Origin of the sequence: Rhodococcus rhodochrous, from assembly GCF_014854695.1 — a bacterium.
Lineage (GTDB): Bacteria > Actinomycetota > Actinomycetes > Mycobacteriales > Mycobacteriaceae > Rhodococcus.
Window position 1 is genome coordinate 2,975,576 of record NZ_CP027557.1, and the last position, 57,671, is coordinate 3,033,246.

The window sequence follows — 57,671 nt, forward strand, 5'->3', positions numbered from 1 at the left end:
TCGTGGCGCTGCGGTCGTTGCAGGAGATGCCCGGTGTCGTCGACCCGTCGGCGGCGCAGTCGGCGATCGCGAAGATCGAAGCGGCGGCCGGGACCGCCGCGCTGCCCGCCGACACCGCCACCACCACTGACACCGCCACCACCACTGACACCGCCACCGCCGTCGCCGAACCCGATCCGGACACCGCCGGGGACTCCGACGCCGCCGGACAGGTGCGGGCCGCGGTGCGCGACGGGCGCGCCGTGCACCTGACCTACTATTCGGCCTCCCGCGACACCGTCTCCGAACGCGACGTCGACCCGATCCGCATCGTCATCATCGACGAGCACGCCTATCTGCAGGCCTGGTGCCGCAGCGCCGAAGGGGTGCGGCTGTTCCGCTTCGACCGCATCGACGCCGCCACCGTGCTCGACGAGCCGGCGCGCCCGCCGCATCGGGCGATCACCGACGACGAGCACCTCGAACTGTTCGAGGGCGACCCGTCGCTGCCCGCCGCGCGGTTGCGCATCGCCCCGTCGTACACCTGGCTGCTCGACTACTACCCGCTCACCGACGTGCAGGTGCTCTCCGATGGCAGCTGCGAGGCGTCGATGCGGTACGCCTCGCCGGGGTGGATGGCGCGGCTGCTCGTCGGGCTCGGCGCCGGGGTGCAGGTGCTCGACCCACCGGAGTTGCAGGCGGCGGTGCGGGCGCGGGCCGAGGCGGCGCTGGCCGCCTATGCCGAGCTCGACGGGGAGAACCCGGCCCGCGGCGCGGGGCCGACACCCTGAGGGCGGCGATGTGAAACATCGGTATGAACCCTCCGCAAATTGTGGGTGGATACACCGGCGCGAAGCCTCGGGCTGTGCTCGAGGTCCGGTAGCATCGATCGGAGCCGATCAGTGGAGGTTGTTGTAAATGGGTGCAATGAGCCCCTGGCACTGGGCCATCGTGGCGCTGGTGGTCGTGATTCTCTTCGGTTCGAAGAAGCTGCCCGACGCCGCGCGCGGTCTCGGTCGTTCGCTCCGGATCTTCAAGAGCGAGGTCAAGGAGATGCAGAACGACGACGCCCGGGCGTCCGCGCCGCAGCAGCCGGCGCCGAATCCGTTGCCGGCCGCGCAGCCGACAGCCGATCCCGCCGCGCCGAACACGCACACCGAACCGCGGTCTGCCTGACCGACGTTCATCCTGCCGGGGCGCCCACCACGGGTGTCCCGGCGTTCCGCTGACCCCGGCACGCCCGCACGCCGGTGGTCTCGACAGGAGCTGAGAACCGCACCGTGCGCATCCCGTTCGATCCGCGCCGAAGCCGGCGCAAGACCAATCCCGACGGCACCATGTCGCTGGTCGAGCACCTCTACGAATTGCGCACGCGTCTGCTGATCGCTCTCGCTGCGATCGTGCTCACCACCATCCTCGGATTCGTCTGGTACAGCCGCAGCCTGTTCGGCCTCGACAGCCTCGGGGAGATCCTGCGCGGCCCCTACTGCGACCTGCCCGCCTCGGCCCGCGCCGACCTGAGCAACGACGGGGCGTGCCGACTGCTCGCCACCGGACCGTTCGAGCAGTTCATGCTGCGCCTGAAGGTCGCCGCGACCGCCGGCATCGTCATGGCGTGCCCGATCTGGCTGTACCAGTTGTGGGCGTTCGTCACCCCCGGCCTGTACCGCAAGGAACGCCGCTACGCGATCGGCTTCGTCACCTGCGGGGCGGCGCTGTTCGTCACCGGCGCGGTGCTGGCCTATCTGGTGATCTCCCACGCCTTGTCGTTCCTGTTGTCCGTCGGCAACGACGTGCAGGTCACCGCCCTCTCGGGCGCCGAATACTTCGGGTTCCTCATCAACCTGCTGGTGATCTTCGGGGTGTCCTTCGAGATCCCGCTGGTGATCGTCGCGCTCAACGGCGTCGGGGTGCTGCCCTACGCCAAGCTCAAGGCGTGGCGGCGCGGGCTGATCATGGCGGTGTTCGTCTTCGCCGCCATCGCCACCCCCGGCCAGGATCCGTTCTCCATGCTCGCCCTGGCGTTGGCGCTCACGCTGCTCGTGGAGTTCGCCATCCAGATCGCCCGGCTGACCGACCGGCGCCGCGCCCGCAAGGCCCGCGCCGAAGGCTGGGCCGATCTCGACGACGACGAGGGTTCGACGATTCCGGCCCCCAGCCCGGTGGAGCCGGCAGCGCCGACGGCGCCCACCGACACCGTCCGGACCGATCCGGCCCGCACCGACTACTCCGACACCCTGTGACCGGCGACCCCGCTCCCGGCCCCGGTGACGACGAGACCGGCACCGCGCCGCTCGTCCCCACCCCGCAGCTCGCGGAGTTCGCCACCGGCCTCGGGTTCCCGCTCGATCCGTTCCAGATCGAGGCGTGCCGCGCCCTCGAGGGTGGGCATTCGGTGCTGGTGTGCGCCCCCACCGGCGCCGGCAAGACCGTCGTCGGCGAGTTCGCGGTGTATCTGGCGCTGCAGGGCGGTTCCAAGTGCTTCTACACCACCCCGATCAAGGCGCTGAGCAACCAGAAGTACGCCGATCTGTGTGCCCGGCACGGCCGGGACTCGGTGGGTCTGCTCACCGGCGACCAGTCCATCAACTCCGATGCGCCGGTGGTGGTGATGACCACCGAGGTGCTGCGCAACATGATCTACGCGTCGTCCACCGCCCTGATCGGGCTCACCCACGTGGTGATGGACGAGGTGCACTTCCTCGCCGACCGGTTCCGCGGTGCGGTGTGGGAAGAGGTCATCCTGCACCTGCCGGAGGACGTGCGGCTGGCGTCGCTGTCGGCGACGGTGTCGAACGCCGAGGAGTTCGGTGACTGGATGACCACGGTGCGCGGCGACACCACCGTCGTCGTCGACGAGGTGCGGCCCATCCCGCTGCACCAGCACATGATGCTCGGCTCCCGCATCTACGACCTGTTCGACCGCCGCGCCGACACCGACACCGCCCCGGCCCGGCGGCGCCGGGACATCGTCGTCAACCCGGAGCTGGCGTCGGCGGTGCGGCAACGGCAGAGCCTGTCCGGGATGGACCGCTGGGGTGAACGCGGACCCCGTTTCCGGCCGCCGCCGCGCCCGGAGGTCATCGTCCGCCTCGACCGCGACGGTCTGCTGCCGGCCATCACCTTCGTGTTCAGCCGCGCCGGCTGCGACGCCGCGGTGCAGCAGTGCCTGCGCTCGGGTCTGCACCTGACCGACGACACCGAAGCCGCGGAGATCCGCCGGATCGTCGACGAGCACACCCGGGATCTGCCGCGCGGCGACCTCGAGGTCCTCGGTTACGCGTCGTGGCGCACCGCCCTCGAACGCGGCATCGCCGCTCACCACGCCGGGATGTTGCCGGCCTTCCGGCACACCGTCGAAGAACTCTTCGTGCGGGGGTTGGTGCGGGCGGTGTTCGCCACCGAGACCCTCGCGCTGGGCATCAACATGCCGGCCCGCACGGTGGTGCTCGAAAAGCTCGTCAAGTTCAACGGCGACACCCACGCCGAGCTGACCCCCGGCGAGTACACGCAGCTGACCGGCCGGGCCGGGCGGCGCGGTATCGACGTCGAGGGCCACGCGGTGGTGCTGTGGCAGCCGGGCATCGAACCGGCCTCGGTCGCCGGGCTCGCCTCCACCCGCACCTTCCCGCTGCGCAGCTCGTTCCGCCCGTCCTACAACATGGCGGTCAACCTCATCGACGCCGTCGGGGTGGAGCGGTCGCGGGCGCTGCTGGAGATGTCCTTCGCCCAGTTCCAGGCCGACAAGTCGGTGGTCGGTCTCAAACGCGGCATCGACCGCAACGAGGCCACCCTCGAGCAGCTGCGCGATCAGCTCGGTGGTGAGGGCAGCGAGATCCTCGACTATCTGCGGTTGCGCGCCGAGCTGACCGACGCCGAACGCGCCCACGAGCGGCGCGGCAAGCAGGATCGCCGGGCCGCGGCGGTGGCGTCGCTGGTGACCCTGCGGCGCGGCGACATCATCGCCGTGCCCGCCGGCAAACACACCGGCCTGGCGGTGGTGGTGCTACCGGACACCGACGCCGGTGATCCGCGGCCGCAGGTCGTCACCGCCGACGCCTGGTCCGGTCGCCTCTCCGCGGGGGATTTCCCGACCCCGGCGACGGTGCTGGGCACGCTGCGGCTGCCGCGGCACGTCGATCACCGCACCGGCCGCGGGCGCCGCGACATCGCGTCGGCGTTGCGGTCGAAGGGCCTCGTGCCGCCGCGCCGCCCCAAGCGCAGCAAGTCCAAGGGCGACACCCGCGAGATCGACGCGTTGCGCCGGCAACTCAAGCATCATCCGGCCCGCAAGCATCCCGATCTGGATTCGCTGGCGCGGGTCGGGGAGCGCTACCACCGGTTGCTGCGCGACACCCGGCAGCAGCGCCGCAAGGCCGCCGCGGCGACGGATTCGCTGGCGCGCACCTTCGAGCGGATCGTCGCGCTGCTCACCGAACGCGGCTATCTCACCGAGGGTGACGATCCGGCGACCACCGAGGCGGGGGAGCGGCTCGCCCGCATCTACACCGAATCGGATCTGCTGGTCGCCGAATGCGTGCGGCGCCGTGCCTGGGCGGGACTGTCCGCCGCCGAACTCGCGGCGGTCGCCTCCGCGGTGATCTACGAATCGCGCACCGACGAGCCGGTCACCGTCGTCGGGCCGACCGGCCCGATCCGGCACGCGCTGGCCGAGACCACCCGGATCTGCGACGGCTTGCGGGCCGACGAGATCCGGCACCGGCTGCCCCCGACCCGCGAACCGGATCTCGGTTTCGTCACCGCCGCCTACACCTGGGCGTCCACCGCGTCGCTGACCGAGGCGCTCGTCGCCGCGGAGGCCGCCGGCAAGGAACTCTCGCCCGGAGATTTCGTGCGGTGGTGCCGGCAGCTGATCGATCTGCTCGACCAGATCCGCACCTGCGCGGACGATCCGGAGCTCGCCCGCACCGCCGGCAAGGCGGTCGGGGCGGTGCGCCGCGGGGTCGTCGCCGTCGATCCCACCGCCGAATGACCCGGCCCCCGCGGGGGTGTCCGGGACGCCCGGTAGGCGTGGATGCCCGCGCGGCGGGTGGACGCTACCGTATGGGCACACAACGGGAAGGGTGAGTGGAGACGACGATGACCGGGCCGAACGAACCGCAGGACTCGCCGGGGCAGAGGCCGCCGGAATCGACGGATCCATGGGCACCGAACCCGACCTCCGGGGGAGGTGAGCAGCCCGGATCGCCGTGGGCGCCGCCCGCCGGCCAGCAGCAGTGGGGGCAGGGCAGCGGCACCGGCTGGGGGCAGTCGCCCGCCGGGCAGTCGCCGTGGCAACCCGACACCGGTGCGGGTGGGAACGCTCCGCAGCCCGGGTGGGCGCCGCCGGCCGGGCAGCAGACTCCCGCACAGCCCGGTCCCGGGCACCAGAATCCGTGGGGTGCGCCGACCGGTGCACCGCAACAGGGCTGGGGTCCGGCCCCGCAACACCCCGCCCCCGGCTGGGGACAGCAGGCACCCGGTCGACAGGCACCCGGACAGGCGCCGGGCTGGGCCCAGCAGCCGGGAGCACAGCCGTGGGGCGCGCCCGGTCAGCAACCGACACAGCCCGGGTGGGGTGGTCAGCAGCCCGCCGGGGCGCGACCCTGGGGAGCGCCCGCGAACACCTGGCAGCAGCCCGGCACACCGCCGCAGAACGGCCCGCAGACAGGGAAGTCGACGCTGCCGTGGATCCTCGGCGGCGTCGGACTCGTCGTGGTGCTCGCCATCATCGGGATCCTCGCCGCGACGATGTTCGGCGGGAAGGTCCTCGACACCGAATCCACCCAGGCCGGCATCGCGAAGGTGCTCACCGAGTCGTACGGGGCCGGGCAGGTCGGCGACGTGCAGTGCCCCAGTGACCAGAAGGTCGAGGCCGGACACAGCTTCACGTGCGCGGTCACCGTGGACGGCCAGTTCCGGGAGGTGACCGTCACCGTCACCGACGACAACGGCACCTACGAGGTGGGCCGCCCCAACTGACCGGGACGGTCAGCGGTCGGCCAGGGCCGCGACCAGCGCGGACACCGGCCGTTCCAGACCCCACCGCTGCGCCAGCGCGGTGAGCTGCTCCGGATCGGCCGGTGCCGCCGGCAACACATCCGAGCGGGACAGATCCACGTCCGCGTCGGTGGCGACCCGCACCACCGGCAGCGCCGCATCCAGATAGTCCGCCGCAGCGGCGAGTTTGACCCGCATGCCCTTCGCCAGCGACGTCGACTCGTCGAGCGCCGCCGCGCGCACCGCGTCGAGGGAGCCGTACTGCTGCAGCAACGACGCGGCGGTCTTCTCCCCGACACCCTTGACGCCCGGGAGTCCGTCCGACGGGTCGCCGCGCAGCGCCGCGAGTTCGGCGTAGGCGGCGCCGGCCCGCTCGGCGGGCACCCCGTAGCGTTCGGCGACCAGCGCCGGATCGAACAACTCGGCCTTGGCCAGGCCACGCCCGGCGTAGAGCACCCGCACCGGCACCGGACTGTCGGTGACGACCTGCAGCAGGTCGCGGTCGCCGCTGACCACGATCACCCGATCGGTGGTTTCGCGGGCGGCGAGGGTGCCGAGCACGTCGTCGGCCTCGAAACCCGCTGCGCCGCCGGTGGCGATGCCGGCGGCGGCGAGCACCTCGAGAATCACCGGCACCTGCGGCAGCAGCGCAGGCGGGACCTCCTCGACGGTGCCGTCGGACCCGGCGGCGACCCGGTGCGCCTTGTAACTCGGGATCGCCGCGACCCGGAAGGCCGGGCGCCAATCCAGATCCAGGCACACCACCAGCCGGGTGGGACGGTGGGTGCGGATCAGCGAGGCCACCATGTCCACGAAGCCGCGCACCGCGTTGACCGGGCTGCCGTCGGGGGCGGTGACCTTCTCCGGGATGGCGTGGAAGGCGCGGAACCACAGGCTCGCGCCGTCGAGCAGCATCAACGTGGGGTCCGGTGCGGGCGTGGGGTTCTCCGGTGCGGTCACGGACCACATCCTGCCATCCGGCCGCGGCCACTAGTCTCGAAGACATGACCACTGCCGCCACCCGATTCCCCGCCGACCGTTACGCGGCCCGCCTGGCCCGCGCCGCCGAACTCGGTGCCGCCGCCGGCGTCGATGCGCTGCTCATCACCCCCGGACCGGACCTGCGGTATCTCACCGGCTCCCGCGCCGAGTCGTTCGAGCGCCTGACCTGCCTGGTGATCCCCACCGACGGTTCCGGGGCCACCGTGGTGGTGCCGCGGCTGGAACTGGCGTCGCTGAACGACTCCGCCATCGGTGAACTCGGTCTGCCGGTGCGGGATTGGGTGGACGGGCAGGACCCGTACGCGCTCGTGCGTGAACTCGTGGCGACCGCAGGGGCGTTCGCGGTGGCCGAGGCGATGCCGGCGCTGCATCTGGTGCCGCTGACCGCCCGGTTCGGCAGCGCCCCGGCGCTGGCGACGTCGGTGATCCGGCAGCTGCGGATGGTCAAGGACGCCGACGAGGTCGAGGCCTTGCGCCGCGCCGGTGCCGCCATCGACCGGGTGCATGCCCGCATGGGTGAATGGTTGCGCGCCGGGCGCACCGAAGCCGAGGTGGCTGCGGACATCACCGCCGCGATCCTCGAAGAGGGGCACACCGCGGCGGCGTTCGTCATCGTCGGTTCCGGCCCGCACGGCGCCGACCCGCACCACGAGGTGTCCGAGCGGGTCATCGAATCCGGCGACATCGTCGTCATCGACATCGGTGGTCCCGTCGAGCCGGGCTACTACTCGGATTCGACCCGCACCTACAGCATCGGCGAACCGAACCCGGAGATCGCGACGAAGATCGCGGTGCTCGAGAAGGCACAACAGACCGCGGTCGACGCGGTGCGTCCCGGGGTGCGCGCCGAGGACGTCGACGCCGCCGCCCGTAACCTGCTCGCCGCCGCCGGTTACGGGGAGGCGTTCGTGCACCGCACCGGGCACGGCATCGGCCTGTCGGTGCACGAGGAGCCGTACATCGTCTCCGGCAACGACGACACCCTGCAGCCCGGCATGGCATTCAGCATCGAACCGGGCATCTACTTCCGCGGCGAGTGGGGGGCGCGGATCGAGGACATCGTCGTCGTCACCGAGGACGGCTGCGAGTCGATGAATCTGCGTCCGCACGGGCTGACGGTGCTGCCGGGCTGAGACCCGACACTGCCTCCCGGAAATCGACCCGGGACACTGGGCCGCATGAACCACAGCGCGCAGGGAACCGTCGTCATCTTCGGGGGACGCAGCGAGATCGGCATCGAGGTCGCCACTCGCCTCGCGCCGGGCCGCACCGTGATCCTGGCCGCGCGTCGCGCCGACGACCTGGTCGACGAGTGCGCCGCCGTGCGGGCGGCAGGGGCGACGGCGGTGCATCCGGTCGAGTTCGACGCCGACGCCCTCGACACCCACACCGCGGTGCTCGACCGCATCGCCGCGTTCGGGCCGATCGATGTGGCGGTGCTGGCCTTCGGCATCCTCGGCGACCAGGCCCGTGCGGAAACCGATGCGGCGCACGCGGTGTCGATCGTGCACACCGACTATCTCGCGCAGGTCGCGCTGCTCACCGACCTGACGCAGCGGTTGCGCGCGCAGGGCTCGGGTCGGCTGGTGGTGTTCTCCTCCGTCGCCGGGTGGCGGGTGCGCCGCGCCAACTACGTCTACGGCTCCGCGAAGGCCGGCCTCGACGGTTTCGCGTCCGGCCTGGCGGATGCCCTGCACGGCAGCGGAATCTCGCTGCTGCTGGTGCGCCCCGGTTTCGTGATCGGCCGGATGACGGAAGGTATGAGCCCGGCACCGCTGTCGAGCACCCCACCGCAGGTCGCCGACGCGACGGTGCGGGCGTTGCACCGCGGGCGCGGGGAGGTGTGGGTGCCGGCGGTGCTGCGGCCGGTGTTCTTCGGGATGCGGCTGCTGCCGCGCGCGATCTGGCGGCGGCTGCCGCGCTGACCGCCGGCGTGCAGTTCCCGTCGTCGCGGTTCGGCGTGTCGCGACGACAACTGCACGTTCGAGAGGCGGTCAGCTGCGGCGGGATTCGAGCAGTCGCAACCAGATCTCGCTGATGGTGGGGTAGGACGGCACCGCATGCCACAGCGCATCCAGCGGCACCTTCCCGACCAGGGCGACGGTGGCGGCGTGGACGAGTTCGGCGACCTCCTGGCCGACGAAGGTCGCGCCGACGAGGGTGTCGGTGGCGCGGTCGACGACGAGCGCGGCGTGCCCGGCGTAGTCGTCGCGGGCCAACGAGGCACCGGCAACGTCGATGTCGGCCTCGAGGACCTCGACGTCGAGTCCGTCGGCGCGGGCCTGCTCGGCGGTGCGGCCGACCGCGGCGATCTCCGGGACGGTGAAGATCACCTGCGGGACCTGCCCGTGGTCGGCGCTCGCCCGGAACCGTGACCCGTCGGTGGGGCGGTTCTCGGCGCGAGCGGCGATGACGTCCCCGCACACCCGCGCCTGGTATTTGCCCATGTGGGTCAGGGCGGCGCGACCGGCGATATCCCCGACCGCATACAGCCATTGCCCGTCGACCCCGTCGACGGTGAGGTCGTCGGCGACCGTCACCTTCCCGTCGGTCAGGCCGACGCTGTCGAGACCGAGTCCGTCCACGGTGGGGTGGCGGCCGGCGGCGACGACGATCTCGTCGACCTCGACGATGCTGCTGTCGGACAGTTCGACGGTGGCGGGACCGCCGTGGATGCAGCCGACGCCGGTGTCCTTCACGTCGGGGCGCTGCACGGAGCGGATCTCGGTGCGGTACCGCACATCCAGGCCCTTGTCGGCCATGCGGGCGGCGACGCGTTCGGCGGCGAACGGCTCCACGCGCGGCAGCAGGCGGTCGCCGCGCACCGCGAGGGTGAGTTCCTCGACGCCGAGTTGCCGCAGCCAGGTGGCGGTTTCGCAGGCGACGACACCGCCGCCGACGACCAGCACCCGGCGGGGGATCTCGCGTAGGTTCGTCGCATCCCGGGAGGTCCAGGGCAGCGCGTCGCGCAGCCCGGGCAGGTCCGGGATCGACGGGACGGTGCCGGTGGCCAGCACGACCGCGTGCCGGGCCTGCAGGCGACGCTCCCCGTCGGCACCGGAGACGGTGACGGTGCGTTCGCCGTCGAGGCGACCGTGGCCGCGCACGACGGCGATGCCCGCGCCCTCGGCCCAGTCCACTTGGGAGCTGTCGTTGCGATTGTGGGTGAAACTGTCGCGGCGGGCGAGCACGGCCGGTACCTCGACTCCGTGGGCGCTGATCTTGTCGGCGACGCCGGGCATGTTGCGGGCGGTGGCGAGCACCTGTGTGGGACGCAGCAGAGCCTTGCTGGGCATGCACGCCCAGTAGGAACATTCGCCGCCGACGAGTTCGTGTTCGACGAGCACCGCGGTGCGGTCGCTGCCGGCGATGGCGTACTGGGCGGCGTTCTCCCCGGCCGGACCCGCGCCGAGGACGATCACGTCGTAGCTGTCGGATTCCGCTGTCGGACCGCTCATCCGTCCACGATAGGCGCGGCCGAACCGTCGGCGGGCCGGATCGGCGGCGACGGTCCGGTTCGCGAAGTCCGCCCGTTCGTGCAGGTCAGCGGTGGCTCAGTGCAGGTGCGGGGAGTCGGCGTCGAAGATCAACCCCATGGGGGCGAGCACCCGCACCACCTGCTCGGCGGTCCACTCGTCCAGATCGCACAGCAGCACCGACCGCCACGGGGTGACGATCACCGGACGGTCGACGGCGGCGAGGAATTCCGCCAGGCGCGCGGGGAGGATCCCGCCGGGCAGCCCGCCGGCGAGGGTGACGGCTCCGTCGGGCTGGTCGAGCCACCCGATCGGTGGCCGCGGCTGCTCCGGCACCGGTTCCGGGGCACCGGTGGGGTCGGTCGGTGGGGTGAGCAGCGCGTCGGCGGCGTCGTCCGGGGCGACGCGCACCCCGGTGTCGGCGCCGTCGCGGATCACCGCGAAGCGACCGTCGGGGCGGGCGAGGACCGCGACGGTGGGGGCCAGGGCGACGATGTCGCCGGTGCCGTCGTCGAGCCCGAGGACGGTGCCGGCTGCCACCGGCCGGTCGTCGAGGTGCGCGATCACCGCGGCGGTGAGGTCGCGCAGGTCGTGGTGTCCGCCGATACGGCCGCTGAGCGGCGAGACGAGAAGCCGTGCGCGGGTGGGCACGTCGACGGTGAGGCCGGCGGCGGTGACGGCCGCGGCGATCGCGGTGTGGTCGCCGCGCACCTGCAGCTGGGCGTGGGCGGTCAGATGCAGTTCGCCACCGCCGTGGGTGTGGGCGAGTTCGGCGAGCAGCTGCACCTGCGCGGAGGTCAGGTGCCCGGCGGGCAGGTGCACGTCGACAGCGGTATCGGCCATGACCGCCAGCGTAGAACGCGGCGCCCGCGGGACGAGCGCTGCCGTGAGACCGTGCGGTTTGTAGGGTGGGGGCCATGCCCGAGTCGACGACCCCCACCTTCGCGGACCTCGCCGCCGCCAAGTTCGTGCTGCTGACCACCTACCGCAAGGACGGCAGCGCGGTGGACACCCCGGTGTGGGCGGCGCCCGACGGGAACCGGTTGCTGGTGTGGACGGTCGCCGACGCCTACAAGGTGCGGCGGTTGCGCCGCGATCCGCGGGTGTCCCTGGCGATCTGCGACGCGCGCGGCAACGCGAAGTCGGCGGCGGTGCCCGGCATCGGGGAGGTGCTCGACGCCGACGGTTCGGCGCACGCCCGGTCGGTGATCGCCCGTAAGTACGGGTTGCTCGGCCGGATCATCGTCGGCGCGAGCGTGGTGCGCCGTGGCCGCACCGGCACCGTCGGGTTGGCGTGTGTGCTCGATCCTGCCGACGACACGGCCGGCCGGTAGACGTCGTGGCGCGCTCTCACACCTACCGGTCCCAGGCGATCGCGGTGGCGCTCGCAAGCAGCCCGCTGATCTCCGGTTCGAAGCGCTGGAAGTGGTTGCGCCGCGCCGGTGTCGACGCCGCACCGCCGAGCCTGATCCACACCCGCGTGGTGGTGCAGGGCCTCGGCCGGCTCACCCTCGGCGCGGGCTCGTTCGTCAACCACGGCTGTTATTTCGACACGGTCGCCGACATCGTCGTCGGGCAGCGGGTGTTCCTCGGCGACCATGTGCGGGTGCTCACCAGCAGTCACCGGATGGGTACCGCCGAACAGCGCGCGTCGACGTTGACGGGGGAGCCGGTGACCATCGGCGACGGCGCGTGGATCGGTTCCGGTGCGGTGATCATGCCGGGCGTGAGCATCGGCGCCGGCGCGGTGATCGGCGCGAACTCGCTGGTGACGAAGGACTGCGCCCCGCACACACTGCATCTGGGCAGCCCCGCCCGGCACGTCCGCGATCTGGACTGACCCGCACCGGCAGCGCGTCCGGATCGTCCCGGTTCGTCCGATCCCGTAGGGTCCGTGGTGATCTCGGCCTCACCTGCGGGGCCGAGCCGATCGAACCCAGTACAGGAGAGCGCATGTCCGTGCACGAGTACACCGTGGCCACCGCCGACGGCGGCAGCGAGGATCTTGCCCGCTTCGCCGGCCGGTATCTGCTGATCGTCAACGTCGCCAGCAAGTGCGGCCTGACCCCGCAGTACGAGGCCCTCGAGGCGCTGCACCGCGAGCTGGGTGAGCGCGGCCTGCAGATCCTCGCGTTCCCGTGCAACCAGTTCGGTGGTCAGGAACCGGGCAGCGACAACGAGATCCAGGAGTTCTGCCGCGTGAACTTCGACGTCACCTTCCCGGTGTTCGCGAAGCTCGACGTCAACGGCGCCGACGCGCACCCGCTCTACCGGCATCTGCGCGCCGAGGCTCCCGGCGATTTCGGGCCGCAGCACGGTTTCCTGTTCGAGCACGTGAGCAAGATCCGCCCGGAGGCGATCGGCACCGACGACGTGAAGTGGAACTTCACCAAGTTCCTCGTCGACCCGCAGGGCGCAGTGGTGCGCCGCTTCGAGCCGACGGTCACCCCCGAGGAGATCGGCAAGGAACTCACCGACCTGCTCTGAACCCCTGCCGGTCCGGTCGGTGCCTACCGACCGGACCGGACGTCAGTGAGCGGCGCTGACCGACGACATGTGGAAGTCGGGGATGCGCACGGGCGGCATCGCGGTGCGGGTGAACCAGTCCTTCCACTCCCGCGGCAGGGTGCGTTCGGTGGCGCCGATCTCGGTGGCGCGGCCGAGCAGATCCACCGGGGATTCGTTGAACCGGAAGTTGTTCACCGCCGCCCGCACCTGCCCGTCCTCGACGAGATACACCCCGTCGCGGGTCAGGCCGGTCAGCAACAGCACCGCCGGATCGACCTCCCGCAGGTACCACACGGTGGTCAGCAGCAGACCGCGTTCGGTGCGGGCGATCATGTCGTCCACATCGGCGGTACTGCCACCGGTGAGCAGCAGATTCTCCCCCGGCGCCGTGGGGGTGGCGCCGAATTCGGCGGCCGCGGCCCGCGGATACGCCAGCGCGTGCAGGGCGCCGTCGCGGAGCCAGTCGACCCGCCCGGCGCTCATCCCGGTGTCGAACACCGAGACGCTGTCGGTGGAGGCGGTGGCGACCACGAACGGTGCATAGCCGAGCCCCGGGGCGGCCGGATCGGACGTCAATGTCACCGGCAGTCCGGCGATCTGCTCGCCGAGGCGGGTGCCGCCGGGCTCCGCCCACACCGACCGGCCCTCCTCGGCGCCGCGCCCGTCGAGGGACCACAGCAGCGGGATCATCAGGTCCGCGACCACCGACGGCGGCAGCAGCGTCTCGTAGCGTCCGGCGGGCAGGTCGACGCGGGTGCCGGCCCAGTCCAGCCGCCGCGCCAGTTCGGCACGCAGCGGATCCATTGCGATGTCGGTGAAGTCGACGGTGCCGGCGCCGACCCAGGCGCTCGCCCCGGTCAGGCCGCCGCGTTTGCCGTTGATCTCGAGCGAGCCGTCGCGCTGCACCCAGCGGCGCCGCACCCCGGTGGAGGTGCCCAACCACATCGTCGTCGACCGGTGGTGCGCGAATCCGTAGAGGGCGTCGGTGTCGTCGAAACCGGCGGCGAGCCCGTCGAGGAGCGGGGCGAAGACCTCCACGTCGGTGCCGACAGCCTCGTCGCCCCACTGCGGGTCGGGGCCGTCACCGTCGATCAGCGGCATCGCATCCGGGGCCGCCGGGGCCTGCTGCGCGGCCGCCCACGCCGCGGCGACCACCGCGCCGATGTCGGCGGCGTCGACGATCGCGGCGCTGACCACCCCGCAGTGCGCCCCGTCGGGGGTGCGGCGGATCGCGAGGATCGTGGCACCGCGGGCGCGGGCGGAACCGTTGGTGGTCATCGAACTGCCGGCCCACCGCAGCGACGCCTCGGCACTGTCGGTGACCATCACGATGGTCTCGTCGGCGGGCGAGGCCGCCAGCGCGGTCTCGACGAGTCGGTCTCCGGGGATCATCGGCCACCTTCCTGCACCGTGTTGAGCACGTTCACGCCGCGCACCAGCACCGACGGGCAGCCGTGCGAAACGGATGCGACCTGCCCGGGTTGCGCCTTGCCGCAGTTCATCGCGCCGCCGAGCTGCCAGGTCGACGCTCCGCCGACCGCCTCGAGCGCACCCCAGAATTCGGTGGTCGACGCCTGATAGGCCACATCGCGGACCTGACCGGCGAGCCGGCCGCCGCGGATCCGGTAGAACCGCTGCCCGGTGAACTGGAAGTTGTGCCGCTGCATGTCGATCGACCAGCTGCGATCGCCGACGATGTACAGCCCGTCGTCGACCCCGGCGATCAGCTCGGCGGTGCTGCGATCGACCACCGGATCGGGTTGCAGCGACACGTTCGCCATCCGCTGGATCGGCACGTGATGCGCCGAATCGGCGTAGGCGCAGCCGTTCGAGCGGGCCACCCCGAGCTTCGGGGCGAACGCCCGGTCGAGTTGATAGCCGACGAGCACCCCGTCTTTCACGAGATCCCAGGACTGGGCGGCGACCCCGTCGTCGTCGTAGCCGACGGTGGCCATGCCGTGCGGTTCGGTGCGGTCGGCGGTGACGTGCATGGCGTCGCTGCCGTAGCGCAGGCTGCCGAGCAGGTCGGGGGTGGCGAAGGAAGTGCCGGCGTAGGCGGCCTCGTAGCCGATGGCCCGGTCGTATTCGGTGGCGTGCCCGACCGACTCGTGGATCGTCAGCCACAGATTCGTCGGGTCGATCACCAGATCGGTGCGGCCCGGGGTCACCGACGGGGCCTGCGCCTTCTCCGCGAGCTGCTCGGGCAGCTCGGCGAGCTCACGGCTCCAGTCCCACCACCGGTCCGAGGCCACGTACTCCCAACCGCGGCCGGTCGGCGGGGCCAGGGTGCGCATCGACTCGAAGGTGCCGGCCTCACGGTCGACGCGGGTCGCGTCGAGATCGGAGTGGATCCGCACCCGCTGCTGGGTGATCGTCGACCCGGCGAGATCGGCGTAGAAGGTCTGTTCCTTGACCAGGGTCAGATTCGCGGCGACGTGGTCGACGCCGTCGGCGTCCTGCAGTCGCCGCGAACGGTCCTCGAGCACCGCGAGGCGCTCGGCCGCGGGGACGGTGAACGGGTCGATCTCGTACGGCGAGACCCACACCGCGTCCCGGTGGACCGGTTCGTCGGCCCACTGCACCGGATCCCGGTTCAACGCGCGCAGGGTGCGGGCGACCGCGACGGCGCGGGCCGCGGCATCGGCGGCGCCGTCCGGGCCGGGCACCGGATGCGACGCGAATCCCCAGGTGCCGTCGAGCAGCACCCGCACCGCCACCCCGCAGTCGCTGTCGTCCACCGCCGCCTGCAGCGCGCCGTCGCGCAGGGTGCTCGTCCCGGTCCGGATCCGATGCACCCGCACATCGGCGTGACTCGCGCCCGCCGCTCGCGCCACCGTCAGACCCGCGTCGGCGGCCGCGTGCAACGGCAGGGCCAGAAAATCGTCGTCCACCGCATTCACCCGCCCACGGTAACGCCGGGATAGGGGACGCCGGGGTTGCCGCACCGATCGCCGCGGGGTGGCTCAGCCGAACTGTTCGATGCCGAGCCGGATCACCATGGCGATCACCACGACCAGCAGCACCACCCGCACGAATCCGGCGCCGCGTGCGAGCGCCATCCGGGAGCCGAGCACCGATCCGGCGACATTGCACACCGCCAGCGCCGCCCCGAGCGCCCACCACACGTGCCCGCCGACGGCGAACAGCACGAGCGCCCCGAGATTCGAGCCGAAGTTGAGTACCTTCGCCATCGCCGCCGAGGTGACGAACTCGCTGCCGAGCATCGCCGCGAACACGATGATGAAGAAGGTGCCGGTGCCGGGCCCGAGGATCCCGTCGTAGAAGCCGATCACCGCCGCGGCCGTGACCACGACGGTGACCAACCGCAGCGTCGACGGGCGGCGGATGCTGCCGGTGCCGAGTTTCGGGCGGGCGGTGACGAACACCGCCACCGCGACGAGCACCACCATCACGATCGGGATGAACACCTCCCGGTCGATGAGCGAGACCGCCGCCGCCCCCGCCGCGGCGGCCAGCGCGGCGACCAGGGCGGCGGGGCCGAGCAGCGACCAGCGCAGCGGGATGCGCCGCGCGAAGGTCAGCACCGCCGCGCCGGTCCCGCAGATCGCGGTGAGCTTGTTCGTCGCCAGCGCCGCCTGCGGCGTCAACTGCGGGGCGACGAGGAACAGGGCGGGCAGCAGGATCAGCCCGCCGCCGCCGACCACCGCGTCCACCCATCCGGCGGCCGTCGCGGCGGTCATCAGCAACGCCCAGTCACCTGCAGTCATGGCGGCCATTCGATCACGCGTCGCATCCGGGGGGCGGGTGCGGGAGCAAAACCGGTGGCTCGTTCGTTGACCGGACAGAAACCACCGACGGAAGGAAACCCCGCCGTGTACCCGTTGTTGTTCGTGCTCTACGTCGTGGCGGAGATCGCGGTGCTGGCCTGGCTCGGCTCCACCCTCGGCGCCCTGGCCACCGTGTTGATCTTCCTCGGTGTCAGTGCCGCCGGTTACCTCGTGCTCGCCGCCCTGGGGCGCCGGGCACTGCGCAACCTCGGTGAACTGCGCGGCGGCCGGGCACCGCACGCGAATTCCCCGGAGCAGGTGCTCACCGACGGTGCGCTCATCGGCGCCGGCGCGGCGCTGGTGCTGATCCCCGGCATCGTCAGCACCGTGCTCGGGGTGGTGTTGCTGCTGCCGACCCGCGCCGCGCTGCGTCCGGCGGTGCGCACGCTGGTCGCGCGGCGGGCCCGCGCCACCGGGTTCTCCGCGCAGCGGCTGGTGGTGGTCGACGGGCAGGTCGTCGATCACAGCGTCGTCGGGGGTGCCCCGCACCTGACCGGTGGTCCGGCCGTGACCGAGCAGGTCGACGACCGTGGCACCGTGCTCGAAGGGGAGATCGTGGACACCCCGCGCCGCCGCGAAGAGCGGTAACCGGGCAGACTGGGCACTCGTGAGCCCTGCACCGCACACCCAGCTTCTCGTCGGCGGCCGCATCTACAGCGCCGGTGCCCCCGATGCCACCGCGATGGCCGTCACCGACGGCACGGTCGTGTGGGTCGGGCAGGACCGGCCCGGCCGCGCCCTGCACCCGGACGCCGAGATCGTCGACCTGCACGGCGCGTTCGTCGCCCCCGGTTTCGTCGACACCCACGTGCACACCACCAGCCACGGCCTGGCCCTGACCGGGCTGGACCTGACCGACGCCGTCGACCGCGACGACGCGCTGCGCCGGGTCCGCGCGCACGCCGACGCGCACGACGACGCGGTGATCTGGGGACACGGCTGGGACGAGACCCGCTGGCCCGACCCGACCCCGCCGACCACCGCCGACCTCGATGCCGCCGCCCCGGCCCGGCTCGTCTATCTCGGCCGGATCGATGCGCATTCGGCGGCGGCGTCGAGCGCGTTGCGGGCCGCCGCCGAACCCCTCGACGAGCTGGCCGGCTTCGATCCGCAGCAGCCGCTGACCGCCGCGGCACACCATGCGGTGCGCGGCGCCGCCCGCCGCGGGTTGACCGCCGCGCAGCGTGCCCGCGCCCGCCTGGCGGCGCTGGACGATTTCGCCGCGCACGGCTACGTCGCGGTGCACGAATGCGCCGGCCCCGACATCTCCGGGCTCGACGACTTCACCGAACTGCTCGGCACCGACCATCCGGTGCAGGTGCGCGGCTACTGGGGGCAGGCGGTGCGCACCGGCGAAGAAGCCGCGCAGCTGCTCGCCGAGACCGGCGCCGACGCCCTGGGCGGGGATCTGTTCGTCGACGGGTCGATCGGTTCGCACACCGCCGCGCTGGCCCGCCCCTACGACGATCTGCCGGACTGCTGCGGCACCACCTATCTGACCGAGGACGAACTGACCGCGCACGTGCGCGCGTGCACCTCGGCGGGCATCCAGGCCGGTTTCCACGTCATCGGTGACGCGGCGACCACCGCCGCGGTCGCGGCGTTCGAGACGGTCGCTGCGGAGGTCGGGGGACCGGCGCTCGCCGCGCGCGGGCATCGGCTCGAGCACGTCGAATCGTTGACCGTCGCGCAGGCCGAGGTGTTGGCGCGGTACGGGGTGATCGCGAGCATGCAGCCGAGCTTCGACGCCTTGTGGGGCGGGCCGGACGGGATGTACGCGCAGCGGCTCGGCGCCGACCGCGCCGCGGCGTTGAACGCGTTCGCGCCGCTGGCGGCGACCGGTCTGGCGTTGGCGTTCGGCTCGGATGCGCCGGTGACGGCGCCGCGGCCGTGGCCGATGCTGCGGGCGGCGGTGCACCACCGCACCGAGGGCAGCGGGATCTCGCCGCGGGCGGCGTTCGCCGCCGCGACCCGCGGGGCGTGGCGCGCCGGCGGGGTCCGCGACGGTCTGGCCGGCACCCTCGATCCGGGTGCGCCGGCGTCGTATGCGATCTGGGAGGTCGGGGAGCTCGTGGTCAGCGCCCCGAAGGATTCGGTGCAGCGCTGGTCGACGGATCCGCGGTCGCGGGTGGCGCCGCTGCCGGATCTGTCGCCGGGCACCGCCGATCCGGTGCTGGTGCGCACTGTGCACCGCGGCCGGGTCGTGTACGCGCGGTGACCGGCCGGCCCTTCGCGACGGTCACCGCGCGGGCGGTGCGTGTCGTCGCGCTGCGCGCGTTGCTCGCCGTCGTCGCGGGAGTGTTGCTATTCGCGTCGTTTCCGCCGCGTCCGCTGTGGTTCCTCGCCCCCGTCGGGATCGCGCTCCTGGTCGGTGTACTGACTGCAGTACCGATGCGGCGACGCGCCGGGTTCGGCTACGGCTATCTCGCCGGTCTCGGCTTCCTGGTGCCGCTGCTGCCCTGGATCGGCGTGTACGTCGGTCCGTTGCCGTGGTTGGCGCTCGCCGCCGCCGAGGCGGTCTTCGTCGGACTGTTCGGGGCGCTGGTGGTGCACCTGCGGTCGTTGCCGGTCGCGCCGTTGTGGATCGCGGCGGCGTGGAGCCTGACCGAATGGTTGCGTTCGAGCGTGCCGTTCGGCGGGTTCCCGTGGGGACGGCTGGCGTTCGGGCAACCCGACGGTGGGTTCGTCTCCCTCGCCGTGATCGGCGGCGCCCCGCTGGTGTCGTTCGCTGTGGCCGCGACCGGCGCCGGGCTCGCCGCCCTCGCTCTGACCGCCTCCCGCCGTCCCCGTCCGCCGCGGGCCTGGACGGTGCCGGTCGCGGTGACGCTGCTCGGGCCGCTGCTCGCTGCGGCGGCGTGGCCGCTGGTGCGCACCACCACCGACGAGTCGTCGACGGTGACGGTCGCGGCGATCCAGGGCAGCGTGCCGCGCCTGGGCCTGGACTTCAACGCCCAGCGCAAGGCGGTGCTCGACAACCACGTCGCCCGCACTCTCGCGCTCGCCGAGGACGTCGCCGCCGGACGGGCCCCGGCCCCCGAGGTGGTGATCTGGCCGGAGAACGCTTCCGATATCGATCCGCTGCGCAACGCCGATGCCGCCCGCGACATCTCCGCCGCGTCCGCCGCGATCGATGCGCCGATCCTCGTCGGGGCGGTGCTCGTCAACGGCGACCGCACCACCACCAATTCGGTGATCGTGTGGGACGCGCAGACCGGTCCGGGGGAGCGGCACGACAAGAAGATCATCCAGCCGTTCGGCGAATACCTGCCGTGGCGGTCGTTCTTCCGCCTGTTCTCCGAGTACGCCGACCGCGCCGGCCATTTCGTGCCCGGCGACGGCGACGGCATGGTCACCGCCGGCGGCATCGACATCGGGGTGGCGACCTGCTACGAGGTGGCCTTCGACCGGGCGTTCCGCGACTCGATCGCCGCCGGCGCGCAACTGCTGGCGGTGCCGACGAACAACGCCACCTTCGGCGACACCGAGATGACCTACCAGCAGCTGGCGATGTCGCGGGTGCGGGCCGTCGAGCACGGCCGGGCCGTGATCGTCGCGGCGACCAGCGGGGTCAGCGCGATCGTCGATCCGGACGGTCGGGTGCAGCAGAGCACACCGTTGTTCGTGCCCGATGCCCTGGTGGCGCAGGTGCCCGTGCGTGCAGACGTTACGCTGGCTAGTCGGCTCGGAGTGGCGCCGGAGCTTCTGCTCTGCGCCGCGGCCGTGGCCGCCACCGCTCTCGCCCTGGTGCGGGGACGGCGGGAGAAGGCCGGTGCGGCAGCTCGCACCAGCACCGGCGCAGCAGGAGCACCGGCCGGTGGCCGGTTCGACAAGGAGGACCTCTGATGGCAGCGGCGACGCCGGCCGGGAACGACAGCGCACCCAGCGCCCGCACCCTGGTGATCATTCCGACCTACAACGAGCGGGAGAACCTCGGTCGGATCATCACCCGGCTGCACGCTGCGCTGCCGCACACCCATGTCCTCGTCGTCGACGATGGCAGCCCCGACGGCACCGGCGACCTCGCCGACGACCTCGCCGCCGCCGACGAGCGCATCGCGGTGCTGCACCGCACCGAGAAGAACGGTCTGGGCGCCGCCTACATCGCCGGTTTCCGGTGGGGTCTGGCGCACGACTACACGGTGCTCGTGGAGATGGACGCCGACGGCAGCCACGCCCCCGAGCAGCTGCACCTGCTGCTCGAGAAGGTCGACGCCGGTGCCGATCTGGTGCTCGGCTCCCGTTACGTGCCCGGCGGCACGGTGGTGAACTGGCCGTGGCACCGCGAGGTGCTCTCCCGCGGTGGCAACATCTACTCCCGGCTCGCGCTGGGGGTGTCGATCCAGGACATCACCGGCGGCTACCGCGCCTACCGCCGCGAGGTGCTCGAGAAGCTCGACCTCGACGCGATCGCCTCGCACGGCTACTGCTTCCAGGTCGATCTGGCGTGGCGCACCCTGCAGGCCGGGTTCACCGTCGCCGAGGTGCCCATCACGTTCACCGAACGGGAGATCGGCGAGTCGAAGATGAACGGCAACATCGTGCAGGAGGCCCTCGTCCGGGTCACCGTGTGGGGGCTGCGCAGCCGCCTCGCGCGCCTGCGGGCACTGCTCGGCCGCTGAACCTGATGCCCTAGGCGCTGCGCGGCCACGGCCAGCGGGCGTCGAGTTCGTCCCCGAGCCCCAGGCCCGCACACAGCCGGCGGATGGCGCTGCAGTCCTGCACCACCGGCCGGCCCTCGGTCACGGCGATGGTGTCGGCGACCAGCTCGTCGCCGCCGGGGATGTTCTCGTGCGCGATGATCGCCGCCCAGGTGGAGGTGTCGGCGCCGGTGAACGCCGCGACCGCGGTACCGAGCGCGTCGAGTAGCCGCACCCGATCGGTGTCGTCGAGTTCGGTGAGCACCGCAGTGAGCAGCCCACCCGCGAGGGAGGCGTGGCACAGCTCGTCGCGGCGGTGCACCGCCACCGTCGCGCGGTTGACCGGTTGCAGCTCCGGGTCGGTGGTGAGCAACGCCAGATAGGCGCTGATCGAAGTCTCCGCGACGGTGGTGAACGCCAGCTGCACCAACGCCGCGTCCCGCGGGGTCTCGGCGTGCGCGACCGCGGCGCGATGCTCGCGCACGGTCGGGCACGGCGGCAGCACCGACTCCTTCAGCGCCCAGCCGCGGCGGCGGCGGGTGAGCACGTTGGCCTGCTGGTGCATGAGGGTGTGGTACTGCTCGTCGACCATCGCCTGGAGCACCCCGGTGACCACCGTGTCGGACGGGCCGATACCGAAGGCGTCCTCGGTGATCAACGCGAAGCCGGGGTTGACGACGTGCTGTTCGATGTCGACGACGCTCTTGTTGTAGGCGATCCACGCCCAGGCCCGCAGCCGCGCCTGCTGTTGTTCGTCGAGCGCGAGATAACGCGGATGTTCGGCGAAGGGCAGCATCTGCTCGGGATAGTCGGCGCGGTCCGCCTCGAACAGCGCGTCGAGGTCGACCTCGGGTTTCTTGACGGCGGCGCGGCGCGGCCACGAGCGGGTCAGCCCGGCGATCACCGCGCTCTCCGCCGGATCGGACGGATCGTATTGCGGGAGTTCCGGCGCGCGCAGCTGCGGGCCGGGGATATCGGACTTGCTCATGTCCGGCTCCTTTCCTCGCGGGAACCGCCGACCGCACCCGGATCGCGGGGCAGCGCCGCGAACAGCTGCGCACACAGCTGCGCGGCGGCGGGTTGCCCGTCGCCGAGCGCGGCGCGGGCCCGGTCGAGCAGCGCCGCGAAGTCGGGCAGCGCGTCGGTGGCGGCGTCGAGATCGGCGACCGCCTCGGCGAGGGCGCGGCGGGCGGTGGCGGCGTACGGGTTGGTGAGCTGGATGTCGTGGTAGACCTCGGCGGTGCCACCGGAGACGCGGGCGAGCAGCGCCCGCAGCACGGTGTGCGGCGGCGCGGCGACCTGCGCGGCAACGTCCGGCACGTCGAGCCGGTCGAGGGCGATACCGAACGCGAGGATCGCGGCGTGGGTGAGTACCTGCACGGCGGCGGTGATGCGGTCGTGCTCGTCGGCGGTCGTGTCGACCACGGTGGCGCCCCAGTTGCGCAGCGCCGCAACGAACTCGGCCACCACCGGTGCGTCGTGGTGGCGCACCGTCAGCACGGGCCGGCCGGGCAACCCGAGGTCGGGGGCGAACATCGGGTTGATGCCCAGCGCCGGGGCACCGGGCCGGTAGGTGTGCAGCGCCGCGGCGATCGGGGTCTTCACCGACAGGGTCTCCACCAGCAGGGCGTGCGGGGGCAGTAGCCGCGCGAGCACCGGCAGGGCGGCACCGGCGACGACGTCGGGGACGGCGAGGACCACGATGTCGGCGCCGTCGAGTGCCGCGGCGAGACGGGTGTCGGGGGCGGTCAGATCGGCGCGCAGCATTCCGGGGGCGGCCGGGTCGGCGGCCGGGTCGACGACGAGCACCGGACGGCCGGCCTCGCGCAGCGCGGCGGTGAGCAGGGCACCGACGGCGCCGCATCCGCCGGCGACGACCACCCGGCCGGGCGTGGTCACGGCCCGGCCCGCCCGGGCAGCGGCGGCGGCCCGTCGACGAGATCGGCCGGGTCCGCCGAGCCGACCGCGCCGGATCCGTTCGTCGGGGTGGTGTCGCGGGTCGCGGCGAGGCAGCGGCGCATCACCACGGACTTGACGAGGGTCTCCTCGAGTTCGTCGTCCGGATCGGACAGCGCCACGATCGCCCCGCCGATCCCGAAGGTGACCTCGTGGGCGGTGGCGACGAGGGTGCGGATGACCACCGACAGGTCGGCGGCGCCGGTCGGCGACAGATATCCGATCGCTCCGGAGTACACCCCGCGCGGGCCGTCCTCGAGCTTGTCGATGATCTCCATGGTGCGCAGCTTCGGGGCGCCGGTCATCGACCCGCCGGGGAAGGCGGCGCGCACACAGTCCACGGCCGAGACGTCCGGGCGCAGGGTGCCGCGCACCGTGGACACCAACTGGTGCACCGCGGCATAGGTTTCCACCGCGAACAGCGCCGGCACGTGCACCGAGCCGGGCACGCACACCCGCGACAGGTCGTTGCGCACCAGGTCGACGATCATCAGGTTCTCGGAGCGGTCCTTCTCGCTGGCGTGCAGTCCGTCCCGCAGCGCCGCGTCCTCGCCGGGGGTGCGGCCGCGCGGGCGGGTGCCCTTGATCGGTTTCGATTCGACGGTGCCGTCGGCGTCGATCCGCAGGAACCGTTCCGGGGAGGCGCTGAGCACCGCGACCTCGGGGAAGTCGAGCAGCGCGCTGTAGGGGGTGGGGCTGATGCGGCGCAGCACCCGGTAGGTGCTCAGCGGGTCGATGCCGCCGTCGACGGTGACGGTGTTCGTCAGGCACACCTCGTAGGTCTCGCCGCTGCGGATCTCGTTCTGGCACTGGGCGATCAGATCGAGATAGCGCTGCGGGGAGTGCCGCAGCCGCAGCTGCGACCCACCGTCCGCGCCGATCAGCGGCACCGGGATCTGCTCGTCGGTCGCCGGTTCGGGCAGCGCCGACAGGATCGCGGCGGTCGCGTCGAACCAGGCGAGCGTCTCGGGATCGTCGGTGGCCTCGGTCAGGGCCAGCAGATAGCAGCAGCACCCGTCGTGGTCGACAACGACTGCGCGGTCGGCGAAGACCAGCGCGGCGTCGGCGTAGGGGGAGGTGTGCACGAGCTGCGCGCCGGCGTCGGCCTTGAGTTCGTAACCGAGATAGCCGACATAGCCGAGCGCGAACCCGAACGGCAGGTCGTCGCGGGCGGCGACGCGGCGCTCGGCGAGCCGGGCGGTGAGATGGTCGAAGACGGGGCGGCGGTGTTTTTCGACGGTGCCGTCGGCGCGGTGTTCGCGCACGATGCCCTCACCGACCCGGTAGGTCAGATAGTCGGCACGTGGTCCGGCGCCGTTGCCGAGGACGGTGAACCGCGACTGCGGGTCCAGCGCGGCGCTGCCGTCGAGCCAGAAACCGTGCGGGCCGGCGGCGAAGAGCGCCTCGTAGACGGCGGACGGGTCGGGGTGCAGCGGCAGCCGGCGGCTGGCGAGCACGTACCGCGGGGCCGGTTCGGGTGTCGGTTCAGGTTCGGCGGGGGCGGTGACGGTGATCGGGTTGCGCGGCGGGGTGGCGTCGCGGAAGTTGGCGAGCAGCTGCGCGCCGTGGGCGGTGCCGATCGATTCGGGATGGAACTGCACTCCCCACAGCGGGCGGTGCCGGTGCGCGACGGCCATGAGCAGCCCGTCCGGGGTGCGGGCGGTGGCGTCGAGGTCGTCGGGGACCGGGTCGGCGATCAGCGAGTGGTAGCGCACCGCCGCGAACGGCGACGGCAGACCGGCGAACAGGCCGGTGCCGTCGTGCAGGATCGGGCTGGTGCGGCCGTGCACCGGTTCGGGGGCGGTGATCACGGCGCTGCCGAACAGTTGGCACAGTCCCTGGTGGCCCAGGCACACCCCGAGCAGCGGTACCCCGGCGTCGGTGAGGGCGCGGGCGCTGATCCCGAAGTCCCGGGCCCGGTCGGGCCGGCCCGGTCCGGGGGAGATGACGATGTTGTCGAACGGTTCGGCGACGAGCTCGTCCCAGCTGCGATCGTTGGTGAGCACTCGCGGCGGGATGCCGTTGACGCGGGTGATCAGGTCGTAGAGGTTGTAGGTGAACGAGTCGTAGTTGTCGATCAACAGCGTGCGGATCGGTCGGGGCGCGGACACGACGGGCCTCAGTTCGTGCCGTCGCCGCGGCGACCGGAGCCGACCCGGTCTGCGGCGTCGTCGCCGGAGACGATGCGGTCCTCGACCCGGCAGGCCTCGTCGATGAGCAGGGTGTACAGCGAGCGCACGAAGTCGCCGGACAGGCCGTGCCGGTGCGCGTAGTCCTGGGCGCGGCGGTGCACGACCTCCATGCGGCCGGGTTGCATGACGTCGAGGCCGTGGCGTTGCTTGAGTTCGGCGACGCGTCCGCACACCTCGAGTCGGGCGCGGACCCCGTCGAGCAGGGCCCGGTCGATGTCGTCGAGTTCGGCGCGCAGATCGGCCAGTTCGGCGGCGGCCCGGGTCGGCGGTGCGTCCGCCGCAGTGTGGTGACGGTCGGTCACGGACACTCACCCCCTTGCAAGCGACCCGCCGGAACACCGGCGCGAAGGTCGTGGATCGAGCGTGCCGATCATGATCGATCGGCGTGCGATCATGATTGCACGCACCGTCCGGCCGATACCGACGATTGATCGATTCGTGGCGGGGCCGCAACCGAATTCGCGGAACCACCGTCCCGTCGGGAGGGCGTCGTCGGGTCCGTAACGGCGTGTGCCGCCCCGGATGATCGTCCGGGGCGGCACACGTGCGAGTTTCGGCGGCGGGGTGTCAGGCGCCGCGGCGCTTGGCCTTGAGCAGGTCCAGGCGCTCCTTGAGCAGGTCCTCGAGTTCCTCGATGGAGCGACGCTCGAGCAGCATGTCCCAGTGGGTGCGCGGCGGCTTGACCTTCTTCGGCTCCGGTGCGGCGCCCTCGACGAGGGTGCCCTCGAGACCGTTCTTGCAGATCCAGGTGCCGGGGATCTCCGCGTCGTCCGCGAACGGCACGTCGTATTCCTCGCCGTTGTCGCAGCGGTAGCGCGCGATTCGCCGCGGCGCCAGATCGTGGTCGCGGTCGGTTTCGTAGCTCACCGCCCCGAGTCGGCTGCCTCGCAGTACACGATCTGCCATGGTGGTGTCCTTCCTTGTGTGCTCCGCCCGGGTGACGATGCCGTGCGGCATCGACGCCGAGCTCGACGTCCACTGTGCTCAACGTCGGCGGAGCCGATTCCGTTCCCGCGGCCCACCGAGGAGCCGAAGGGCAAGTCTACCGACCCGCCGCACCGCCACGTGCACGGTGCCCGCACCGGCCGCGCCTCCGGTGTTCCCGCCGCCCCGCCGGGGGTGCGGGCGGGCAGTACAGTGACGCTCGTGACCGGACGTGACACGCGAGCGAGCACGTGCCTGTGGTGCGGGCGCCCGGTACCGGAGATCGGCACCGGCCGGCGACGCCGGTACTGCCGCCAGTCGTGCCGGCAGCGCGCCTACGAGCAGCGCAGCAGCGCCCGCCGCGCCGGCCTGCCCGAGGATTCCGTGGTGCTCACCGCCGCCGAGGTCGAGGCGCTCGCCGACCGCGCCTTCCGGGTGCGCTGCGCCGCCGAGGACGTCGCCACCGCGGTCGCCGAGGGCGCCGCGGCCGACGAGCTGACCGCCCTGTGTACGGAGCTGCTCGAGCTGGCCCGCGACGCCGAACGACTGCGCTGATTACCCCCGATCGGGCCGACGGCACCCGGTCGGGAGCACAGGCTCAGGCGAAGAAACCACCCATGGTGTAGACGACCTGGCAGAACGCGCCGTTGGCGTACTGCAGCGAGCCGAACAGCGCGCCGAGCACCGCGCCGGGACCACTGTCGATCACCGCGGACTGCAGCCCGCCGCCGTTGTTGTCGAGGGTGGCGACCCCGGCCCGGATGTTCTCCATGTTGATCCACACGAACTTCAGATCCGAGGCGGTCACCGGCGCGCCGGCGGTGGGTTCGACGAACACCTCGATCGAACCGAACGGCACCTGGCCGTGCGGGCCGGGATGCACCCAGGCGGTGGTCATCGCGAACGGCACGACACCGCCGCCGCAGCCCGGACCGACGGTGGGTGCGGGCGCCGAGAACGGCTGCGGGATGTTCTTCGGTGGCGGCGCGAACGGATTCGCCGAGCCGGACTCGGCGACGAGCCGCTCGAGCGCGGCGAGGGTCTCGGGGGAGTCGGCGACTTCCGCGCGCAACTGGTCGAGCGGCACCCCCGGCGGAGCGGTGTCGGCGGCGGCCTGGGCGGGGACCGCGAGCAGGGCGGCGGCGAGCAGAGCGGTGACGAGCGGGGCGGATCGGCGACGCAACATCTCGGGCTCCTTCGAATCGGGTCGAGCAGGCGGGACGAGACGATCCGGTCGCGATCCGGTCACGCACCGGTCGCGGCACGGAGGCACGAAGGTGACGGCCGCTTCGAGAATAAGGACACCTATCCGGTTTCGGAGCGTTTCCGGCGAGCCCGATCCTGCTTCGACGCCGACCTCATTCGTCACTCCGGTCACGAACAGGGCATTCCTCCCGGCCGTCGGGAAAACGTTATCGAAACGCGACTGATCCCCTGCGGGGGAACGATTTCCGAGGTCACCCGCGGTGCCGCACCGGTCCTGCCGCGGCACGGGCACGACCTCCGGAGCGCATCGGCCGGTGGTGGTGCGGTCGTCGCCGCAATCCGGTCGTACCGGTCGCACAGGTGGTCTAGCTTGTTGTGTGGTCCCGGTCACACGGGATCACACGATCGAACGGGGGTCCGATCGCGGCGCCGCACGCCCAGCGGCACCGGGGTCGGCCCCTGCACGCGATGTCGGGGGACACACGCCGATCACGGCCAACAACATCGCTTTCGGAGGGGACATGTCGCTGCGACACCGTCGTCCGCAGATACCGGCCGGCGCTTTCCCGTTGTCGTCCGCGCAACGGGCCATCTGGTTCGCGCAGCAGCTCGCACCCGAGGTACCCGTGTGCATCGCGCAGTATGTGGATCTGCGCGGCACCCCGGACCTGGATCTGCTGCGTCGCTGCGGATATCGCGCCGGCGCCGAGTTCCAGTCCGCCTATCTGCGGGTCGTCGACGTCGACGGCGAACCCGTCCAGTACGTCGACCCCACCGTCGAGGACCGCAACGAGATCCGGCTGCTCGACTTCCGCGGCGCACCCGATCCGATGGCGGCGGCGCACGAGTGGATGACCGCCGACTACGCCACCCCGGTGGATCTGGCGCACGACCTGCTGGTGAACATGACGATCCTGCAGGTCGCCGACGACCGGTTCCTCTGGTACGCCCGCATCCACCACGTCGCCCTCGACGGATTCGCGGCGATGACCATGGTCAACCGCATCGCCGCGCTGTACACCGCGGCGATCGAAGGCCGCGAGGCGGAGCCGTCCAAGGCCGCCGACCTGCGCGCCCTGTACGACTGGGACCGCGACTACCGCACCTCCGAGCGCTACCGCACCGACCGCGACTACTGGATCGAGCGGGTCGCCGGACTCGAGGACGGCTCGACCCTCGCGCAACGCGACGCCCCCACCGCGGCGGTGTCGCTGCTGTCGAGCCACACCCTCCCCGACGAGCTCGTCGACGCGCTGACCGCAGTGGACGACGAGCCGGGACTGTCGTCGACGGCGGCGGTGATCGCGGCATTCGCGTGCTATCTGGCGCGGATGACCGGCCGCGACGACGTGATGATCAACCTGCCGGTCTTCGCCCGCACCACCGCGATGGCCCGCCGCTCCGGCGGCATGCTCGTCAACACCGCGCCGCTGCACATCTTCCTCGAACCGGGCGACACCCGCACCGATCTGGTGCGGCGGGTGCAGCTCGAACTCACCGGGGCGCTGCGGCACCAGCGGTTCAGCCTCGAGGACATCCGCCGCGAGACCGGCGCGGCCGGCGATCCGTATCGCTATGCCGGGCCGATGGTCAACGTCATGCTGTTCCGGCAGGAGATCGTGCTCGGCGCCATCCGCGGCGAATTCCACATCATGACCTCCGGTCCCGTCGAGGACCTGTTGGTCAACATCTATCAGAGCGGCGACCCGGCCCGGACCTTCCTCGACTTCCGCGGCAACCCCCACCGCTACGACGAGGACGAACTGCGCACCCACCACGACCGGTTCGTCGAACTGCTCGACGACTTCCTGCGCAGCGCCCCCGACCGCGCGGTCGCCGCGATCCATCCGGCCAGCGTGACCCTCGGCGAGCAGCGCCGCCGCGCCGCGGCCGCCGCCGGTTTCTGGCGCGAACGCCTCGCCGACGCCCCCGAACGACTCGAACTGCCCCGCCCGGTCACCGAACCCACCGACGACACGCCCATCGACGCCCAGGACCGCCTGGCGGTCACCGCCGCGGCGCTCGCCGCGCGCTTCGCCACCACCGAGGGGGGCGCCCCGGACACCACCGTCGCCGCGGTGCTGCACGCCGCCACGGCGGCGCTCACCGCCCGGCTGACCGGCCACGACGACGTCCTCGTCGGGGTGGCCCGCGACGGGCGGGTGCTGCCGCTGCGCGTCGTCGTGGACCCGGCCGAACCCTTCGCCGAGTTGGTGCGGCGCGTGCGCACCCTCGACGCGGACCTGTCCGCCCACACCGATGTCGACCCGGCCGTGCTCGCCGACCTCGGGCCCGCATGCCCGGTGGTGCTCGCCCTCGACGACCCGACCCCCGCCCCTGCGGAGGCGGTGCTGCGCGTGGCGATCGACACGACCGGCACCACCTTGCAGATCCGCACCGGCTACCGGCCCGAGCAGGTGGACGCGCACACCGCCACCACCACCGGCCGGCGACTCGGCCGCGCCCTGACCGCGGCGCTCACCGACCCGCACCTGCCCACGGGGGATCTGCCGTTCGTCGGCGGCGACGAGGTCACCGGGCTGGTCCCGGCGCACGGCGACCCGGCGCGCTCCGCGCAGACCCTGCCGGAGATCCTGTGCGCGGTCGCCGCGGTCGTGCCGGACACCGAGGCGGTGGTATGCGAGGACCGGCGCATGACCTACGGCGAACTCGACACCTGGTCCAACCGGCTCGCCCGCGTCCTCATCGACGCCGGGGCCGGACCGGAGACCTTCGTCGCCGTCGGCATCGCCCGCTCCCTCGAATCGGTGGCGGTGATCTGGGCGGTCGCCAAGTCCGGGGCCGCCTTCGTGCCCGTCGACCCGAAATATCCGGCCGAACGCATCGAGTACATGCTCACCGACTCCGGGGCGATCCTGGGCCTGACCACCGCCGCGCACCGCGACGAGCTGCCCGGCACGGTGCCCTGGCTCGTCCTCGACGATCCGGATCTCGACGCACGGATCGCGCAGGCCGGTGATGAGCCGGTCACCGACGACGACCGGCCGGGCACGCTGCTGTTCGACCATCCCGCCTACCTGATCTACACCTCCGGCTCCACCGGCCGCCCCAAGGGCGTGGTGGTGCCGCACCGCGGCCTGGCGAACCTGTCGGCGACCCTGCACACCCGCCTGGCCCCGCCCCCGGCGGCGCGGGTCTCGCATTTCTCCTCGCCGAGCTTCGACGCGTCGATCTTCGAGTACATGACCGCCTTCGGCATCGGCGCGACCCTGGTGGTGGTGCCCGCCCACATCTACGGCGGCGACGAACTGTCCGCGCTGCTGCGCCGCGAACGGGTCACCCACCTGTTCTCCACCCCGGCCGCGCTGGCGTCGGTGGACCCGACCGGCGTCGAGTGCGAGGCGGTCACCGTCGCGGGTGAGGCGTGCCCGCCGGAACTGGTGGCGCGCTGGGCACCGGGGCGGCGGATGTACAACGCGTACGGTCCCACCGAGACCACCATCGTCTGCAACATCACCGACATGCTGGTGCCGGGGGAGACCGTCACCATCGGCCATCCGGTGTGCGGCATCGACGAGCTGATCCTCGACGGTCGGCTGCACCCGGTGCCGGCCGGGGTCGCCGGGGAGCTGTACATCGCCGGCCCCGGCGTCACCCGCGGCTATCACGACCGGCCCGGCCTGACCGCGACCCGCTTCGTCGCCGACCCCTTCGGCCCGCCCGGCTCGCGCATGTACCGCACCGGCGATGTCACCCGCTGGCGTATCCGCGACCCGCGCCATCCCGCCCGTTCGGTGACCGTCGAATATCTCGGCCGCTCCGACTTCCAGGTCAAGATCCGCGGCTTCCGCATCGAACTCGGCGAGATCGACGCCGCGCTGAGCGACCGCCCGGACGTCGCCTTCGCCGTCACCCTCGGCCGCGCCGCACCCTCCGGGGAGCAGATGCTCGTCTCCTATGTGCTGCCCGACGCCGGCTGCACCCTCGACCCGGAGCAGCTGGCCGCGGCGCTGGCGGCGCGGCTGCCCTCCCACATGGTGCCCGCCGCGATCATGGTGCTCGACGAGATCCCGCTGACCGCCGTCGGCAAACTCGACCGCAAGGCACTACCCGAACCGGTCTTCACCGGCGCCGGCGGGGCGGCGACGATGTCGCCCACCGAGACCGCGCTGGCCGCGATCTTCGCCGACCAGCTCGGTGTCGCCGAGGTCGGCGCCGACGACAGCTTCTTCGAGCTCGGCGGCAACTCGCTGGTCGCCACCCGGGTGATCTCGCGCATCAACGACGCCTTCGGCACCGATCTGGGGGTGCGGTCGCTGTTCGAGGCCCCCACCGTGCGGGCGCTCGCGGCGAACCTGCCCGCCGGTGACGACGTCGACCGGCCCGCCCCGGCGCCGGTGCTGCCGCGCCCGGACCGCATCCCGGTCTCCGCCGCCCAGCAACGCCTGTGGTTCGTCGACCAGCTCGACCCGTCCTCGGCCGCCTACAACATCCCGGTCGCGCTGCGACTGCGCGGCGCCCTCGACCAGGCGGCGCTGGTCGCCGCGACCCGCGATGTGCTCGACCGGCACGAGGCACTGCGCACCGTCTACCCGGCCACCCCGGCCGGGCCGATCCAGCAGGTGCTGCCCGTCGACGCGCTCGCCGTGGACCTGACCCCCACGGCCACCGACGATCTCGACGCGGACGTCGCGGCGGTGGTCGCGGCCGGTTTCGATGTCACCGTCGACCCGCCGCTGCGGATGCGACTGTTCCGTGTCGCCGACGACGAGCACGTGCTCGCCGTGGTGGTGCACCACATCGCCGCCGACGGGGCATCGCTGGCGCCGCTGTCGCGGGATCTGGTCACCGCCTACGCCACCCGCGCCGCCGGCACCGCCCCGGACTGGGCGCCGCTGCCGCTGCAGTACGCCGACTACACCCTGTGGTTCGCGGATCTGCTCGGCGACGTCGACGACCCGGCCTCCCGCGCCGCCCGGCAACTCGAGTACTGGCACGAGATCCTCACCGCCGCCCCCGATCTGCTGGCGTTGCCCACCGACCGGCCGCGCCCGCCGCAGCAGTCCTTCCGCGGCGCGAGCGTCGACGTCGAGATCGCCCCGGAGCTGTACGGGCGGATCCGGCAGCTCGCCCACGCCCACACCGCCACCGAGTTCATGGTCGTGCACGCCGCCCTGGCGGTGCTGCTGGCCCGGCTGTCCGGCGGCGACGACATCGTCGTCGGCACCCCCGTCGCCGGGCGCAGCCACCGCCACCTCGACGACCTGGTCGGCATGTTCGTCAACACCGTCGCGCTGCGCACCGCGGTGCCCGCCGAACTGTCCTTCGCCGAGTTCCTCACCGCGGTGCGCGACACCGACCTGGCGGCCTTCGCACACACCGACCTGCCGTTCGACCGGCTCGTCGACGCCGTGGTGCCGGCCCGCTCGGCGGCCTATTCGCCGCTGTTCCAGGTGATGCTCGCCTTCGCCGACACCACCGGCGCGCACCTGACGCTGCCCGGCCTGGACGTCGACATCGCCGAGATCGACACGCACACCACCAAGTTCGATCTGCACCTGCAGCTCGGTGCGGTCGCCGACGGCGACGGCCGCACCCACGCGCTGCGCGGCGCGTTGTCCTACGCCACCGACCTGTTCGACCCCGCCACCGCCGCCGCGATCGGGCAGCGCCTCGTGCGGCTGCTCGAGACGGTCACCGCCGATCCGGCGGTGCCGGTCGGCGACGTCGATCTGCTCACCGCCGACGAACGCCGCACCGTGCTCGACACGTGGAACGCCACCGCCGCCGACGCCGGTCCCGCCACCACCCTCGGGGCACTGTTCGCCGCGCAGGTCGCCGCGACCCCGCACGCCCCGGCCGTCACCGTCGACGGCCGCACCCTCGGCTACGCCGAATTCGACGCGGTCACCAACCGGCTCGCGCGGCGGCTGCTGCGCGCCGGCGCCGGACCGGACCGGGTGATCGCCCTCGCCGCACCACGGTCGCTGGATCTGCTCGTCGGCATGTACGCGATCGTCAAGAGCGGCGCCGCCTATCTGCCGCTCGACCCGGACCATCCCGCCGAGCGGCTGCGCTACGTCCTCGACACCGCCGCCCCGATCGCGGTGCTCACCACCAGTGACGTCGCCGACGCCCTGCCGGACACCGGCGCCGAGGTGCTGCGCATCGACCGGCTCGACCTCGACGACGAATCTCCGGCTGCCCTCACGGCGGCGGAGCGGCCGGAGCCGACCGGCGCGCATCTCGCCTACGTGATCTTCACCTCCGGCTCCACCGGCCGCCCCAAGGGCGTGGCGGTGCCGCACGCGGCGATCGTCAACCGGTTGCGCTGGATGCAGCACACCTATCCGCTGACCGCCGAGGACACGGTGGTGCAGAAGACCCCCGCCACCTTCGACGTGTCGGTGTGGGAATTCTTCTGGCCGCTGCAGGTCGGGGCGCGCCTCGCCGTCGCCGCCCCCGGCGGGCACCGCGATCCCGGTTATCTGCTGCGGCTGTTCGCCGAGGAGCAGGTCACCGTGGCGCATTTCGTGCCGTCGATGCTCGCGGTGTTCGTCGACGCCCTGCATGGCCGGGACCGGGATCCGCTCGCGTTGCGGCACGTGTTCGCGTCGGGGGAGGCGCTGCCCGCCGAGACCGCCGCCGCGCTGCGGGAGGCGCTGCCGCACACCGCCCTGCACAATCTGTACGGGCCCACCGAGGCCGCGGTGGACGTCACCGCCTGGACCACCACCGGCACCGACCACGGGTCGGTGCCGATCGGGCTGCCGGTGTGGAACACCCGCACCTACGTGCTCGACGCGCGGCTGCATCCGGTGCCCGCCGGCGCCGCCGGCGAGCTGTATCTGGCCGGCATCCAGCTCGCCCGCGGCTATCTCGACCGCCCGGGCCTGAGCGCCGACCGGTTCGTCGCCGACCCGTTCGGGGCGCCGGGGGAGCGGATGTACCGCACCGGGGATCTGGCCACCCGCCGCGCCGACGGTGCCCTGATGTACCTGGGGCGCACCGACTTCCAGGTCAAGATCCGTGGTCTGCGCATCGAGCTCGGCGAGATCGAGCAGGTGCTGCGCGCCCGCGACGAGATCGGGCAGGCGGTGGTGCTCGTCCACCACGGCGCCGACGACCGGCTCACCGGCTATCTCGTGCCCACCCCGGGGCGCAGCATCGACACCGCCGCGGTCACCGCCGATCTGGCCGCGCAGCTGCCGGACTACATGGTGCCCGCCGCCCTCGTCGTCCTCGACGCGCTGCCGGTCGGCCCCAACGGCAAACTCGACCGCACTGCGCTGCCCGCCCCGCCGGCCCCGACCGCCGCCGGTGGCTATCGGGCGCCGCGCACCCCCACCGAACAGCTCGTCGCCACCGTCTTCGCCGACCTGCTCGGCGTCGGCCGGGTCGGCGCCGACGATCACTTCCTCGACCTCGGGGGCACCTCCCTGCTCGCGATGCGCGCCGCCGCCCGGCTCGCCGCGGACACCGGCGGTGAGCTCGGCATCCGGGAGATCTTCGACCATCCGGTCGTCGCCGATCTCGCCGCGCACCTCGACCAGCCCGACCGCACCGGCGCCGGGCGCGGCGCCCCGGTGTGCGGGCCGCGCCCCGACCCGGTCCCGCTGTCCCCGGCGCAGCAGCGGATGTGGTTCATCAACCAGTTCGACACCACCTCCCCGGCCTACAACATCGCCGTCGCCCTGCGCCTGACCGGCCGGCTCGATCAGGCGGCGCTGCAGCACGCCATCGGCGACGTCGTCGCCCGGCACGAATCGCTGCGCACCCGCTATCCGCTCACCGATGACGGGCCCGTGCAGGTGGTGGTGCCCGCCGGCGCCGCCGTGCCGGATCTGGCGGTGCTCACCGTCGACGACGGCACCGACCTCGACAGCGAGCTCACCCCGATCCTCGCGGCCGGATTCGATGTGGCCACCGAGATCCCCATCCGCATCCGGGTGCTCGCCCTGGCCGAGGACGAGCACGTGCTCGTGCTCGTCGCCCACCACATCGCCGCCGACGGTTTCTCCATGGGGCCGCTGGCCCGCGACGTCATCGCCGCCTACAGCGCCCGCCACGCCGGGCAGGGCCCGCAGTGGACGCCGCTGCCGGTGCAGTACGTCGACTACACCCTGTGGCAGCACCGGGTGCTCGGCGACGACACCGACCCGACCTCGCTGGCTGCCGAACAGCTCCGGTTCTGGCGCGCAGCGCTCGCCGGCGCCCCGGAACTGCTCGAACTGCCGCTGGACCGGCCCCGCCCGGTGCAGCCGTCGCGGCGCGGCGCCTGCATCCCGTTCACCCTCGACGCCGCCGCGCACCGCCGGCTGCTCGACATCGCCCGCGCCCACGACGCGTCGGTGTTCATGCTGGTGCATGCCGCACTGACGGTGCTGCTGGCCCGCCTGTCGGGCAGCGACGACATCGTCGTCGGCACCCCCGTCGCCGGTCGCGGTCACCGCGCCCTCGACGACCTGGTCGGCATGTTCGTCAACACCGTGGTGCTGCGCGCCCGGGTCGACGACGACGAGCCGTTCACCGCGCTGCTCGACCGCATCCGCACCGGCGACCTGACCGCCTTCGGGCACACCGAGGTGCCGTTCGAGCGGCTCGTGGAGGTCCTCGACCCGCCCCGCTCGACCGCCTACACCCCGCTGTTCCAGGTGCTGCTCGAATTCCAGGACACCGAACGCCCCGAGATCGAACTACCCGATCTGTCGGTGCGGGTCCTCGATCTCGATCCGATGCTGGCGCTGTTCGACCTGCAGTTGTCGATCGCCGAGACCACCGACGCGGACGGCCCCGCCGGTATCCGCGCGTCGTTCACCTACGCCACCGACCTGTTCGATCCCGCCACCGTCGCCTCGTTCGCCGACCGGTTCGTGCGCATCGTCGAGGCGGTCACCGCCGTCCCCGACATCGCGGTCGGCAGCATCGACATCGTCACCGACCGGGAACTGGCCGATCTGACCCCGGCGCGGGGCCTGCCGCCGGTCTCCCCGCAACTGTGGCCGGAACTGCTCACCTCGATCGCCGCGATCCTGCCCGACGCGGTCGCCCTGCGCTTCGCCGACCGGCAGGTCACCTACGCCGAACTCGACGCCTGGTCCACCCGCGTGGCGCGGCTGCTCGTCGACGAGCACCGGATCGGCCCGGAAACCGTGGTCGCGCTGGCGTCGACCCGCTCGGTCGAATCGGTCGCGGTGGTGTGGGCGGTCACCAAGACCGGCGCGGCGTTCGTGCCCGTCGACCCCGCCTACCCGCCGGAGCGGGTGAGTTACATGCTCACCGACAGCGCCGCCGTCCTCGGCATCACCACCGCGGCGCACCGCGACGCGCTGCCCGTGCAGGTGCCGTGGCTGGTGCTCGACGACGACGCCGTCGCCGCCCGGATCGCCGCGACGAGCGACGCGCCGATCACCGACGCCGACCGCACCGCCGCGCTGCACTTCGATCACCCGGCCTACCTGATCTACACCTCCGGTTCCACCGGCCGCCCCAAGGGCGTGGTGGTCACCCACCGCGGCATGACCAACCTCAACGCCGAGGTGCGCAGCCACTTCACCATCACCCACCGGGCCCGCGTCTCGCACCTGGCGTCGCCGAGCTTCGACGCGTCGATCTTCGAGTTCACCAAGGCGTTCTGCGCCGGCGCCACCCTGGTGATCGTGCCGCCGGACGTCTACGGCGGCGACGAACTCGCCCGGCTGCTGCGCGAGGAGAAGGTCACCCACGCCTTCATCACCCCCACCGCGCTGGCGTCCCTCGACCCCACCGGACTCGACGACCTCGAGGTGCTCGTCGTCGCCGGTGAGGCCTGCCCACCGGAACTGGTGGCGCGCTGGGCGCCGGGACGGCGCATGTTCAACGGCTACGGTCCGTCCGAGGCCACCATCGAGACCAGCGTCAGCCCGCAGCTGCGGCCCGGGCACACCGTCACCATCGGCGGCCCCGCCGTCGGTTTCCACCAGACCGTCCTCGACGACCGGCTGCGGCCCGTCCCCGTCGGGGTGGCCGGCGAGCTGTACATCGCCGGGCCGGGCGTGGCCCGCGGCTACCATCGCCGCCCCGACCTGACCGCCGTCCGGTTCGTCGCCGACCCCTACGGCGCCCCCGGCGAACGCATGTACCGCACCGGTGATGTGGTGCGGTGGCGGCACGACGGCACCGTCGAATATCTCGGCCGCTCCGACTTCCAGGTCAAGGTGCGCGGCTTCCGCATCGAACTCGGCGAGATCGACGCCGCCCTCACCGCCCACGACGCGATCGCCTTCGCCCACACCATCGGGCACACCGCACCCAGCGGCGACACCGTGCTCGTGTCCTACGTGCTGCCCGATACCACCGACACCACCGCCGGGGAGATCGATCCGCGGGCGCTGCGCGCCTGGGCCGCGGCGCGGCTGCCCGGCCACATGGTGCCCGCCGCGGTGGTGGTGCTCGACGAGCTGCCGCTGACCCCGGTCGGCAAACTCGACCGCCGTGCCCTGCCGGTGCCGGACCTGACCCGGCTCGGCGGCGACTACCGCGCCCCGAGCACCGATCTCGAGGCCACCGTCGCCGAGATCGTCGCCGAGGTCCTCGGGCACCCGCAGGTCTCCGTCGACGACAACTTCTTCGATCTCGGCGGCAACTCCCTGATCGCCACCCGCGTCGTCGCCCGCCTCAACGCCGCGCTCGGCACCGACGCCGGGGTCCGCGCCCTGTTCGAGGCCCCCACGGTGCGGGCGCTCGCCGCACGGATCCTCGACGATCACGGCGGGCACGGGCGGGTGCCGCTGGTCGCCGCCGAGCGGCCCGAACGGTTACCGCTGTCGCCGGCGCAGCAACGCATGTGGTTCGTCAACCAGTTCGACACCACCTCCGCCGCCTACAACATTCCCCTGGCGATCCGCCTGTCCGGCCGCCTCGACGTCGCGGCGCTCACCGCGGCGGTGCGCGACGTGCTCGACCGGCACGAGAGCCTGCGCACCTGGTATCCCGGCGACGACCAGGGTCCCCGCCAGGTCGTCGTCGACACCGACCGGGTGCTCGGCGCGCTGACCGCCCGGCCGGTCACCGCCGAGGAACTGCCCACCGAACTCGGCGAGTTCATCGGTGCCGGTTTCGACGTGGCCGCGGCCGTGCCGGTGCGGCTGCGGCTGTGGCGCCTGGACGAGCACGCCCATGTCCTGGCGGTGGTGGTGCATCACATCGCCGCGGACGGCTCGTCGATGGCGCCGCTGGCCCGCGACCTGATGCTCGCCTACACCGCCCGCACCGGCGGGACGGACCCGGACCGGGCACCGCTGCCGGTGCAGTACGCCGACTACGCCCTGTGGCAGCGCCGGCTGCTCGGCGACCCGGACGACCCGACCTCCCTCGCCGCCGCGCAGCTGCGCTTCTGGCGCGACACCCTCGCCGACGCCCCCGAACTGCTGCCGTTGCCCACCGACCGGCCGCGCCCCACCCAGCGCAGCTTCCACGGCGCCCTGCACCGCTTCACCGTGCCCGCCGACGTGCAGCGGCGCCTCGAGGCGCTGGCCGCCGAGCACGACACCACCGTGTTCATGGCCGTGCACGCGGCGTTCGCGGCGCTGCTGGCCCGCCTGACCGGCACATCCGACATCGTCATCGGCTCCCCGGTCGCCGGTCGCGGGCACCGCGCCCTCGACGACCTGGTCGGCATGTTCGTCAACACCGTGGTGCTGCGCACCCCCGTCGACGGGGCCCTGTCGTTCACCGACCACCTGCACCGCACCCGCGAGATCGACCTCGCCGCCTTCGGGCACACCGAGCTGCCCTTCGAGACCCTCGTCGACGTGCTGGCCCCGGCCCGCGAGACCGACCGGTCCCCGCTGTTCCAGGTGGTCCTCGAATACGGCAACACCGAGCAGGCCCATCTGGTGCTGCCCGAACTCGAGGTCGACGCCCTCGACCCGGAACTGCCCGTCGCCAAGTTCGACCTGCAACTGACCCTGCAGGACACCGACCCGGCCGGGGTGGGGGAGACCGGCGGGATGCCGGCGGCGTTCACCTATGCCACCGATCTGTTCGATCCCGACACCGTCGCCTCGTTCGCGCAGCGGCTGGTGCGGTTGCTCGACGCGGTCACCGCCGACCCGCACCGCCCCATCGGCGACGTCGATCTGCTCACCGAGGACGAACGTCCCACCGCCCCCGCTCCGTTGCGCCCGGCCGCAGAGACCCTGCTCGATCTGTACGCCCGCGGCGCCGGACTCGACCCGGCCGCGATCGCGGTCACCGCCCCCGACGGGTCGCTGCGCTACGACGCACTCACCGACCGGGTGCAGCGCCTGGCGCGGCTGCTCGTCGAGCACGACGCCGGACCGGACCGGCTCGTCGCGGTCGCGTTGCCGCGCGGCACCGACCTGATCGTCGCGCTGCTCGCCGTGCTGCACAGCGGCGCCGCCTATCTGCCCATCGACGTGGCGTTCCCGCCGGACCGGCTCGCGTACATGTTCGACGACGCGGCCCCGGTGTGCCTGCTCACCACCGCCGAACACGCCACCGCCCTGCCCCCGCACACCCCACCGGTCGTGGACCTGCACGACCCGGCGGTGCGCACCCGACTTTCCGAGATGCCCGGTGGCGGTGACGGATTGCCGCGCGTGCACCCGGATGCGGCGGCGTACGTCATCTACACCTCCGGGTCCACCGGCCGCCCCAAGGGCGTGATGGTGCCGCACCGCACCGTCGTCACCCTGCTCACCGACACCACCGAGATGTTCGGTGTCGACGCCTCCGATGTGTGGACGTTGTTCCACTCCTACGCCTTCGACTTCTCGGTGTGGGAACTGTGGGGCGCGCTCGCCCACGGTGGCCGGCTCGTCGTCGTCGACTACCACACCGCCCGCAACCCGCAGGAGTTCCTGGCGTTGCTGCGCCGCGAACGCGTCACCGTGCTCAACCAGACCCCGACGGCGTTCTACCAGCTCATCGACGCCGACCGCGCCGCCGGCACCGACCTGCCGGCGCTGCGCCGGGTGATCTTCGGCGGGGAAGCCCTCGACTTCGGGCAGCTCGACCGCTGGTACCGGCGCCACGACGACACCGCCCCGACGCTGGTGAACATGTACGGCATCACCGAGACCACCGTGCACGTCACCGCCCGCACCATCACCCGCGACCTCGCCGCCACCGCCGCGGCGAGCCTGATCGGCCAACCACTTCCGTCGCTGCGCCTGCACATCCTCGACAACCGGCTGCATCCGGTGCCCACCGGGGTGATCGGCGAACTGTACGTCTCCGGCGCCCAACTCTCCCGCGGCTATCTGCACCGCCCGGATCTGACCGCCACCCGGTTCGTCGCCGACCCGCACGGCGCCCCCGGCGACCGGCTCTACCGCACCGGGGACCTGGCGCGCCGCACCCGCGACGGCGAGATCGAATATCTCGGCCGCGCCGACTTCCAGGTGCAGCTGCGCGGATTCCGCATCGAACTCGGCGAGATCGAAGCGGCGCTGCTGCGCGCCCCCGGTGTCGGCCGCGCCGTGGTCGTCGTCCACACCGACGACGCCGCCGGCACCGGGCGTCTCGTCGGCTACGTGGTGCCCGAGACCGGCCACGATCTCGACGTCGACGTGGTGCTCGACCACGCCGCCGGGGAACTCGCCGCGTACATGCTGCCGTCCACCCTGGTGGTGCTCGACACGCTGCCGGTCACCGCGACCGGCAAACTCGACCGACGCGCGCTGCCCACCCCCGACTTCGCCGCCCGCACCACCGTCTCCCGCGCCCCGGCGCGCGGCCCCGAAACGGTGCTGGTGGAACTGTTCGCCCAGGTACTCGGCCTGCCGACGGTGGGGGTGGACGATTCGTTCTTCGCCCTCGGCGGCGATTCGATCATGTCCATCCAGCTGGTCTCCCGCGCCAAGGCCGCCGGCCTGGACCTGACCCCCCGCGAGGTGTTCGAACACAAGACCCCCGCCGCGCTCGCCGCCGTCGTCGGCACCACCACCCCCGCCGAGACCCTCGCCGAGCTGCCCGGCGGCGGGGTCGGGGACATGCCGCTACCGCCGATCGCGCACTGGATGCTCGACCGCGGCGGCAGCATCGGCCGCTACTCGCAGGCGGTGCTGCTGCGCCTGCCCACCGGACTGGACGCGACCACGCTGCGGGCGATCGTCACCGCCGTCCTCGACCGGCACGACATGCTGCGCGTGCAACTGCGTCCGGCGCCGGACGCCCCCGGCGGACACGTGCTGCACGTACCCGCCCCGGGCAGCGTCGACATCGACACCGTCGTCCACCGGGTGCCGGTCACCAGCGCCGCCGACAGCGACGACTTCTTCGCCCTGGCCGCCACCGAACTCGACGCCGCCGCCGACCGCCTCGACCCGCACCACGGGGCGGTGGTGCAACTGGTGTGGTTCGACGCCACCAGCGGCGCCGGCCGGTTGCTCATCGTCATCCACCATCTCGCCGTCGACGGAGTGTCCTGGCGCATCCTCGTCCCCGACCTGGCCGCCGCGTGGGCGTCCGCTACGACCGGCAGTGCTGCCCTCGCCGGCACCGCCGGCACCGGTGCGCTGCTGCCCCCGCACACCGGCACCAGCGTGCGCCGCTGGGCCCACGCCCTGCGCGACGCCGCCCCCGAGCGCCGTACCGAACTCGACTTCTGGCGCGGAGTGCTCGACGGACCGAACCCGCCGCTCGGGCACCGGACGTTCGATCCGGCGCGCGACACCAACGCCACCGTCACCACCGTCGCCACCGAACTGCCCATCTCGGTCACCGAGGCGCTGCTCACCGCCGTGCCCACCGCCTTCCACGGCGCCGTCGACCACGGGCTGCTCACCGCGCTCGCCCTGGCGGTGGCGGCGTGGCGCCGCGACCGCGGCCACGACCCGACCTCGCTGCTGCTCAACCTCGAAGGGCACGGCCGCGACAGCACCGCCGCCGCCGGCGCCGACCTGTCCGGCACCGTCGGCTGGTTCACCACCATCCACCCGCTGCGCCTGGACCTGACCGGCATCGACCTCGACGACGCGCTCGCCGCCGGCCCGGCCGCCGGTCGCGCCGTCAAGACCGTCAAGGAACACCTCGCTGCCGTCCCCGACCACGGCACCGGCTTCGGGCTGCTGCGCTATCTCGACCCCAACACCGCCGCCGACCTGGCGCACGCGCCGGCCCCGCAGGTCAGCTTCAACTATCTCGGCCGCCCCACCGCCGGGGTCACCGACACCGACACCCCCTGGCTGCCCATCGACGGCTTCCCGCGCGGTGGGGCGCAGAGCCCGGACATGCCCGCCGCCGCGGTGCTCGACATCAACGCCGTCACCGCCGACACCCCCACCGGTCCGGTGCTCAAGGTGCACTGGTCGTATCCGGCCGGGCTGCTCGACGACGCCGACGTCACCGCCCTCGCGCACCACTTCGCCACCGCCGCCACCGCGCTGACCCGGCACACCCGCAGCCCGCACGCCGGGGGCCTGACCCCCTCGGATCTGCCGCTGGTGCGACTGCACCAGGACGTCATCGAACGCCTCGAGCAGCGCTACGGGCGCCTGGACACCGTGTGGCCGACCGCGCCGCTGCAGACCGGTCTGCTCTTCCACGCCCTGCTCGCCGGGGACCGCCCCGACGCCTACATCGTGCAGCTCGTGCTCGACCTGCGCGGCGAGGTCGACGCGAGCCGGATGCGCCGCTCCCTGCAGCTGCTGCTCGACCGGCATCCGGCGCTGCGCGCGGCGTTCCCCGCCGCCGGGGACGGGCACGTGCAGGTCATCCCCACCCACGTGGAGGTGCCGTTCACCGTCGCCGACACCAGTGACGACCCCGACCCCGACGACGCCGCCGCGCAGCTGCTCGCCCTCGATCGGCGCACCCGCTTCGACACCGAGACCGCGCCGCTGCTGCGCGCGACCGTCGTGCACACCGGCCCGGGCCGGCACCTGCTGGCATTGACGAATCATCATCTGCTGCTCGACGGCTGGTCCACCCCGGTGCTGATCCGGGAACTGCTGATGCTCTACGCCACCGACGCGGACCAGCGGGCACTGCCGCCGGCACCGCACTACGGCAGCTACCTCACCTGGCTCGCCGACCGTGACCCGCAGGCCTCCCTCGACGCCTACCGCCGCGCCCTCGCGGGGGTGGACGAGCCGACCCTGCTCGCCCCGCAGCACCGGCCCGGCACCACCGCCGGGATCTCCGAGGACCTCGACCTGGACCTGGACACCGGCCTGTCGGTGCGGCTGCACGACACCGCCACCGCCCGCGGCGTCACCGTCAACACCCTGGTGCAGACCGCCTGGGGTGTGGTGCTCGGCGCGCTCACCGGCCGCACCGACGTGGTGTTCGGCGCGACCGTCTCCGGGCGGCCGCCGCAGATCCCCGGCATCGAGGCGATGGTCGGGTTGTTCATCAACACCGTCCCGGTGCGCATCACCGTGCGGCCCGGCGACACCGTCGGCGGGCTCGTCGACCGGGTGCAGGCCGAACAGGTCGCGCTGCTCGATCACCACCATCTCGACCTGGGCACCCTCGACCGGCATCTCGGGGCCGCGGTGCGGTTCGACACCCTCACCGTCTTCGAGTCGTATCCGGTCGAACGCGCCGGCCTCGACCGCGACACCGACCTCGGTGGCATGCGGGTCGCCGACATCACCGGCCGCGACGCCGCGCACTACCCCCTGTCGGTGGTCGTGCACACCGACACCGCGGTGCACCTGCGCATGAAGTACCTGCCGGAGGTCTTCGACGGCGACGCCGTCACCGCGATCGCCGCACGCATCACCGCCGTGCTCGACGCCCTGACCGGCGACCCGGCCGCCCCGATCACCACGCTGCCGGCGCTCACCACCGCCGAGCAGGACGCGCTGCTGCCGGTGCACGGACCGGCCGGGGGCAGCGACATCGCCCTGCCGCACCTGCTGGCCGCGACCGCCGCCGCACACCCGGATCAGCCGGCGCTGCGCGACGGGGAACGGGTGCTGACCTACCGCGACCTCGACGAACGCTCCACCCGGCTGGCGCGGATGCTGCTGCGCCACGGCGCCGGCCCGGAAACCTTCATCGCCGTCGGCATCGCCCGCTCCGTCGAGTCGGTGACCGCGATGTGGGCGATCACCAAGACCGGCGCGGCGTTCGTGCCCGTCGACCCGCGCTATCCGACCGAACGCGTCGCGTTCATGCTCGACGACTGCGGCGCCACCGTCGGCCTGACCACCACCGCGCACCGCGACCAGCTCCCGGACACGGTGCCGTGGCTGCTGCTCGACGACCTCGACCGCGACGCCGCGGGGGAGAGCACCGCCACGATCGACGACACCGACCGCCCCGTCGCGCTGCGGCTCGATCACCCCGCCTACCTGATCTACACCTCCGGCTCGACCGGCCGCCCCAAGGGTGTGCTCACCACCCACCGCAGCCTGGAGAACTTCGCCCGCGATCAGCGCGGCCGCTTCCACGCCGGTCCCGGCGCGCGGGTCATGCACGTCTCGTCGCCGAGCTTCGACGCGTCGATCTTCGAATACCTCCTCGCGTTCGGGTCCGGCGCCGAGCTGGTGGTCGTGCCCCCGCACATCGTCGGCGGCGCCGAACTCGGCGCGCTGCTGCGCGAGCAGCGGGTCACCCACGGGTTCATCACCCCCGCCGCGCTCGCCTCCCTCGATCCGGCGGATCTGACCGCCTTCACCGATCTCGCGGTCGGGGGGGAGGCGTGGCCGGCCGATCTGCAGGCCACCTGGGCGCGCGGGCGGCGTCTCGTCGACGCCTACGGACCCACCGAAACGACCATCATGGCCGCGATCAGCGACCCCCTGGGGGTCGACGACCCACTCACGCTCGGTGGTCCGCTGCGCGGGGTGCACGCCGTCGTCCTCGACACCGCGCTGCGGCCGGTGCCGTTCGGCGCCGTCGGCGAGCTGTATCTGGCCGGCTGGGGCCTGGCCCGCGGCTATCACGCCCGGCCCGCGCTGACCGCCGCCCGGTTCGTCGCCGACCCCTACGGCGCCCCCGGCGAACGCATGTACCGCACCGGGGATCTGGTGCGCTGGGTCGGTGACCTCGACCGGCGGGATCTGCGCATCGACTATGTCGGGCGCAGCGACTTCCAGATCAAGATCCGCGGCTTCCGCGTCGAACTCGGCGAGATCGACGCCGTGCTCGCCGCCCACCCGGCCGTCGGATTCGCCGCCACCGTCGCGCACCGCGCGCCGAGCGGGGAGACGGTCCTCGTCGCCCACCTGCACCCGACGCCCGGCGCCGACATCGACCCGGTCGCGGTGAAAACCCATGTCGCCGAGCGTCTTCCGGCGCACATGGTGCCCACCGTGGTCAGTGTGCTCGACGAGATCCCGCTGACCCCGGTCGGCAAACTCGACCGCGCCGCCCTGCCGGCACCGGAGCTGACCGCCGGCGACCGCCCGGCACCCACCGACCCGCTCGAGTCGCTCGTCGCCGACGAACTCGCCGACGTGCTCGGCCTCGACCGGCTCGGCGTCGACGACAACTTCTTCGACCTCGGCGGCAACTCGCTGCTCGCCACCCGCGCCGTCGCCCGCCTCGGTGACCGGCTCGGCCGACCCGTACCGGTGCGCGCACTGTTCGAAGCTCCGACCGTGGCCGCGCTCGCCGCGCACCTCGCCGACCGACCCGCCCCCGAGAGCGAGGAACCCGCCGCCGGCACCGTCCTCGGCCCGGTCGCCGGCCCGCGCCCCGAGCACATCCCGCTCTCCCCGGCGCAGCAGCGACTGTGGTTCATCAACCAGTTCGACCCGACCTCCGCCGCCTACAACATCCCCCTGGCCATCCGATTGTCCGGGCACCTGTCCCCGGCCGCGCTCGGCGCCGCCCTGCACGATGTGCTGGCCCGGCACGAGAGCCTGCGCACCGTCTACCCGGCGTCGGCGGCCGGACCGCACCAGCGGATCCTCGCCGCCGCCGACGCCCCGCTGCCGCTGGACGTGGTGCCCGCCGGGGAGGACACCGTGCACACCGCCATCGCCGATTTCCTCGGCGCCGGCTTCGACGTCACCGTCGACATCCCGGTGCGGGCGCGGGTGTTCTCCTTCGGCCGTGACGACCATCTCGCCGTGCTGGTGGTGCATCACATCGCCGCCGACGGCGGTTCGACCGGTCCGCTCGCCCGCGACCTGATGATCGCCTACGCGGCCCGCAGCCGCGGGGAGACCCCGGCGTTCGGGCCGCTGCCGGTGCAGTACGCCGACTACACCCTGTGGCAGCTCGACCGGCTCGGTGACCCGGACGGCCCCGGCACCCTCGCCGCCGACCAGACCACCTACTGGCAGCAACGCCTCGCGGGGCTGCCGGAGGTGCTGCCGCTGCCCACCGACCGGCCCCGGCCGCCGCAGCAGTCCTTCCGCGGCGACATCACCCGTTTCACCGTCGACGCCGATCTGCTCGCCCGGCTGCAGCAACTCGCCGCCGCCCGGCACAGCACCGTGTTCATGACCGTGCACGCGGCGTTCGCGGTGCTGCTCGCGCGGCTGTCCGGCAGCGACGACATCGCCGTCGGCTCCCCGGTCGCCGGTCGCGGGCACCGTGCCCTCGACGATCTGGTGGGCATGTTCGTCAACACCGTCGTGCTGCGCACCGCGGTGCCCGCACACGCGTCGTTCACCGAGCTGCTCGCCGCCGTCACCGACAGCGACCTCGATGCCTTCGCACACGCGGATCTGCCCTTCGACCGGGTCGTCGACGCCCTCGCCCCGGCCCGCTCGACCGCGCACTCGCCGCTGTTCCAGGTCTCGATCGAATTCCACACCGCCGAGCTGCCCGCGGTGGAGCTGCCGCACCTGAGCGTGCAGGGCGTCGCCCTCGACCCGACGGTGTGCAACTTCGACCTCGAACTGCTCGTCGGGGAGAACACCGAGGGTGGTCTCGACGCCGCTTTCGTCTACGCCACCGACCTGTTCGACGCCGAGACGGTGCGGGGCTTCGCCGACCGGTTCGGCCGGCTGCTGCACGCGATCGCCGCCGACCCGCACCGCCCCGTCGGTGATCTCGACCTGCTCACCGCCGCCGAACACACCGCCCTGGTGCCCGCGATCGGACCCGAGGCCGAACCGGCGGTGCTGTGGCCGCAGCTGCTCGACACCGCTGTTGCCGCCGCCCCGGATGCCGTCGCGGTCGTCGACGGCGACCGAAAGGTCACCTACCGCGAGCTCGACGCCCGCGCGCACCGGCTCGCGCGGCACCTGCTCGACCGCGGCGCCGGACCCGAACAGGTCGTCGCCCTGGCGATCCCGCGCTCGCTCGAGTCGGTCACCGCGGTGTGGGCGACGGTGCGCAGCGGCGTGGCGTTCGTGCCGGTCGACCCCACCTATCCGGCCGACCGCATCGCCTTCATGCTCGACGACAGCGCTGCCCGCATCGGCATCACCGTCGCCGCGCACCGCGCTGCACTGCCCGACGAAGTGGACTGGCTCGTCCTCGACGACCTCGACCTGACCGAAGGGCCGGTCGCACCCGTCGACGACGCGGACCGGCCGACGGTGCTGCGCCCGGATCATCCGGCCTACCTGATCTACACCTCCGGCTCCACCGGCCGCCCCAAGGGCGTGGCGGTCACCCACCGCGGCCTGGCCTCCCTGGCCCGGGAGGAACGCGAGCGGCTGCAGGTCACCGCCGCGGCCCGGGTGTCGCATCTGGCGTCGCCGAGCTTCGACGCGTCGATCTTCGAGCAGATGATGGCGCTGTGCGCGGCGGCGACGCTGGTGGTCGTGCCGCCGCAGGTCTACGGCGGCGACGAGCTCGCCGCGGTGCTGCGTGCGCAGCGGGTCAGCCACGCCTTCATCACCCCCACCGCGTTGGCCTCGCTGGATCCGGACACCGTCCCCGAGCTGCACACCCTGCTCGTCGCCGGCGAGGCATTGCCACCGGAGCTGGTGGCGCGCTGGGCGGCGTCGCGGCGGGTGATCGACGCCTACGGTCCCACCGAGGCGACGATCATGACCTCCCTCGGTGACCCGCTCACCGTCGGTGAGCCCGTCACCATCGGCACGCCCAGCCGCGGCTTCCGCGCGCTGGTCCTCGACGGACGGCTCCAGCCCGTGCCCGTCGGGGTGGCCGGGGAACTGTATGTCGCCGGGCCGGGTCTGGCCCGCGGCTACCACGACCGGCCCGCGCTGACCGCCGCCCGGTTCGTGCCCGACCCCACCGGTTCGGGGGAGCGGATGTACCGCACGGGGGATCTGGTGCGGTGGACCGCCGATCATCGCCTCGACTACGTCGGCCGCACCGACTTCCAGGTCAAGATCCGCGGCTTCCGCGTCGAACTCGGCGAGATCGACGCGGCACTGGCCGCGCACCCGCAGGTGGTCTTCGCCCACACCCTCGGCCACACCGCCCCGTCCGGTCAGGCGGTGCCGGTGTCCTACCTCCGCCTCGCCCCGGACGCCGATGTCACCGCCGCCGAGGTGAAAACCTTTGTCGCGCAGCATCTTCCGCCGCACATGGTGCCGGCGGTGATCACCGTGCTCGACGACATCCCGCTCACCCCGGCCGGCAAACTCGACCGCGCCGCGCTGCCCGCCCCCGTTTTCACCGCCCCGGCCGGGGACTACCGGGCACCGAGTACCGACCTCGACACGCTCGTCACCGACCTGTTCGCCGAGCATCTCGGTCTCGACCGGGTCGGGGTCGACGACGACTTCTTCGATCTCGGGGGCACCTCGCTGCTGGCCACCCGGCTGCTGCCGGCACTCGGGGAACGACTCGGGCGGCGGGTGCCGATCGCGTCGATCTTCACGCACCCGACCCCGGCGGAACTCGCCGCGCACCTGAGCAGCGGCGAGTCCGAGGCGAGCAGCGACATCGACGAGGCGTTCGGGGTGCTCGTGCCGCTGCGCCCCGGCACCGGCACCGCACTGTTCTGCATCCATCCCGCCGCGGGACTGGCCTGGCCGTACAGCACCCTCGCGCACCGGCTCGACGACGACCGGCCCGTCTACGGACTGCAGTTGCCGGCGCTGTCCGGTGGTCCGCGGCACGACACCATCACCGCGCTGGCCCGCCACTACGTGCGGGAGATCCGCCGGGTGCAGCCGCACGGCCCGTATCACCTGCTGGGCTGGTCGCTCGGCGGGGTGGTCGCGCACGCCGTCGCCGTGGAACTGCGCCGCGCCGGGGAGATCGTCGACACTCTCGCACTGCTCGACAGCCACCTGCTGGTCGGGGCGTCCCCGGCCGTCGGCACCCGCGACATGCTGCGCGATCTCGGTCTTCCCGTCGACGACGGTGAGCCGAGCTTCGAGCACGCCGCCGCGGTGCTCGACGAGGCGTTCGGCGGCGGCACCGGATTGACCGCCGCCCACCTCGAACGGTTGCACGCCGGCTCGACCGACACCGCCCGCGCCGCGCGGCGGCACGAACCGGACACCTTCGACGGGGACGCGTTGTTCTTCACCGCGGCCCGCTCGGAGGCCCCGGTTCCGGCGGTGGCGGCCTGGCACAACGTGATCGCCGGGGAGATCCACCAGTACCGGCTCGACTGCGACCACCACGAGATGGTGAGCGCCCGCGCGGTGGAGACGATCATCGCGGTGCTGTCGGCGCGGCTGACCGAGAGCGACGCGACACTGCGCCGGTGGGGGCGGATCGAAGTGCAGGCCGCCGGACGCAACGGGAACCGCCGCAACTGACCCACGTCATGCACGCAATGCATGATCCGAGATGCACATTATGAGTTGGATTAATTTTCGGGGGGGCGATTCACTGAGGGCATGACCAGCAGCCCTCCCACCGCCGACGTCGACCTGTTCGCCGACGACGTCCTCGTCGACCCCTACCCGACCTTCGCGCAACTGCGCGAACTCGGACCCGTGGTGTACCTGCCGCACCACGACGTCTACGCCCTGACCCGCTACGACGTCATCCGCGGCGCCCTCGCGGACACCGCGACGTTCTCCTCCCGTGCCATCGCCTTCAACCCCGCCGCCAACGACGCCCTCCAGGGCACCTCCCTGGCCTCGGACCCGCCCGTCCACACCGAGCTGCGCGCCACCCTCACCGAGAATCTCTCGCCGCGGGCGCTGCGCGGACTCAAGATCACCATCGAGACCAAGGCCGACACGCTCGTCGCCGACCTCGTCGCCACGGGCTCCTTCGAGGCGATCGACGCGCTCGCCCGCGCCTTCCCGCTCGAGGTCGTCGCCGACCTCATCGGCTTCACCGGCGAGGTACGCGCGAACATGCTGCGCTGGGGGCAGGCCGCCATGGAGGTCCTCGGCCCGATGAACCAGCGCACCGCCGAGAACTTCCCCATCGCCGGGGAGCTCTACGCGTGGTGCTCGCAGGTGCAGGCCGAGGATCTGACCCCCGGCTCGGTCGGGCGCGGCATCTTCGACGCCGAGGCGCGCGGCGCCATCCCCACCGGCAGCGCCGGGCACATCATCCACCAGTACCTCGGGGCCGGGGTGGACACCACCATCGCCTCGATCGGCAACCTGATCGCGCTGTTCGCGGCGTTCCCCGACCAATTCGATCTCGTGCGCGCCGATCCGACGCTGGTGCCGTCCGCCTTCGCGGAGGTGCTGCGCTACTGGGCGCCGCTGCACGCCTGGGGCCGCGCGGTCACCCGCGACGTCGAGATCGACGGCTACCTGATCCCCGGCGGGTCGCAGGCAGCGGTGCTGCTCGGCTCCGGCAACCGCGACCCGCGGCACTACGACGACCCGGATGCCTTCCGGGTGGCCCGCAACCCGGTCGATCACCTGTCCTTCGGCTACGGCCCGCACGGCTGCGCCGGGCAGGGCCTGGCCCGCCTCGAGGCGCACGCGATCATCGCCGCCCTGGCCCGGCACGCGCGCCGCTTCGTCGCCGCCGACCCGATCCGGGTGCCCAGCAACACCACCCGTTCCATCGACGCCCTCGAGATCCTGGAGGTTGTGCCCGCATGAAGATCACCCTCGACCGTCCCCGCTGCGAAGGCCACGGCCTGTGCGAGGAGGCCGCCCCCGAGTTGATGCACCTCGACGACGACGGCGAACTGATCCTCGATGTCACCGAGGTGTCCGCGGACAGCGCCGAGGCCGCCGCGGCCGGCGCCGCCGTGCGCGTGTGCCCCGTCGCGGCCCTGAGGCTGACATGAGCACCGCAGCCGACATGCCCACCGTCATGGAGCGGATCGTGGTGGTCGGCAACGGCATCGCCGGGCAGACCGCCTGCGACAGCCTGCGCGGCGCCGGGTTCACCGGGCAGCTGACCGTCGTCGGCGACGAACCGGTCCCCGCCTACTCGCGGCCCGCGCTGTCGAAGGCGCTGCTCACCGACGGCGGCTCCCACGAACTCGCCGCCCCCGCGCACGGCGCCACCGAACGCCTCGGCGTCGCCGCGGCCGGCCTGGACGTGGACGCACGGCTCGTGCACCTCGACGACGGCACCGCGCTGGAGTTCGACGGGCTCGTCATCGCCACCGGTGCGCGGCCCCGGCCGCTGGGGGAGGCGCTGGTGCTGCGCACCCTCGACGACGCCCTCGCCCTGCGTGAGCGGCTCGCCGGGCGGCCGTCGGTGGCGGTGGTCGGTGCCGGTCCGCTCGGCATGGAGGTCGCCTCCGCCGCGGCGCAGGCCGGCTGCGAGGTCACCGTCGTCGCCGACACCACCCCGATGCGCCCGCAGTTCGGGCCGCATCTGTCCGACCTGTTCACCACCGCCGCCACCGCCGCGGGGGTCGAACTCGTCTACGGCACCGCCACCGGCTTCGCCGCCGGGACGATCACCCTCGACGACGGCAGCCGCGTCACCGCGGAGTTGGTCGTCGCCGCGATCGGCGACATCCCGAACGTCGAGTGGCTGCGCGGGTCCGGGGTGCTCACCGACGGCAGGTTGGTCGCCGACTCGCGTGGACGGGTCGCGCCGGGCATCGTCGCCGCCGGCGACGTCGCGCATGTACCGATCCGTGGAGTGGTGCGGCGGATCCCGTTGTGGAACAGCGCGATCGAACAGGCCCGCATCGCCGCAACGGCCGTGCTGCTCGGCGACGCCGCACCCGAGTTCGATGCCGATCCGTATTTCTGGACCGAGCAGTTCGGACTGCATCTCAAGGCGGTCGGGCACCTGCCCGTCGACGGGGAGCCCACCGTCCTGACCGGAGAGGATCCGCGCGACGCGGCGTTGCTGCACTGGCGGCATCCGGACGGCGCGGGGGTGGCGGTGGCGATCAACCACCGCATCCCCATCCCGCGGCTGCGGCGCGCCGCGGCCACCGGGGAACTGCCGACCCCCGCGAAGGCGGCTCGGTAGGTTCGTGAGGGTGACCCGCCCTTCGGAGCATCCGGCCGATCCCGACCTCGCGCGGCTGGCCGCGGTGAACCTCAACCTGCTGGTGCCGCTGCTGGCGGTGCTCGAGGAACGTTCGGTGACCCGCGCCGCCGCGCGGGTCGGGATGACGCAACCGGCGATGAGTCATGCGCTGGGCCGGATGCGCCGGTTGCTCGATGACGAGTTGGTCGTGCGGCAGGGGAGCGGGCTGATGCTCACCCCGCGCGCCGTCGAGCTGATCGCGCCGCTGCGGGAGGTGCTGCGGCAGACCGCGCGGGTGGTGAACTTCCCCGGTTTCGACCCGGCCCGCGACACGCGCACCATCACCCTGGCGATGACCACCAGCACCGCCTTCGTGGTCGGGGCAGAGCTGATGCGTGCGATCGGCGAGCGGGCCCCGCACGCGTCGGTGCGCCTCCGCACCTTCGTCGAGCCCCAGCCGGCGGACTTCACCGACGACGGGGTGGACGTGGTGCTCGTATCGGAGGCGTTCGCCGCGCCCTATCCGCGCGAGCGGCTCTACGAGAACCGGTGGGTGGTCGTCGCCCACCCCGACACCGCTCCCGACGCCGGGGCGCTGGAGTTGCTCGAATCGGTGCCGCACACCGCCTACGACGCGCGGCACCGCATCACCCCCTATGCGGCGCTGGATGCGGCCGGGGTGCCCTATCGGATCGGCGGTCTGGTGTCGGATTTCTTGATGGTGCCGCAGTTGGTGGCGCGTGCCGGTGGGGTCGCGATCCACACCTGGCGGGTCGCGGCACAGATGCGCCGTCAGCTGCCGCTGCGGATCGAGGAGTTCCCGTTGCCGGTGCCGCCGTTGGGGATCGACATGGTGTGGAATCCGCGCCTGGCCGACACTGCGTTCATCTCCTGGTTGCGGGCGATCCTCGTCGAGGCCACCAGCGGCGCGAACCTCGGCGAGTGACCGCGCCCGCCGTTCAGTCGTTCTGCGCGTCGAGCAGGTGGCACCACGAGTCGGTGAGTTCGTCGAGGCAGATCTCGCGCGGGGTGCGCCAACCGACCGAGAAGTAGCGGCGCGACATGTGTTCGAGCTGCCCGAAGGCCAGCACGCAGCGGATGCGGCGGCGGTCCGGGTCGAGTCGATCGGCCCGGTCGAGACCGGCGGTCATATCGGTGACCGCGCCTTCGAACCATTGCTCGGTCGTCGCCGCGACGTCCGGTTCGTGGGCCGCCTGGTAGGAGGCGGTCATGTACGGCTTCATCTCGTCCCACTGGGTGAGTTTGCGGTCGAGCCACTGCCGGATCAGGGTGCGTGAGCCGGAGGCGACGACCTCGGTCAGCGACGGGTCGTCGGCGGCGGTGAGGATCGAGTCGACCTTCGTCAGCAGCGCGCTCATCACGTCGGCCTTCGACGAGAAGTGCAGGTAAAAGGTGGTTCTCGTGGAACCGGCGGCGGTGGCGATGTCGTCGATGGTGGTCGCGGCGTAGCCCTTGGTGCCGAACAGGTCGAGCGCCTTGGTGAGGAACAGCTCGTAGGTCATCTGCTTCTGGGCGGCACGGAGCGACATGGCGGAAATCCTATCCTCGACGCAGCAGTTACCGGCGAGTACAGTCACACATCGTTCAGCAATTTCACTTGACAGTCTGTAATCCGAATCCGTACTGTGACTGTCACCACGTCGCGTTCCCGGCGACGTCGACGAAAGGAAAGTGCCGATGACAGGCGCCGCGCCCCGCACCGTCCACACCGTCCTCGGCCCCGTCCCCGCCGCCGACCTCGGTGTCGTCGCGGTCCACGAGGCCCTGCTGTCGGTGCTGCCCGGCGCCGAGCACGCCTACGACATCGACTTCGACCGCGCCGAGATCTTCGCGACGCTGCTCACCAAACTCCGCGCCTTCCGCGCCGCCGGCGGCGGCACCGTCGTCGACGCCACCGGCATGTTCCACGGCCGCGACGTGCCGATGTACGAGAACCTCTCCCGCGCGGCGGGGGTGCACATCGTCGCCTCCACCGGCCTGGGCCCGGAAACCCTGCTCGGCGGCTACTTCCTGACCCCGCAGACCAACCCGCCCACCCCGTGGCCCGCGGACAAGTTCGCCGACCTGTTCACGAAGGAGATCACCGAGGGCATGGTCGTGCCGCGCGTCGAACGCCGCGGCCCCGCCGGCCTGGTCGCCACCGCCGCGAATCCCGACGGCATGACCGCCACCGAGGAGAGCCTGTTCCGCGGCGCCGCCCGCGCCGCCCGCGACACCGGGGTCGCGGCGATCCTGCGCTACGGCGCCGACGCCCTCGCCGACCTCGATGTCGCGCTCGGCGAGGAACTGCCCGCCGACCGCCTCGTCGTCGCCGGCCTGGACCGCCGCGACGCCGTCGCCGCCGGCGCGCCGGAGAAGATCGCCCGTCGCGGCGCCTACCTCGCACTCGACCACGTCGGGACCGACGACGAGACCCACATCTCCGACGCCGAGCGCGTGGCCCTGGTCCGCGATCTCGTCGACGCCGGTCTCGGACACCGGATCCTGCTGTCGTCGAGCGCTACCGGCGTCGCCAAGGGGCATCCGGCGAACGATCTGCCCTACGAGACGGTGCTCACCGGTTTCGTGCCGCAGCTGACCGCCGCCGGTCTCACCGACGACGTCGTGCAGCAGATCCTCCTCGCCAACCCGCAGGACCTGCTGGCCGCGCGCTGAACCGCCGCCGACCACCCATCACCGAGAAGTCTTCGTCCCGAAGGGGAATTGCTGTGTCGAGAGTCAACACCGTCCTGGGCCCGATCGCGCCCGAGGAACTGGGCATCGTCGCCGTCCACGAGCACATCGGATACGGCATGCCCGGCTCCGAGCTGGACACCCGCTGGTGGAAGAGCCCCGAGGTCCGCTACGAGGAGACCGTCCCGAAGCTGCGCAAGTTCCACGAGTACGGCGGCGGCACCTTCGTCGACGTCACCGGCATCTGCAACGGCCGCGACATCGACTACTACAAGTCCCTCTCGGCGAAGACCGGTGTGCACATCGTCGCCTGCACCGGTTTCGTCGGCGGCGACACCGCCCTGCCGTTCTTCGAACGCGCCTCCGTCGACTACCTGATGCGCCAGTTCGTGCACGAGATCACCGTCGGCATCGGCGACACCGGCAGCCGCGCCGGCGTCATCAAGGTCGGGGTCTCCCGCGGCGGGAAGATGACCGAACTCGACAAGCGCATCTACCGCGCCGCCGCCCGCGCCGCACTCGCCACCGGCGTACCGATCCTCACCCACCTCGCGATCGACGCCGAGAACGCCATCGCCATCTTCACCGAGGAGGGCCTGCCGCTGCACCGGGTGCTGTTCGGGCACGCCGACGACGGCGTCAACGCCGACAAGACCCGCGACACCTGGATCGCGCAGCAGGGCGGCCGGGTCGGCTTCGACACCTTCGGCTACGAAACCGAACTCGAGGACCCGCCGTTCTGGGCCCGCCCCCGCAAAGAGCGCCTCGCCCACTTCCTGCGCTTCCTGAACGCCGGCCACCTCGATCAGGCCCTGGCCGGCGTCGACGCCAACTGCAGCCCACTCGGCTGGCCGGGCGTCAAGGGACACACCGTGAACTACCTGTTCGAGGACCTCATCCCGGACCTGCGCGAGGCCGGACTCGACGAGGCCACCATCACCAAGCTGTTCGTCGAGAACCCCGCCGACTTCCTCACCATCGCGCAACCCTGACCCGAATCTCCCGGCGCACCCCCGCGCCCTCCGAAAGAGACACTCACATGCAGACCTCGGATCCGACCAACCTCACCATCGCCGTCGTCGGCGCGGGCTATGCCGGTGCGGCCGCCGCCCGGGCCCTGTCGTTGCTCGGCGCGAACGTCACCGTCTACGAACAGGCCCCCGAGATCCGCGAGGTCGGCGCCGGCATCGGCCTGCGCCCGTCGAGCATGGCCCGCTTCCGCGAGTGGGGCATCTTCGACGACATCGCGAAGGTCAGCTCCCCGAGCGACTACTTCGAGATCCTCACCGCCACGGGCGAGCCGATCATGAAGGACACCTGGCCGGCGCACGGCGACCAGAAACACACCCACCTGATCCACCGCGGCGACTTCATCGACACCCTCATCGCCTCCCTGCCCGACGGCATGGTCAAACTCGGCCACCGGCTCGAGCGCATCGAGGACCACGGCGACCGCAGCACCCTGACCTTCACCAACGGCACCCGCGTCGACGCCGATCTGGTCATCGGCGCCGACGGCATCAAGTCCGTGGTCCGTGAGCAGCTGTTCTCCGACGCCGAACCGGTATTCTCCGGCGAACGTGCCTACCGCGCCGTCATCGACATCACCGACGCGCACGGCATGGTCACCGACGACAACCTGCGCATGTACATCGGCAAGGGCACCAAGGTGTACCTGCTGCCGCTGCGCCACCGCGGCCAGGTGTCCTTCGACATCACCGCCCTGTGCCCGGACCCCGACTGGGCGCCGCAGGTGAGCAAGGACGACATGCTCGCCACCGTCGCCGGGTTCGATCAGCGCATCGTCGACATCACCGCCGGCCTCGACATGGACATCGTCAACATCCGCGGTGTCTACGACATCGACCCGATCGAGCGCTGGCACAGCAACTCGGTGGTGCTCATCGGCGACGCCGCCCACTCGATGCTGCACCACCAGGGTCAGGGCGCGAACTCGGCGATCCTCGACGCCGGGGTGCTCGCCGACTGCCTGCGCGACACCGACACCGTCGCCGCGGCGCTCGCCGCTTTCCAGGCGCAGCGCAAGCCGGTCACCGACGAACTGCAGCGCATCTCCCGCCAGGGCTGGACCGAGGACGAGGTCCAGGACGTCTTCCCGGGCCAGAAGCCCGCCGCGCAGCAGCCCGC

At 72.5% G+C, this 57,671-nt stretch carries 36 protein-coding genes (2 of these 36 running past the window's edge); 23 read left to right on the forward strand and 13 right to left on the reverse strand.

The annotated features are described in order from the left end of the window. From C6Y44_RS13920 to C6Y44_RS28115, 5 genes are all read left to right on the forward strand, one after another. A protein-coding gene (locus C6Y44_RS13920) for a helix-turn-helix transcriptional regulator (protein ID WP_159418191.1) crosses the window boundary here: on the forward strand, positions 1-770 show its 3' portion. The gene continues 280 nt to the left of window position 1, outside the view; the window shows 770 of its 1,050 coding nt (coding positions 281-1,050); the start codon falls outside the window, past its left edge; it ends in the stop codon at positions 768-770. Between the two features lie 127 nt (positions 771-897). After that, positions 898-1,155 carry a Sec-independent protein translocase subunit TatA gene (gene tatA, locus C6Y44_RS13925; protein WP_120282841.1) on the forward strand — a complete coding sequence of 86 codons (258 nt, stop codon included), beginning with the start codon at positions 898-900 and terminating at the stop codon, positions 1,153-1,155. A 104-nt stretch (positions 1,156-1,259) separates the two neighbouring features. After that, entirely contained in the window at positions 1,260-2,222 is a 963-nt protein-coding gene (tatC, locus tag C6Y44_RS13930) for a twin-arginine translocase subunit TatC (RefSeq protein ID WP_033098353.1), read from the forward strand. Then, entirely contained in the window at positions 2,219-4,972 is a 2,754-nt protein-coding gene (locus C6Y44_RS13935) for a DEAD/DEAH box helicase (protein WP_159418190.1), read from the forward strand. The genes tatC and C6Y44_RS13935 overlap by 4 nt, the downstream gene beginning before the upstream one ends. A gap of 107 nt (positions 4,973-5,079) precedes the next feature. Then, positions 5,080-5,961, forward strand: coding sequence for a DUF4333 domain-containing protein (locus tag C6Y44_RS28115; RefSeq protein ID WP_225623566.1), 882 nt, complete (start codon positions 5,080-5,082; stop codon positions 5,959-5,961). A 9-nt stretch (positions 5,962-5,970) separates the two neighbouring features. On the opposite strand, the gene C6Y44_RS13945 is transcribed toward C6Y44_RS28115, so the two are convergent. Further along, a complete protein-coding gene (locus tag C6Y44_RS13945) occupies positions 5,971-6,948 on the reverse strand; it encodes a 5'-3' exonuclease (protein WP_159418189.1) in 978 nt (325 codons plus the stop codon). A gap of 35 nt (positions 6,949-6,983) precedes the next feature. Between C6Y44_RS13945 and C6Y44_RS13950 the strand changes: the two genes are divergently transcribed. Both C6Y44_RS13950 and C6Y44_RS13955 read left to right on the forward strand, forming a co-directional pair. Then, on the forward strand, positions 6,984-8,114 hold the full coding sequence (locus C6Y44_RS13950) for a M24 family metallopeptidase (protein WP_159418188.1): 1,131 nt from the start codon (positions 6,984-6,986) through the stop codon (positions 8,112-8,114). 45 nt (positions 8,115-8,159) lie between these two features. Continuing rightward, a complete protein-coding gene (locus C6Y44_RS13955; RefSeq protein WP_159418187.1) occupies positions 8,160-8,906 on the forward strand; it encodes an SDR family NAD(P)-dependent oxidoreductase in 747 nt (248 codons plus the stop codon). A 69-nt stretch (positions 8,907-8,975) separates the two neighbouring features. On the opposite strand, the gene C6Y44_RS13960 is transcribed toward C6Y44_RS13955, so the two are convergent. Continuing rightward, positions 8,976-10,439 (reverse strand): dihydrolipoyl dehydrogenase family protein, encoded by a 1,464-nt coding sequence (locus C6Y44_RS13960; RefSeq protein WP_159418186.1) that lies wholly within the window; start codon positions 10,437-10,439, stop codon positions 8,976-8,978. A 96-nt stretch (positions 10,440-10,535) separates the two neighbouring features. Continuing rightward, on the reverse strand, positions 10,536-11,300 hold the full coding sequence (locus C6Y44_RS13965) for a precorrin-3B synthase (protein ID WP_120282848.1): 765 nt from the start codon (positions 11,298-11,300) through the stop codon (positions 10,536-10,538). Between the two features lie 74 nt (positions 11,301-11,374). Between C6Y44_RS13965 and C6Y44_RS13970 the strand changes: the two genes are divergently transcribed. The 3 genes from C6Y44_RS13970 (at position 11,375) to C6Y44_RS13980 (ending at position 12,944) form a co-directional block, all read left to right on the forward strand. Beyond that, positions 11,375-11,791: a PPOX class F420-dependent oxidoreductase gene (locus C6Y44_RS13970; protein ID WP_120282849.1), complete on the forward strand. Its 417-nt coding sequence runs from the start codon at positions 11,375-11,377 to the stop codon at positions 11,789-11,791. A 5-nt stretch (positions 11,792-11,796) separates the two neighbouring features. Then, positions 11,797-12,297 carry an acyltransferase gene (locus tag C6Y44_RS28410; RefSeq protein WP_159418185.1) on the forward strand — a complete coding sequence of 167 codons (501 nt, stop codon included), beginning with the start codon at positions 11,797-11,799 and terminating at the stop codon, positions 12,295-12,297. Positions 12,298-12,410: 113 nt separating this feature from the next. Beyond that, positions 12,411-12,944, forward strand: coding sequence for a glutathione peroxidase (locus C6Y44_RS13980; protein ID WP_159418184.1), 534 nt, complete (start codon positions 12,411-12,413; stop codon positions 12,942-12,944). A gap of 42 nt (positions 12,945-12,986) precedes the next feature. Here C6Y44_RS13980 and C6Y44_RS13985 read toward each other — a convergent pair whose 3' ends face one another. The 3 genes from C6Y44_RS13985 to C6Y44_RS13995 all read right to left on the reverse strand — a co-directional run bounded on the left by C6Y44_RS13985 (position 12,987) and on the right by C6Y44_RS13995 (position 16,693). After that, entirely contained in the window at positions 12,987-14,357 is a 1,371-nt protein-coding gene (locus tag C6Y44_RS13985) for a metallopeptidase TldD-related protein (RefSeq protein ID WP_159418183.1), read from the reverse strand. Beyond that, entirely contained in the window at positions 14,354-15,865 is a 1,512-nt protein-coding gene (locus tag C6Y44_RS13990) for a TldD/PmbA family protein (RefSeq protein ID WP_159418182.1), read from the reverse strand. The genes C6Y44_RS13985 and C6Y44_RS13990 overlap by 4 nt, the downstream gene beginning before the upstream one ends. Positions 15,866-15,928: 63 nt before the next feature. Next, a complete protein-coding gene (locus tag C6Y44_RS13995) occupies positions 15,929-16,693 on the reverse strand; it encodes a TSUP family transporter (protein ID WP_120284331.1) in 765 nt (254 codons plus the stop codon). 105 nt (positions 16,694-16,798) lie between these two features. Here C6Y44_RS13995 and C6Y44_RS14000 point away from each other — a divergent pair, with 105 nt between their 5' ends. The 4 genes from C6Y44_RS14000 to C6Y44_RS14015 are packed head-to-tail and all read left to right on the forward strand — an operon-like array spanning position 16,799 to position 21,372. After that, positions 16,799-17,341: an FxsA family protein gene (locus tag C6Y44_RS14000; RefSeq protein WP_159418181.1), complete on the forward strand. Its 543-nt coding sequence runs from the start codon at positions 16,799-16,801 to the stop codon at positions 17,339-17,341. A 19-nt stretch (positions 17,342-17,360) separates the two neighbouring features. Next, positions 17,361-18,971, forward strand: coding sequence for an amidohydrolase (locus C6Y44_RS14005; RefSeq protein WP_225623567.1), 1,611 nt, complete (start codon positions 17,361-17,363; stop codon positions 18,969-18,971). Between the two features lie 35 nt (positions 18,972-19,006). Continuing rightward, positions 19,007-20,596: an apolipoprotein N-acyltransferase gene (gene lnt / locus C6Y44_RS14010; protein WP_159419207.1), complete on the forward strand. Its 1,590-nt coding sequence runs from the start codon at positions 19,007-19,009 to the stop codon at positions 20,594-20,596. Then, positions 20,596-21,372, forward strand: coding sequence for a polyprenol monophosphomannose synthase (locus C6Y44_RS14015; RefSeq protein WP_120282863.1), 777 nt, complete (start codon positions 20,596-20,598; stop codon positions 21,370-21,372). Before lnt ends, C6Y44_RS14015 begins: the two co-directional genes overlap by 1 nt. 10 nt (positions 21,373-21,382) lie before the next feature. Here C6Y44_RS14015 and C6Y44_RS14020 read toward each other — a convergent pair whose 3' ends face one another. The 5 genes from C6Y44_RS14020 to C6Y44_RS14040 form a co-directional block, all read right to left on the reverse strand. After that, positions 21,383-22,378, reverse strand: coding sequence for an AurF N-oxygenase family protein (locus tag C6Y44_RS14020; protein WP_120282865.1), 996 nt, complete (start codon positions 22,376-22,378; stop codon positions 21,383-21,385). Then, positions 22,375-23,289 carry a prephenate dehydrogenase gene (locus C6Y44_RS14025; RefSeq protein WP_159418180.1) on the reverse strand — a complete coding sequence of 305 codons (915 nt, stop codon included), beginning with the start codon at positions 23,287-23,289 and terminating at the stop codon, positions 22,375-22,377. Before C6Y44_RS14025 ends, C6Y44_RS14020 begins: the two co-directional genes overlap by 4 nt. Continuing rightward, the gene (gene pabB / locus C6Y44_RS14030; protein WP_159418179.1) at positions 23,286-25,457 is read right to left on the reverse strand and encodes an aminodeoxychorismate synthase component I; all 2,172 of its coding nucleotides are present in this window, start codon (positions 25,455-25,457) and stop codon (positions 23,286-23,288) included. The genes C6Y44_RS14025 and pabB overlap by 4 nt, the downstream gene beginning before the upstream one ends. 8 nt (positions 25,458-25,465) lie before the next feature. Beyond that, positions 25,466-25,840, reverse strand: coding sequence for a chorismate mutase (locus C6Y44_RS14035; protein WP_372473948.1), 375 nt, complete (start codon positions 25,838-25,840; stop codon positions 25,466-25,468). 265 nt (positions 25,841-26,105) lie between these two features. Then, the gene (locus C6Y44_RS14040) at positions 26,106-26,444 is read right to left on the reverse strand and encodes an RNA polymerase-binding protein RbpA (RefSeq protein ID WP_026061850.1); all 339 of its coding nucleotides are present in this window, start codon (positions 26,442-26,444) and stop codon (positions 26,106-26,108) included. A gap of 231 nt (positions 26,445-26,675) precedes the next feature. Here C6Y44_RS14040 and C6Y44_RS14045 point away from each other — a divergent pair, with 231 nt between their 5' ends. Then, positions 26,676-27,017: a hypothetical protein gene (locus tag C6Y44_RS14045; protein WP_120284335.1), complete on the forward strand. Its 342-nt coding sequence runs from the start codon at positions 26,676-26,678 to the stop codon at positions 27,015-27,017. Between the two features lie 43 nt (positions 27,018-27,060). Here the strand turns inward: C6Y44_RS14045 and C6Y44_RS14050 are convergent, their stop codons facing one another. Continuing rightward, a complete protein-coding gene (locus C6Y44_RS14050) occupies positions 27,061-27,648 on the reverse strand; it encodes a hypothetical protein (protein WP_159418177.1) in 588 nt (195 codons plus the stop codon). 541 nt (positions 27,649-28,189) lie between these two features. Between C6Y44_RS14050 and C6Y44_RS14055 the strand changes: the two genes are divergently transcribed. The 5 genes from C6Y44_RS14055 to C6Y44_RS14075 all read left to right on the forward strand — a co-directional run bounded on the left by C6Y44_RS14055 (position 28,190) and on the right by C6Y44_RS14075 (position 53,775). Beyond that, positions 28,190-50,230, forward strand: a complete 22,041-nt coding sequence (locus C6Y44_RS14055; protein WP_192378471.1) for a non-ribosomal peptide synthase/polyketide synthase — start codon at positions 28,190-28,192, stop codon at positions 50,228-50,230. 81 nt (positions 50,231-50,311) lie between these two features. Next, the gene (locus C6Y44_RS14060; RefSeq protein ID WP_120282873.1) at positions 50,312-51,487 is read left to right on the forward strand and encodes a cytochrome P450; all 1,176 of its coding nucleotides are present in this window, start codon (positions 50,312-50,314) and stop codon (positions 51,485-51,487) included. Further along, positions 51,484-51,678: a ferredoxin gene (locus C6Y44_RS14065; protein WP_120282875.1), complete on the forward strand. Its 195-nt coding sequence runs from the start codon at positions 51,484-51,486 to the stop codon at positions 51,676-51,678. Before C6Y44_RS14060 ends, C6Y44_RS14065 begins: the two co-directional genes overlap by 4 nt. After that, positions 51,675-52,829 (forward strand): NAD(P)/FAD-dependent oxidoreductase, encoded by a 1,155-nt coding sequence (locus tag C6Y44_RS14070; protein ID WP_159418175.1) that lies wholly within the window; start codon positions 51,675-51,677, stop codon positions 52,827-52,829. The genes C6Y44_RS14065 and C6Y44_RS14070 overlap by 4 nt, the downstream gene beginning before the upstream one ends. Before the next feature lie 10 nt (positions 52,830-52,839). Next, positions 52,840-53,775 (forward strand): LysR family transcriptional regulator, encoded by a 936-nt coding sequence (locus C6Y44_RS14075; protein WP_225623568.1) that lies wholly within the window; start codon positions 52,840-52,842, stop codon positions 53,773-53,775. Positions 53,776-53,788: 13 nt separating this feature from the next. On the opposite strand, the gene C6Y44_RS14080 is transcribed toward C6Y44_RS14075, so the two are convergent. Continuing rightward, positions 53,789-54,379, reverse strand: coding sequence for a TetR/AcrR family transcriptional regulator (locus C6Y44_RS14080; protein ID WP_159418174.1), 591 nt, complete (start codon positions 54,377-54,379; stop codon positions 53,789-53,791). 148 nt (positions 54,380-54,527) lie between these two features. On the opposite strand from C6Y44_RS14080, the gene C6Y44_RS14085 reads away from it, so the two are divergent. The 3 genes in view from C6Y44_RS14085 to C6Y44_RS14095 are tightly spaced (at most 53 nt apart) and all read left to right on the forward strand, a layout consistent with a single transcriptional unit that may run on beyond the window. Beyond that, positions 54,528-55,505, forward strand: a complete 978-nt coding sequence (locus C6Y44_RS14085; protein WP_159418173.1) for a phosphotriesterase family protein — start codon at positions 54,528-54,530, stop codon at positions 55,503-55,505. A gap of 53 nt (positions 55,506-55,558) precedes the next feature. After that, positions 55,559-56,515, forward strand: coding sequence for a phosphotriesterase family protein (locus C6Y44_RS14090; RefSeq protein WP_120282884.1), 957 nt, complete (start codon positions 55,559-55,561; stop codon positions 56,513-56,515). Between the two features lie 47 nt (positions 56,516-56,562). Further along, positions 56,563-57,671, forward strand: partial view of an FAD-dependent monooxygenase gene (locus C6Y44_RS14095; RefSeq protein ID WP_159418172.1) — the 5' portion only. It continues 7 nt past the right edge of the window; only the first 1,109 of its 1,116 coding nucleotides appear in the window; it begins with the start codon at positions 56,563-56,565; the stop codon falls past the right edge of the window.

What these genes read in the sequence shown, in the direction of transcription:
- C6Y44_RS14085 (WP_159418173.1), top strand. Translation starts at nt 54,528, where the DNA reads ATGACAGGCGCCGCGCCCCGCACCGTCCACACCGTCCTCGGCCCCGTC.
- C6Y44_RS14015 (WP_120282863.1), top strand. Translation starts at nt 20,596, where the DNA reads ATGGCAGCGGCGACGCCGGCCGGGAACGACAGCGCACCCAGCGCCCGC.
- C6Y44_RS14050 (WP_159418177.1), bottom strand. Translation starts at nt 27,648, where the DNA reads ATGTTGCGTCGCCGATCCGCCCCGCTCGTCACCGCTCTGCTCGCCGCC.
- C6Y44_RS13955 (WP_159418187.1), top strand. Translation starts at nt 8,160, where the DNA reads ATGAACCACAGCGCGCAGGGAACCGTCGTCATCTTCGGGGGACGCAGC.
- C6Y44_RS14060 (WP_120282873.1), top strand. Translation starts at nt 50,312, where the DNA reads ATGACCAGCAGCCCTCCCACCGCCGACGTCGACCTGTTCGCCGACGAC.
- C6Y44_RS14040 (WP_026061850.1), bottom strand. Translation starts at nt 26,444, where the DNA reads ATGGCAGATCGTGTACTGCGAGGCAGCCGACTCGGGGCGGTGAGCTAC.
- C6Y44_RS14080 (WP_159418174.1), bottom strand. Translation starts at nt 54,379, where the DNA reads ATGTCGCTCCGTGCCGCCCAGAAGCAGATGACCTACGAGCTGTTCCTC.
- C6Y44_RS13945 (WP_159418189.1), bottom strand. Translation starts at nt 6,948, where the DNA reads ATGTGGTCCGTGACCGCACCGGAGAACCCCACGCCCGCACCGGACCCC.
- C6Y44_RS14070 (WP_159418175.1), top strand. Translation starts at nt 51,675, where the DNA reads ATGAGCACCGCAGCCGACATGCCCACCGTCATGGAGCGGATCGTGGTG.
- C6Y44_RS14020 (WP_120282865.1), bottom strand. Translation starts at nt 22,378, where the DNA reads ATGAGCAAGTCCGATATCCCCGGCCCGCAGCTGCGCGCGCCGGAACTC.
- C6Y44_RS14065 (WP_120282875.1), top strand. Translation starts at nt 51,484, where the DNA reads ATGAAGATCACCCTCGACCGTCCCCGCTGCGAAGGCCACGGCCTGTGC.
- C6Y44_RS14055 (WP_192378471.1), top strand. Translation starts at nt 28,190, where the DNA reads ATGTCGCTGCGACACCGTCGTCCGCAGATACCGGCCGGCGCTTTCCCG.
- C6Y44_RS13970 (WP_120282849.1), top strand. Translation starts at nt 11,375, where the DNA reads ATGCCCGAGTCGACGACCCCCACCTTCGCGGACCTCGCCGCCGCCAAG.
- C6Y44_RS13950 (WP_159418188.1), top strand. Translation starts at nt 6,984, where the DNA reads ATGACCACTGCCGCCACCCGATTCCCCGCCGACCGTTACGCGGCCCGC.
- C6Y44_RS13965 (WP_120282848.1), bottom strand. Translation starts at nt 11,300, where the DNA reads ATGGCCGATACCGCTGTCGACGTGCACCTGCCCGCCGGGCACCTGACC.
- tatA (WP_120282841.1), top strand. Translation starts at nt 898, where the DNA reads ATGGGTGCAATGAGCCCCTGGCACTGGGCCATCGTGGCGCTGGTGGTC.
- C6Y44_RS13980 (WP_159418184.1), top strand. Translation starts at nt 12,411, where the DNA reads ATGTCCGTGCACGAGTACACCGTGGCCACCGCCGACGGCGGCAGCGAG.
- C6Y44_RS13995 (WP_120284331.1), bottom strand. Translation starts at nt 16,693, where the DNA reads ATGACTGCAGGTGACTGGGCGTTGCTGATGACCGCCGCGACGGCCGCC.
- C6Y44_RS13985 (WP_159418183.1), bottom strand. Translation starts at nt 14,357, where the DNA reads ATGATCCCCGGAGACCGACTCGTCGAGACCGCGCTGGCGGCCTCGCCC.
- C6Y44_RS13960 (WP_159418186.1), bottom strand. Translation starts at nt 10,439, where the DNA reads ATGAGCGGTCCGACAGCGGAATCCGACAGCTACGACGTGATCGTCCTC.
- C6Y44_RS28115 (WP_225623566.1), top strand. Translation starts at nt 5,080, where the DNA reads ATGACCGGGCCGAACGAACCGCAGGACTCGCCGGGGCAGAGGCCGCCG.